We start from the raw sequence: 45,975 nt of genomic DNA on the forward strand, positions 1-45,975 counted from the left end.
GACGTTTAGCTCAGTTGGGAGAGCATCGCCCTTACAAGGCGAGGGTCACTGGTTCAAGTCCAGTAACGTCCACCACTTTGATTTGTCAGCATAATTTGATTGCGGACGTTTAGCTCAGTTGGGAGAGCATCGCCCTTACAAGGCGAGGGTCACTGGTTCAAGTCCAGTAACGTCCACCACTCTTCATGCAATCAAATACAATATGGACGCTTAGCTCAGTTGGGAGAGCATCGCCCTTACAAGGCGAGGGTCACTGGTTCAAGTCCAGTAGCGTCCACCATTCTTCTTCTCTTAAAAAATACTGACCTGCACTATTAAACTGCTTAGCTTATAGCAAATATCACCGACTCCTGAATCACTCATTACTTTATCTTCAGAAACTGTTGAAGAGTTTTTTGCTTTAACACTCCGTGGTCGATTCAGAGTAGTGCCTGGCATACAATTATTTGGACACCCATTAACATTTAGGACACCCACCCTTCGAACAAGTTATTTTTTCAAAGGTCCAATCTTCAGTATTCGGTGTTTCCAAAAACAATAATCTAAAGCTATCTAGCCTTTGGCACTAACTTTTAGACCCTTTCCCTTTAAAAAGTTATTTTTTGGACACTCACTCTGCTATCTACTACCAGGTGAGCCATTAGACACCCACTTATATTTCTCTGCTGCCATATGGACACCCACTTATATTTATGTGCGATATTCATTAAACTCTACACCGTTTCAAATAAAGCTATTTGGCGATAATCCGGCCTTCAAATTATTCGGTTTACGGAAAAGAGGGGGACCGTAATACAATATGAGCCCATGTAGAAGTTTTTTAAGAGACTTGAGCCAGAGAGGGCTGCGCCGGAAGATAATATGCGGGATATTTATTTATAGGTTACGACTCATGAAGGCTCGGCGACTGCTCAGGCGATAACTCTCCGACTTCGGTTTTCTAACTTCTGATGTATTGAAGACAAGCCTATTTTGGTAGTGAACTCGTTTTCAATATTGTTGATTAACCAGTACCAGTCGGTGATGTTCAGTCCCGCTTTCGCTAGTATGGGGACCTCGTTTGTTATCCGGCCTCGTTTTGCAGGATGAAACTGTCGGCCTGTCTGTTCAATGAGCTCAAAATAGTCAGAAAGCAGAAAAGGTAAGCTGACGGAGGTACGTTTATACGATTTTCCGTTAAAGGGCGAAAGCGCCTTGGGTTGTTTATTGTGTTTTATCGCGCGTAAACGTTTTCGGACACTGGTATACAACGACTGCCCGGGAGTGCGCGCTATCCCGGCCCGAACCGGGTTCAAATCGACGTAGACCATACATGCAGCCAAGGCGGTTTCATCAAGCAAAGCCTGAGATTTAAACCTGCCTTCCCAGAAACGGCCGGTGCAATCATCTTCTTTGTTCGCTTGGCGGGCGATGTACTCATTAAGCAGCCGCATAAACCAGCTGATGTCATATAAGCGTTCCCGATAAATCGCGGCGGTGTTTTCAACGGTTTCAATTTCAGCGGATGACAGCGCGTTTCGTTCGACCAGGTTCAAATAGCGTTGTGTTAAAACCGTTCCTTTATGAAGGCGATGCCAGCGCTGCAAAACCTGTTCGGTAGACCATTGCACAGCAGTATTCCTATCGATATGCAGTACCACATGCGTATGGTTACTCATTACCGCATAAGCGCAGATATCAATGGCAAACACTGACCCTAAAAACAATAGGCGATTTTCAACCCACTGACGGCGATGCTCATAACTTTGGCCGCTAAATTTGTCTTTGCCACACAAAAAAGCACGGCGAACACAGCGCGACACGCAATGATAATAGGGCGTATCAGAAAGGGATATCAGGCTTTTTCTGGGTCTGGGCATCAGCGATACGTATAGTTTATAAACAGATGTGTCATTTTGCCTCGGTATCCCGGGCTGGGCTACTGTCCTGTGTACCAGGATGTGGATGTCCAATTCGAATCTGATGTTCAATTCGAATCCCAAGGAGATGGGTGTCCTGATTGCAGCTCGAATCTTAAGATGGTGGGTGTCCTGATTCAAGCTGGAGTCTCAACCAAAGCATATAATGCTTTTATCTAACAAAACCAGAAACAGTTACACCTACTGAGTATACACCACTACGTCTTCACTATAGACCGTGTCTTCGTAGAACTGGGTGTGGCTGAAGGACATCCCCAGCTTTTTCATGACCGCAATAGAACCAAGATTTGTTGGTGCGGCTATAGCAGAAAATTGATTGATTCCGGTAGAGGCTAAACCATCCCGAATCGCTTTAGCAGCTTCTGAAGCATAGCCATGCCCCCAAAACTCACGCTTGAAACGCCAACCAAGCTCAATATTATTGACTTCAGGGTGTGAGGTAAAAAAGCCGAACGGACGAACTAAAATCCATCCCATTGGTGTGAGTGACTGTTTTTCGATAACCTGCCAAAGCCCCCACCCTAACGCCTGGTTTGCATAAGCTGATAATCGGGGTAAGAAAACAGTTTCAATGTCTTCTCGACTACTTTTATGGCCCCCATTAAGATAGCGCATAACTTCTTCATCCTGATCTAATTGCCACAGGAATTCAGTGTCATCTTTAGTGATATATTTGAAACTTAAACGATCGGTATCCGCGAACTCCATGCTCGACCTCGATATGGTATTTTTATTATAATATAACGACGTATTACCCGCCAAGCATGGCAAGGTGCTGGGTTGCGCCGGTACTTCCCTGTTGTAAATAATGCGATATGTGCTTACTGCCTAGCGACTCAGTAACAAACTGCTTTACACCCTCTACGTCGCCTGAACTTAAATAATGGCGAAGGTCTAGTCCCTGTTCACTAAATAAGCACAAATGTAATTTACCATTAGCAGCAATACGAAGTCGATTACAAGTTTCACAAAAATCTTTGCTATAAGGCATGATAAGACCAATATTTCCGGCGTAATCAGGGTGGGAAAACTCCTGTGCAGGTCCGGCGTCTTGTCTGCGCTTAAGCAAAGTCCACCCTTCGGCGATGAGTTTTTCACGCAAGGGTAAACCTGACATATGTTGACTTGAAAAGAAGTTATGGTGCGCCCCTGTCTCCATGAGTTCGATAAAGCGCAAGGTGATAGGTGTTGTTTTAAGCCAATCTAAAAAGCGTGCCAGACGATTTTGCGAAAAGTCCTGCAACATCACGGTATTCACTTTTACATCAATGCCCGCGGCAACAGCAACTTCTAATCCTTTGAGAATTTGCGTAAGTTTGTTTTGGCCAGTAATAAGGGCAAATTGGTTTGGATCCAGGCTATCAATACTTACGTTAACTTGTTGCAGGCCGGCATCGGCCCAGCCCTTAGCCTCTGAGGCAAGTCTGGCACCGTGGGTCGTGGCAACAACACGCTCAATGCCAGAAGTATTTGCAGCCAATGCAATAATATCACTAAAATCCCGGCGTAAACTCGGCTCTCCGCCTGTTATACGAACCTTTGAAGTACCCATTTGTGCAAACGCAGTCAGTAACGTATCAATTTCATTGATATTCAAAAATGCGCTATTGGGGGGGCCATCATAGCCATCCGGCAAACAATACTGACACCGAAAATTACACGCTTCGGTTATAGATAAACGTAAGTAGTGAAATCGACGGCCAAAACTATCTTCTAACAAGCGAACACCTTTGTTGGTAGCAGAGTCCCTACCATGCCATACATAAGTACACAAGCAAACCGCTAACGAGTTAAACAAGATATTAAATACGGTTGAAAGCGCCCGTAAGTTTAGCCACCTTTACCGCAATGATATGCATGTAATGATTTAAGGTTGCGGGTTTTTAGGAAGGTAAGTGAAGAAAAAACAACAGAACATACAAGGCAGGTAATGCATAGTTGCTAATCCTGCCCTTTTCTATTTATAACATAATGGATAAAAAAATCATAAAAATGGCAAAGACCGAAATATAATCTTTGCCCCCTGCTTTATTTATTGTAAATCAAACCGATCGTTGTCCATCACCTTAACCCAAACGTTCACAAAGTCCCGGGCAAACTTTTCTTTTGCGTCATCCTGAGCATAAAGTTCAGCCAGCGCACGTAGCTGTGCGTTTGAACCTATGGCCATATCAACCCTTGAGGTGCGCCACTTCAGCTCGCCGGTATCACGATCACGTGCTTCGTATTGGTCAGATGTGTCAGACTTTATCCCCCACTGCAGACTCATATCAGTCAGGTTCACAAAATAATCGTTACTCAGCACACCGGGACGTTCGGTTAACACTCCCACATCAGTCTGCTGATAATTAGTATTAATTACGCGCAATCCACCTAATAAAACCGTCATTTGTGGAGCGGTAAGGCCCAATTGTTGCGCTTTATCAATCAACAGCTCTTCAGCCGTGTAGGTATAGCGTGTTTTGATATAGTTTCTAAAGCCATCGGCTTCAGGCTCTAAAAGCGCAAAGTTTTCGATATCTGTTTGCTCCTGAGTCGCATCTGTACGGCCCGGCTTAAATGGCACGGTCAAATCATAACCGCCCTCTTTCGCCGCCAGTTCAATAGCCACGGTGCCACCCAGTACAATAATATCGGCAAGTGAAACACGGGTATTACCTTCTTGCGACTGGTTAAAATTATCTACAATTTCTTGTAATAAGAGTAACACCGCACCGGTACGTTCGGGCTCGTTCGCCTCCCAGTTTTTCTGAGGCTCTAACCGTATACGTGCGCCATTCGCACCGCCTCTGAAATCAGATCCCCGGTAGTTTGCCGCCGATGCCCATGCGGTAAACACTAAATCAGAAACCGAAATACCTGCATCTAAAATAGATGATTTCAAAGTAGCAATGTCTTCAGCATCGACTAACTCATAATTGGCTGCTGGTAACGGGTCTTGCCAAATAAAATCTTTTTCGGCAACTTCTTTGCCTAAATAGCGCGACTTCGGTCCCATATCGCGATGCACCAGCTTATACCAGGTTTCGGCAAATGCTTTGGCAAACTCTGTTGGATTATCACGAAAATGCTCAGCAATTTTGCGATATTCAGGGTCTTCTTTAAAACCGATATCCGCCGTGGTCATCATAATTTTGACACGCTCGCTGGCGTTTTCTACATCAGGCGCATGATCTTGCTCTTTAAGTTCTTTCGCGTGCCAGATATAAGCACCCGCCGGGCTTTTTGCTAATTCCCAGTCGTACCCCAGCAGAACATCAAAATAGCTGCCATCCCACTGCGTTGGGGTGGGTGTCCATGCTCCTTCAATACCGTTGCTGATAGTGTCGCGCCCCTTACCCGACCCATAGTTATTTTTCCACCCAAAGCCCATTTGTTCTAACGGGGCTTCATCGGGCGCCGCGCCCACATGAGAAGGATCGCTGGCACCGTGGCCTTTACCAAAGGTATGCCCACCCGCGCACAGGGCAACGGTTTCGTAATCATTCATACCCATACGATCAAAGGTTTCACGAACATCTTTGGCTGAGGCTACCGGGTCTGGATTGCCATCCGGACCTTCTGGATTAACATAAATGAGCCCCATCTGTGTGGCTGCCAGAGGCTGCTCTAAATCCCGATCGCCAGCATAACGCTCATTGGCTTCCCATTTCTTTTCAGAGCCCCAGTAAACATCTTCTTCAGGGGCCCAGATATCTTCGCGCCCACCACCAAAACCAACGGTCTCTACTCCCATTGACTCCAATGCTACGTTACCGGTCAAAACATACAGATCGGCCCATGAAATTGCATTGCCGTACTTTTTCTTAATTGGCCATAACAATCTGCGCGCTTTGTCCAGATTGATGTTATCTGGCCAACTGGCCAGTGGCGCAAATCGTTGGTTACCATTACAGGCTCCGCCACGACCATCGGCTCCCCGGTAAGTACCGGCAGAATGCCAGGCCATACGAACCATAAACGGGCCGTAGTGACCATAATCGGCTGGCCACCATGATTGCGAATCGGTCATTAACGCATGTAAATCTGCCTTTAAAGCCTCTAAGTCCAGATTTTCAAATGCTTCTTTATAGCAAAAGTCTGGATCGTGAGGATTAGGCTTGGTGTCATGTTGATGAAGAATGCGAAGGTTGAGCTGGTCTGGAAACCAATGATCGTTTTGAGTACCCGGCCCATTTACACGCGTATTACTTCCGTGTATCACCGGACATTTTCCTGCCCCTGGATTATTTGCAGACATTTTTATTTCCCCATAAATCGACTCTGCAAAATAAACAAAGAACCAGCATGGTTCATTGTAGTTGCAGCGCCACTTTTAATAATGTCATTCTTACGTATTAGCAGGGGCATAAGTACTAAACTTTAGGATGAACAAACCGCGATTGGAGCAATCGCTTTTTTCTTCGTTTAATAACTTGACTAGTTTACTCCTTCACCTTCACCTCACCGTGTTTTGTTTGGTGGGTCAGGAGGTAAAGCTCGTTCAGTCGCAATAATCAATTTGTGGGTAACGCGTTGTATCGCCACTGTTGTTTAACATTGATAATACGAAATATTAAGTAAAGCGTGATGGGAGAATTGATAAATGATGAACGCCGAACAGGTCCAGGCAGCAGTGAACCAGGTTATGCCTTTCGGAAAATATGCAGGTCGCAGACTTTTTCATTTGCCTGAGCCCTATCTGGTTTGGTTTAAACAACAGGGTTTTCCGGCTGGCAAACTGGGTGAACAACTCGCCTTGATGTACGAGATAAAGCTAAACGGTCTTGAACAGGTAGTCGCGCCGTTGTTGCACAATGACTAACACATTAATCGTCTTAAAGCGGCCAGCATCTGAAAAATTTGGTTTCTACAACTCATATTGTAAGGTATAAAAATGCTTTCCGTGCTCAATTTTGATTTGTAATGTACCGGCTAGACCGGTGAGCTGCCCAGTGGCAGAGTCAGCGACAATGTCTATCTGTAACATGCTACCTCCTTTATTGGTTGTGCCGCTATGCTGCATTACAAAGCTTCCGGCCTTGTCATCTAATACGCCTACAAATTGTTCAAAGGCTACATAACCGGCGGAGCCCTGCTGTGGCGTAGTTACGCTAAGCATCTCACCGATGCTGCGCCCGGCTAACGCCCCGTCCTAAGTTTTTGTTATTGCCATACGCTGTGCCGACATGCCATGTTCTGCATGTAAATGTGCAGCTAATGGCTCTAATACCACCTCAAACTTGCCTTCAATGCTTTTCATAATATTGACTTTCAATTAATATGAAAACCACTGTATAATTAACCAGCAATCAAGTAAAACGTTTTTAGCATAAAATCAAAAGGCTCTATGTTTTCCAGACCTAAGAAAAACAGGCAGGTCATCGTTGACCGACAGATTCTTCATCTGCATCAGGCTATGGCCGAAAAATGCTTAACCAACCCGGATTTGTTTGACGAGGTTTTAAATAACCTGGAACACAAACATCAGCTAAATTTCATCGGTTATGGTAGCTATCTTCTGTGGCACGCAATTTTAGAAGCCAGAGACAACCCGCACACCTTTAAAGAGTTGCTGCTTGCTTCCGATAGCCGCACCAAAGCCCTTAGGCGCAAAACAATTTTTGGCGGAGTATTGAGCGAGGCTGAACGTGAAGCGGTGCTGACGACTTATATCGCCAGCGAGTTAGCTTAACCGTTACGCAAATGATCTGAAACTAAAAAGGCCATCTCTAGAACCTGATCAGCATTAAGACGAGGATCGCACTGAGTTTTATACGCTTGTTTAAGATCATCATCGCTGATCTCATACGCCCCACCCGTACATTCGGTAACATGCTGGCCGGTCATCTCTAAGTGAACGCCACCCGCGTGGGTGCCTTCAGCTTTATGCGCAGCAAAAAACTGGCGAATTTCGCTTAAAATGGCATCAAAATTACGGGTCTTATAACCATTACTGGCTTTAATGGTATTGCCGTGCATGGGGTCAGAACTCCATACCACATTACGCCCTTCCTGTTTTACCCGACGCAATAAGCGTGGCAGGTTCTTTTCAAGATTATCGGCGCCCATGCGAGTAATGAACGTCAGACGACCAGGATCGTTATTCGGGTTAAGCACATCGATTAACCGGATGAGCTCGTCTTCATCCATGCCTGGCCCTACTTTTACCCCTATTGGGTTATGAATACCCCGGAAAAATTCTACATGCGCGTGATCGAGTTGACGGGTACGCTCGCCAATCCAGACCATATGAGCCGAACAGTTATAAGGTTTACCAGTAAGCGTATCAATACGGGTTAGTGCCTGCTCGTAATTTAATAGCAGCGCTTCATGCGAGGTAAACAAAGAAGTTTCGTGAAGCGCCGGCGTATTACTGGCATTAATACCAATGGTATCCATAAACTGCAACGAGTCCTGAATTCGCCGGGCAATATCCTGATACCGTTCTTTAAGCGGATTGTTTTCAACAAACGCCATATTCCAGCGGTTCACCTCATGCAAGTCAGCCAGTCCGCCCTGGGCAAATGCCCGCAACAAGTTGAGCGTTGCAGCGCTGCGATGATAAGCATCCAATAAGCGGTTAGGATCGGGCCGGCGCGCAGCCTCGGTAAATTCAAAGCTATTGATAATATCGCCGCGATAGCTGGGTAGGGTCACCCCATCAATAGTTTCCAGGTTTGATGAGCGCGGTTTTGCATATTGCCCTGCCATTCTGGCTACTTTCGTGACCGGACAACGCCCGGCAAATGTCATCACAATAGACATTTGCAAAATTACTTTAAAGGTATCGCGAATTTTAGGCGCATTAAATTCGTCAAAAGATTCTGCGCAGTCGCCTCCCTGAAGCAAAAAACCCTTACCCATACTTACTTCGCCCAATTGGCGACGCAGCTCGCGGGTTTCAGCAGCAAACACCAAGGGCGGATATTTGCTAAGCGTTTGTTCAACATGTTTTACCTGAGCAGAATCGTCATACTCGGGCTGTTGCAAAATGGGTTTGCTTCTCCAGCTGTCAGGTTGCCAGTTATCCACGAAATCTCCTGTTGAAAATAAAATCAATATTTATAAAAACGTTCGCTGGGCGTATTACCAAGAAAATTGTGTCGATGACAAAGATAAAAGGCTCATTCGTATTCTGAAATGCTGTGATTAAAGCGAAAAATATTCAGATACAGGTAGCAGCGTTACCAGCGACTCAGACTAGGCAGCTTATCACATTTATGTGGTCGCAGAAGACCACCGGGGCTGTATTTGCAAAGCATTTTGGTTATTTGATATGTCAAAAGCCAATCCATAAGCCTGTGCAAGATTAGCCTCGGTGCAAACCTGCTCTATATTACCACAAGCTACCGCTTGCCCCTGCTTGAGCAACAACGCGTGCGAGGCAAACCGGGCGCTGAGATTCAGATCGTGAGAGCTCAGCACTACGGTATTGCCGGCAGCTACCAGCTGTTCTACAAATTTCATTAAAGTGAGCTGGTGCCTGACATCTAAACCCTGCAGCGGCTCATCTAATAGTAACAATGCTTTTGCGTTGGCTATGGCTGTCCATACTTGCCAGATAGCGCGAGTTAAATTGATACGTTGTAACTCGCCCCCTGACAGACAAGTTAAAGGTCGGGGTAACAGTGCCGCTACATCCAGTGCTTGTTCGATCGCAGCAGGCAGGGTTGCCGCGGTTAACCTTTGGCCGTAAAAGCTGATGTACTGCTGAGCGGGTATATCAAAGGGTAGCGTATATTGCTGGGCATGGTAGGCCCGAAGCCGGGCAAGATGGGGTAGCGAATAATCTGTGATGTCATGAGCGTTAAGCCTGCAATGGCCATGGGGTATTTCAAGCAGTCCCGCCATAAGCTGTAACAACGTAGACTTACCCGCCCCATTTTCGCCCAATATGTGCCAGTGCTGGCCGCGACCAACCTTCAGGTCAATATTGTGCAGGCGCTGGGTGATACAAACCTGCTCAAGCTCAAGCATGCTGCTTCCACTGCCCCTTATAAAGGGCCAGCAGCAATAGCGGGCCGCCCAAAGTGGCTGTAATCATAGAAACCGGTAACGTAACCAAATGCAGATATTCGCTTAAGGTGGCCACGCCCAACAAAATGGCTGCACCGCATAAAGCACAGGCTGGCAGCAACACCACATTGTTATACCCTACGATTTGACGCAGAAAATGAGGAACCAATAAGCCGATAAAGGCGATAGAGCCAGCTACAGAAACCGCCGCGCCAACGCCCAGCGCACTGGCCAGCAGTGTGCGCCTGATAAGTTGCGGTGGCGATACGCCAGCAGATGCTGCCATTGCTTCTCCCCCGTAAAGCCAGTTTAGCCGCCGGGCTTGTGTAAGCTGATAACCCACACTAAGCAGCATAACCGGCCCGGCAACCGACAGCACCAGCCAGTCTGCCTGATACAGGCTTCCCATCAACCAGAAGGTAAGATTCCGTAGTGCCTGGGCATCGGCAATAACATACAGCCAGGCCATTACCGCGCCGGCCAGTGTTGAGATGGCAATGCCGGCCAGAATGACGGCCATGGCGGCCCCACGCAGGCGTTTGGCTACCCGATAAATTAGCCAGGTAGAAGCCAGGGCCCCGGCAAAACAGCCTAGCGGCAATAAATACACTGCGGGAATTACCGTTTGTACCGGTTGCAGTATCAGTAAGGCTGCGGCTATCAGACTTGCACCGCTGGTAATACCAATAATACCCGGGTCGGCCAGCGGATTTTGCAAAACCACCTGCAAAGAACCGGCACTCACGGCCAGCACAGCTCCCACCAGCGTAGCTGTAACTACCAGGGGCAATTGTAACTGGGTCAACATATGCCAAAACAGGGTGTTATCAACATCAGCCTGCCAGTCTGTAAGTAAAACAGCCGTACTTAGCAAAACCACTAACGCGGCTAAAACACCGGTAACCAGTGTTATTGGGTGTTTCACTGCTGTGCTCGTAACCGGTTAATCAAACCTTCGCTGGCCTGTTCAATCAGATCTAAGACCAGTTCAAACCCTCTTCGCCCACCGTAATAAGGATCGGGCACTTCGCTGTAATCGCTTTTAGCAAAAGACAAAAACAAATGAATTTTATGATGGTATTTTTCATCGCTGATTTTTTTCAAATGTTCCAGGTTGCGGTTATCCATTGCCAGGATATAGTCATATTTTTCAAAATCATCGACGGCTACTTTTCGGCACGCCAGCCCGGCAAAATCATAACCTTTCGCTACCCCAGCCTGCTGCGAGCGCTTATCTGGGGGATTACCGATATGATAACCATGCGTACCAGCCGAATCTATCGTTACGTTAATTCCGGAAGCTCTGGCTTTATGTCGAAATACTGCTTCGGCGGTGGGTGAGCGACAAATATTACCTAAACAGACAAAAAGAACGGTGGGCGCTGATTGTGATTGCGACATCTAACAAACCTTACATACTAAATTAAATACCGCCACAAGAAGCCGATATTTATCGATACATCAATAGGCAATGAGTTTATCTTGCGTCGCGGTGAGTTGCCAGAGTCACAGAATGATAGATAGAAAATAAAAGCCTGCCAGACGCAGGCTTAGACAAAAGAAGATTACTTAACGACAAGTGTTCCTTGCATCATGCTCAGATGGCCTGGAAATGAACAGAAAAAGGTATATTCGTCACTGCCAGAGAGCTTATCGACTAAGAACGTCACTGATGTTTCCTCACCGCCTCCAATAATTTTGGTAGCGGCAATGACTCTTTGATCATCAGGTTTAAGATAGTCGTTTTCCATGCCTGCGGTCATACCGTCGGTGGCTATCGCCTGCGCATCGCCCTGTTTGGCCAATACCCAGTTGTGGCCCATGACAGATTTTTCAAGTTGTCCGCTGTGCGTTAACTTCACTGTGAACTCGTCACAGGTTTTCGGTACTGTCATCTCTTTTTTGCCGTATTGCATCGAATCAGTGCTATCAATAGTGGCTTCACATTGCTCTGCCTGAACCGCGCCGGCTGTTAACAGCAACGAGGCTGCCAGTAAGCTTTTAATTTTCATGGTTGCTCCTTAGGTTATCCGAAATAGGTTTTGTACCTATTGGGCAGCGAAGGCGGGTTGGCCCTGCCCCGTTTTGCGTTAATTCTTACGACGTCTGCAGGGTTAAAGATTACCCCTATTGCGTTAACGCGTTGAATAAAGAGCGCTTGTCGACCTTTGCGCTATATAATTTAGTGCAATTGAGGTAGGCTTCTTTATTTGATCAAAGAAGCGTTTTATGAAACCTCAAGTACTGATGCTAAGCAGCTCTCGTCAGGGTAGCGAAGACTACCTGGAACATGCTAAACCCTTCATTTTTGCGCACCTGGGCGATGCCCGTGAACTGTTGTTTGTGCCTTTTGCCGGCGTCTCGATGAGCTGGGATGCTTATTGCGAAAAAGTAGCCGCTGCGCTACCAGAATTTACCGTTACCGGCTTACACCAACACAACGACCCTGCTCAGGCTTTGGCCAATGCAAAAAAAAATGGCCAGGCGATAGTGGTAGGCGGTGGCAATACCTTCAATCTTCTGCACACGCTTTACGAACAACAATTGCTTGAGCCTATGAAACAGGCAATTGCGAGCGGAACTCCCTATATTGGCTGGAGCGCCGGCTCAAATATCTGTGGGCAAAGCATAAAAACCACTAACGATATGCCTATTGTAGAACCGGCCTCTTTTAATGCTTTAGGGGTGTTGAATTGCCAATTAAATCCACATTACAGCAACTACTCACCGCCGGGCCATAACGGTGAAACCCGGGATGAACGGCTGGCCGAGTTCACAATTTTAAACCCTCACACTCCGGTTATCGCCATTGTTGAAGGGACGGCTTTACGGCTTACCGAAGGCCGGCTGACCCTGGTAGGCGATGACGAAGGCTTTGTATTTTGTGGCGACGAAAAAACCACGGTCCAGCCAACTGCCGACTTATCCCAATATATTGCGTAAGGCGGTTAGTGGCTTAGTGTAGTCAGCCTCAAAAGGCAGCTCTGCTAACAGCGGTTCTGGCAGAGCTTCGCGCAGTGTTGCTAAATTTTCAGCATAATAGGGCATAGGCTGCTGGCTTAACTGATTTGCTACCCATCCGTGCAGCGGCAGCCCTGTTTGCCGTATAGCCTGTGCGGTAAGCAAGGCATGATTAAGACACCCCAGGCGCATGCCCACCACCATAATAACGGGCAACTGCAGCTGTTTTACCACATCAGGCATCCACAAATTTTTACCTAATGGCAGTTGCCAGCCGCCTGCACCTTCCATCAACAACACATCAGGCTGAAAACTGGCCAGACGCCAATACCCGTCGATCAGTTGTTGCAACTCAAGGGTGATACCGGCTTTATTGGCAGCAATGTGAGGGGCTATCGGTGGTATCAGCGCTACCGGATTAACCTGTTGTAACGTAACCGGCACATTGCAGGCTTCATAAATAGCCAGAGCGTCTTCGTTCACCGGTTCATCGTTGATGACTTCACAGCCTGCTGCTACGGGTTTATAGCCCGCTACCTTTACCTCATTTTGGGCCAGTGTATGCATTAAACGGGCAGTAAAATAAGTTTTGCCAACCTCGGTGTCGGTGCCTGTGATGAAAAAAGATTGCATGATTACTTTTCCAGTAAAAAATGAGAAACCTGGTAGGTCAATGGCAATAAATTCTGGTTGTTGCGTTTATAAGCCTGACCCAGCGCACTTAGCATCGGGCGTGACAAGTGCTGTTTATGGGTGGAGGTCAAACGGGTGCCCGCCCCCACCGACTTAATTGAGCGCAATAACGACAATATGTCATCAAACTCGTCGGTGTAGTGGGTGTTTTGTGCAGTGAGAGTTTTTAGTCCACCTGTACTTATGGCCTGTTGCCACTGCTCATGACTGGCCATAGTATTGGTAGCGGAAGCCAGTCCAATGGTTTGTCGGGCAGCATCAAGCTGGGCAAATGATTTATCTACCATAACGGTAATGCTTGCCAGCCCCCCAGGTTGTAAGACGCGGTACAGTTCGCTCATAGCGGTATCCGGGCTTGCGCACCACTGCAGCGCCATAGACGAAAAAGCATACATGAAGTGATTACCGGCAAAAGGCAGTACCTGCGCATCGCCCTGCAAAAAGTTAATGTGCGGATAACGACTTTTCGCATAGCTTACCATTCCCGTAGCCAAATCGACGCCGGTGGTGCTGTAGCCTTGCGCGGCAAGTCTGGCTGTGTTGACCCCGGTACCGCATCCAATATCCAGCAATGTACCGGTATTTACAGGTAACAGTGCCATTGCCTGTGCGGCAATTTTATGCTGAATAGTGGCCAGCTTATCGTAGCTACCCGCCGCCCGGCTGAATTGTCTGGCAACACCATCGACAGTGCTATTGACCATAGCTTAACTCATCACGGGCCAAGGCCAGCGCATCACACAAAGCGTGGATGTCCTGCTTAGTGTGCTGTGCACTCAAAGTTATTCGCAGCCGGTCAGTGCCTTTGGGCACCGTGGGGTATCTTATTGCCGGCACCCAAACACCCCGGGCTTTTAACCCCTCACTCATCTGTAGTGCGGCCTTAGGACAGCCTACCAATAAAGGTTGGATGGCACTGTCTGATGAACTAAGTATCAGCCCCTGTTTGGCAGCCTGTTGTTTAAACATTGTAATATTGTGTTGCAGGGTAGAGCGTTGCTCACTGGTAGCAATATGTTGTAATGAAAACAACGTCGCTAACGCCTGTGCCGGTGGCATTGCAGTGGTATAAATGTATTCGCGCGCCGTATTTGCCAGATAATCAATAAGATCGTGTGACCCCGCTATAAACGCCCCACCCGTACCAATTGCCTTGCCAAAGGTGCCCATCAGTACCGGCACATCTTGTTGTGACAAGCGATAGTGCTCAGCGCTGCCTAACCCTTTTTCTCCCAGCACGCCAAACCCGTGAGCATCATCAACCATTAGCCAGCTTTGATGCTGTTTGCAAAGGGTCACCAGCTCAGGCAGGGGCGCCGCGTCGCCATCCATACTGAAAATACCTTCAGTAGCAACTAATGTATCGGTATTCGTGCCGGCGGCGAACAACCGGGCAAGATGATCTAAATCATTGTGCCGATACCGCTTCAGCTGACCGCTACAGGCCATGGCACCATCAATAAACGAAGCGTGCATGTATTTGTCGGCGAGCAACAGCCCTGAGCCGGAAGACAGCCCTGAGCCGGATGACAGCCCTGAGCCAGGAAACAGCGCCTGGCAAATCGCCTGATTCGCTGCAAAACCAGAGTTAAACAATAATACCGCTTCGCGATTAAGTTGTTCGGCCAGGTAGGCTTCAAGCGCCTGATGGGTTTGTGAGAACCCCGTTACCAGTGCCGAGGCGCCGCTACCTCCGCCAAACTGAGCAAGACCTTCAACCCAACATTGCAGCAATCCTTCATGCTGACGCATACCCAGATAATCGTTGCTGGCAAAGTTAAGGTAATGCCGGCCACCCACGCAAATAATTCCGTCTTTTTCATATTCAACACAAACACGCTGGCGTAAATAGCCATCTTGCTGTTTTTGCTGTAAATGGGGGGCCAACCAATCAAACGCCATTAAGCCTCCGCAACAGGCTTTCGCGTAGCGTCATAAAACAAATCGCTGCTCTGGCGATCGGCAATTTCTTCTTGCAACGTTTGTTCGTGAGCCTCATCAGAATAATCGCGTCCACGCTCGGTATTGATGCCGAGTTTTTGAAACAACTGCACATCTTCGTGGGTGTCCGGGTTGGAGGTGGTCAAAAGCTTACAACCATAAAAGATAGAGTTGGCACCGGCAAAAAAGCACAATGACTGCATTTGCTCGTTCATATCTTCGCGACCCGCCGACAACCGCACATGAGATTTTGGCATCATAATACGCGCTACTGCAATGGTGCGGATAAATTCGAAAGGCTCCAAATCATCGACCTTATCCATAGGCGTCCCTTTGACCTTTACCAACATATTGATAGGCACACTTTCAGGCTGGTGCGGCAAATTTGCTAACGCCATTAAAAGACCGGCACGATCTTTACCGGTTTCACCCATACCCACAATACCGCCCGAGCACACATTCATGCCCGCGCCGCGTACATTTTCAAGGGTATCCAACCGGTCCTGATACGTGCGGGTTGTGATCACATCACCATAATATTCTGGTGAGGTATCTAGGTTGTGATTGTAGTAATCAAGCCCGGCTTGTTTAAGTGACAGCGCCTGTTCGCGACTTAACATGCCTAAGGTCATACAGGTTTCCAGCCCCAGCTTTTTAACCTCAGTCACCAGCTGGGTAACATATGGCATATCGCGTGCTTTGGGGTTGCGCCATGCCGCGCCCATACAAAAACGGGTCGACCCGGCGGCTTTGGCCTCACGGGCCCGTTCAATAACTTTTTCTATCTCAAGCAAACGCTCTTTTTCCAGACCCGTGTCATAACGCGCGCTTTGTGGACAATACTTACAGTCTTCAGGACACGCGCCGGTTTTTATCGAAAGCAACGTTGAAACCTGCACTTCGTTTGGGTCAAAGTGTTGGCGGTGAATACTTTGCGCCTTAAACAACAGGTCATTAAAAGGCATATCAAAAAGCGCCTGAACTTCTTTATGGGTCCAGTTATTGCGCACTGCTTGTGAAGCAGTAGAATATTGGGGTGCGGCGGTCATAGCCTGTCCTTTACTAAAATCAAATGCTGGCTTAGTCTATGCGCACGAAATGAGTTGTCAACTCTGACCATTTACAAACCTTTACTAATGGCGACATTTTGAACAATAGCGAATTTGATAAACGCCATATCTGGCATCCTTACACCTCTGCAACCCATCCTCTGCCGTGTTATGAAGTACAGGGCGCAGAGGGAGTAAATATTCACCTGGCCTCCGGCGAGACGCTGGTTGATGGCATGTCAAGCTGGTGGGCAGCGATTCATGGCTATAATCATCCGCGCCTGAATCAGGCAGCCCATGCGCAGATAGATAAATTTTCGCATGTTATGTTTGGGGGGCTAACTCACGACCCGGCAGTACAGGTATGTAAGCGCCTGCTTAATATGGCACCGGCGGGCATGAATCGGGTGTTTCTGGCAGACTCTGGTTCAGTGTCGGTCGAAGTTGCACTAAAAATGGCACTACAATACTGGGCGTGTCAGGGCCGGCCTGATAAACACAAAGTGGTTACGCCGCGTAATGGCTATCATGGCGATACTTTTGCGGCGATGTCGGTGTGCGATCCGGTAAATGGCATGCACAGTTTATTTTCTGAAGTACTGACCAAGCAGTTGTTTGCTCCTGCTCCGCAAACCCGGTATGGCCAAACCTTTAGCGAAGATGACATCTTACCGCTGGAACAACTTTTTGCTGAACATCATCATGAAATGGCCGCCCTGATTATTGAGCCGATAGTTCAGGGCGCAGGCGGCATGCGTATTTACCATCCCGAGTATCTTAAGCGTTGTCGGCAATTATGCGACAACTACGATGTACTGCTGATTTGTGACGAAATTGCCACCGGTTTTGGCCGTACTGGTCAACTGTTTGGATGTGACCATGCGCAAATTAGTCCTGATATTATGTGTGTAGGCAAGGCTTTGACCGGAGGTTACATGACCCTTGCTGCCACTCTTTGCACTGAAGATGTCGCATTGGGTGTGTGTCAGGGCGAACCAGGGGTGTTTATGCATGGCCCCACTTATATGGGCAACCCGTTGGCCTGTGCGGTAGCGAATGAGAGCCTGGCTCTTATTCAGGAAAATCACTGGCAGACTCAGGTGCAAAATATTGAAGCCCAATTGCAACAAGAGCTTAAGCAGTGCCGGTCACTTGACTGTGTTAAGGATGTTCGCGTGTTGGGCGCTATTGGTGTAGTAGAAACCCACCAACCGGTGGATGTGGCGCGGTTGCAAAAAAAGTTTGTTGAAGCTGGGGTCTGGATACGTCCGTTTAACAAACTGGTGTATATTATGCCCCCTTATATTATTAAACCTGATCAGTTGTCACAGCTAACCCACACAATTTATAACGCGTTGGATCAAAGCTGATAACAACAAATCAGAACGGAGTTTGTATGCACTGGCTTATCAATCTTTTAGACAAGTTCTTGTTTGCCGTATTGTTATTACTTGCGCTGCAAATTCCGATTCTGGCCGACCATTACCGCCAGTATCTGAATGGCTTTGTTACCGCCACCCAAAAAACCGTATCTGAATATCAGGCGCTGGCTGACCAGTTTGGGTATGACTCTGTAGAATTGATGATTGACGACCTGCAGCAGAATCCGGCCCCGTTAGTACGCCGTGATGCGCAAAACAAGGCTTTGACCGTTAAACGGCTTAACGAGCTGGAGTCTGGGCTACAAATACTAAGCTCGGGCCATTTTTTAGAGCAAACCTGGTATATGCTGGCTCCCCAGCGTTTTGATACTTTAAAAAAGGTGGGTAATCACTTTTCGCCGTCTATTCCACTACAACCCTCGGCGGTTATTTACAGTGTGGTACTGGCGTTGCTCATCAATGCCGTGTTTTATACGCCAATATGGTGTGTAAAAGGGGTAAGACGCTTGCGGCACCGCCACTCTTCGTCTCCCGTGCATAAGATTTAAACACCACACGGTACTTTTTACAAAATAAGTATGACTTTATCTAGTTCCTTATTTAATTTGCAACCAAAACATTAATACGTTGACGCCCGTTATGAGGGGCTTTCACGCACATTAACCCATCTGGATTGATTATCCCGGTACTTCTTTTGCATTAATACATACTGAGCCTAAACCTTCACTGGTGTTAAGTACCACTGGTTTTCATTAACTGAATAAGTAAGGTTTACGAATTTACCGTTAGAAAGCAGGTTGTATTATGAGAGACGAGAATACGTTATTAATTGGTCAGGCGTTGCAAATCAGAGACAAACTTGTAGCTAAGAGACACGTTATTCCTTCTTCAATGATGAGTGAATGGAGCGAACTGCAGGTACAAACACAGGCATTTGATGCTAACCGGCCTTTCGACAGTGCCATTAAAGGCAGAAGATTCGCCAAACCTGCGGTGTATTCAGGCTCCGCCAAAGATCTCAATCAAATTGTCAGCTCTTTAAAAGACTTTGAAGAACGTATGACGAGCAATCTGCAACACCACTGATACAAAACGGCCCACTGTTATTACTCAGTGGGCCGCTTATCAATGTATCACTATTGCTGCCCGCAGCTTTTTACGGCCATAGCAGGCTATTCTCAAAAAGTCTTCATGAGCAATAGGCACATGCTGAAAGTCTAACGCGTGTTCGTCGCTATCGGGGTCGGGGTCGTGAAAGTACACGCAATTTGCGTCTATTTTTGTCACCACCACCCAATGAGGCGCACGTCGTTTATCTAATTGCCAGGTACTGATCAGACACACTATTGCGTTGCCTTTTTTCAGTGCCGATACCATATCACTTATGCCCCAGTTGACGGGTTGCAAAGACATTTTTTCTTGCTCTGCCAGCTGTTTAAAGTCAGCTTCTACCTGTTCAATCACCGCCTTTTTCTCTGCGTTTCGCACCGACTCTACAAAAAGAGGTAATGCACTGTTTAGCCATACTTCAGATGAAAATCCAGCGTCGCGCGCCGCAAGGGCAAGACCCACCGGGTGACATCCGCCATGCCCCGAGGTCATGAAAATAGTCGTCGCCTGCCGCCAAAGCCTGAGCTCCTGTTGCTGGGACATCGAATAGGTAGCGTTGAGATGACACAGAGCCATCATCAACGCTGCCGGACCGCAGGTAAACTCGGTGGTTTGCCGGTACCACGGATAAATATTCAGCGCTGAAGTACCGGCACTGTGGTGTAATCTTTTTTGCATTCGCACCGCATCAGTATGGTCGGCGTAGTAATCAGGGTAAATACCAAACGGGTGAAAGCCAATTTTTTGATAAAGCGCAATCGCCTGGCTGTTATTTTGCGCAACTTCTAAGCGCATAAACGGCTTTCCCCGCTTCAAAGCGCGCTCCTCCAACTCTGCAATCAGATACCCCGCCGTACCTGTACCGCGCGCCGCAGGCGCCACGGCTATCGAGTATAGTCGGGTCAGCAGGGTGCCACGGCGAAGTAACAACAGGGCATAGCCGGTAATGTCGTTGGCTGAACAGGCAACCACCAGCTCGGCCTGGGGCGATGCTATATAATGGCGAAATCGTCGCGCACTTAAGCGATCGGTAGTAAAGCATTGCTTTTCAAGCGCAGTTAACGCGTCAATATCATCAGGTTGAGCGTCACGAATAGTCATATTTACAGATGTTACCAAAACCGGGTTACTCATCGCCGCCCCCGTTGTTCCAGTCTGTCGGCAAACTCTTGCATAATCAGCTCATACAAGGCTTTACCCAAATAGGCATCTTCTATTCCTGAATCAATGCTGGGGTTATCGTTAACTTCAATCACGTATACTTTATCGCCAGCCTGTTTAATATCGACGCCATAAAGCCCCTCTCCCACCACCCGGGCTGCTTTTGTAGCAGCCTGTAAAACTGGTTTAGGCACTTCGAAGGTGGGCATGGTGACAAAATCACCTGAGTCGGCGGCTCCTTCCTGATGATTGTATATTTGCCAGTGATTGCGGGCCATAAAGTATTTACATGCATAAATAGGTTTGCCGCCCAGCATGCCTATACGCCAGTCAAAGTCGGTATACACATACTCTTGTATCAACACCAGGGCCGAAGCTTCAAGCATGCGTGTTAATTTCTGCTCCAGGCTATGGGCGTCTTCTACTTTATAAACCCCCAGACTAAACGCACTTTCAGGCAATTTTAAAACAAGGGGCAACCCTAATTCGCGCACCAGCCCCGCGCACGTTTGGCTACTGGCATCGGCCACTAACCGACTTTTAGGGGCCGGCACGTTCTGATACGTAAAGGCATCATGTAAAAATACTTTGTTACAACACCGCAAAATAGATTGCGTATCATCTATTACCACCAAACCTTCGCGTTCGGCGCTGCGTGCTAAACGATACGTTGTGTGGTCAATAGCCGTGGTCTGACGTATAAACAAAGCGTCATACTGGGCCACTTCATCAGGACGCAAAGCCGATACAATTTGTGCATGAATGCCCACACTCGCTGCCGCTTTAACAAAGTGTTTCAACGCTTTTGAATCGCTTGGCGCGTTCGGTTCGGTGGGGTCAGTTAAAATTGCCATATCCCAGCGGGCTCTTTTGGCGGCGGGTTGGGCTCGCCATTGCACGCTGGTGAATTTTTGCAATGTGCTTAACGCCCATTCCTGTATATCTGCAGGGACCAAATCAAAGCCGCAAGACTGGCATTCCATTACCCCAATGGTGGCGTGCGAATCAGCAGGCGCATTCACCTGGGCTAAAACCACCCGAATCTTTAACACCGGTGCAGGAAAATGCCTGAAGGCATATTCGGCAAGCTTCTCAAATTGCTGATCTTTCGCTTGTCCAAACAGTACATAAATTTCGGCAGGTAAAATTTTATCAGCCGGCCAGACAAACCATGGGGGTAACGACAGGCGTGCAGCTACAGCGGCACTGTCTTGTAAAGACAAATCGTTAATGGTTTTTAATGAAGGTAACACCGGGTGTTTGCGTGCCTGAGCCAGTAGCGAGCAGTAATAACCCCGCGAAAGGTATTTTTGGGTATCGCACAAATTAATAACCCGGGTTTTTGGCTCATCTTTTTTAGGGTAATTAGCCAGGTAATCGTCAAAACTAATTACCTCTAGCGCCGTTTTAGTAAACAGGTTTAAAGTGTCAGCAACAATGAGCGTTTTGTGCATAAATAAGTACTCTACAAATACAGTCTGCGCCTTACACACACCATGTGTGAATCGCTGGTACCAAAGTGCGCAAGTGTAATCTATGCCTGTGTTTTGCATAGCAAAATCATTGCGTGAAATTTTCATCGTCACGATGTCTTTTATTAATGCAGATTTTTTGACGACAAAATTTAACGTAATATAGCCGAATTAAGATATTCAGGAGTTTTTATGGTTCTAGCTACAATTGCAATACTCGTTGGTCTTCCGGTGATGCTATGGAGTGCCGGTAAGTTTGTTGATGGTGCCGCCGGGGTGGCAAAGCACTTTGGTGTTTCGCCTTTACTTATTGGCATGCTGATTATCGGGTTTGGTACTTCAGCGCCCGAGATTATTGTTTCCATCTTTGCAGCATTAGAAGGTAACTCGGGTATTGCGCTGGGTAATGCATTTGGCTCTAACATCGCCAATATAGCATTGGTGTTGGGGTTAACCGCTGTAGTCAGCCCTATTGCGGTGCGCAGTGAAATCATAAAGCGCGAACTGCCTATTATGCTGGCCATTGTGTTTATTGCAGCCTGGCAACTTATGGATTTAACCCTGTCTAAAGATGACGCATTTACCTTGCTGGGGTTATTTGTGTTGCTTGTAGGCTGGAGCATATGGCAAGGCATGAAAGGAAGCGCAGACCCATTAGCCAATGAATACTCTGAACAGATTGAGTCCACATCAACCACAGTAAAAACCAATGTTGTCTGGCTACTAACGGGACTGGTTTTGCTTATTGCCAGCTCAAGAATTTTAGTCTGGGGCGCAGTTGAGTATGCGGCATTTTTTGGCGTAAGCGACACCATCATTGGTTTGACAGTCATTGCCATAGGTACTTCATTGCCAGAGCTTGCCGCAGCCTTGATAGCCGTACGTAAAAACGAGCACGACCTGGCATTAGGCAATATTATCGGTTCAAACATGTTCAACACGTTAGCCGTAGTGGGCCTGGCCGGAACCATTCACCCCACCGCCATAGATAGCAGCTTCTTTTATCGGGATATTCTGATTATGGTGGGTGTATCCGTGGCACTGTTTTTATTTTGTATCGGCATTAAAAAGCAGGGCCGGCTTAACCGGTTAGAAGGCGGTGTGTTTGTCATCGGCTATATTGCTTATACCTGGTATTTAATTCAGTCTTCTTTTATTTAAGACACGTTGTATAACAGGGTTAGCAAGCCAATCAGTCCTAACCCCATCAGTACAAAAAGGTTAATTCCAAACTCGTCATGGCGGCGCCGGTTACGGCGCCAGCGCATGCCTATAGCCAGCAATGTCAGACTTACCCCTACCTGCAACAGGATAAACAGCCAGGTTACCAGCTCAGCTGACCATTGATTTTGTTCTGGCATTTGCCAGTAACGCTGAAATCCGGCGATAAATTCGGGGCGAGCGAAATGAAAGGTGATCAACGCAGCAATCAGCACCACCCACGCAATCAGATTAATGGCAACAGCCACTTTGTACCACCCATCACTTTGACGTGACTGGTCGCGACGATTGGGGCCAACATGTTTAAACGAGGACGAGGTTTGCATTAATGAACTCTGGCATCCAGGTATGGTTTAAGTATACTACCGGGTTTTGGTGTGTGAGTATCAATAATTCGTCTAAAAAACAGACTGACGTGCATTTTCCCGGTTTTTTCATTGACACAAACGTGTGACTTCACGTAATTAATCCGGGGCAAAGTATTAACATACTGCCCAACACGATACGGACTGTTTTGCGACCTGATGCACGCTTTACGCAAGTGTGCGAAGATACCTCATTCTAGCGACTACAATAAACTGTGACGGAGAATATACAATGACGCATGCGCCCGTTGTCGACGTGCTTGGTGGCAAGTACGCGGTTGGCGAAACGGTAACCGTAAAAGGTTGGGTAAGAACACGCCGTGATTCAAAAGCAGGCTTGTCTTTTATTGCTTTGCACGATGGCAGCTGCTTTGATGCTGTGCAGGTGATCGCATTGAATTCTCTGCCTAATTATAGCGATGTTCAACGCCTGACAACCGGGTGTTCGCTCGCGGTCACCGCGACGGTAAAAGAATCGCAGGGTCAGGGCCAGGCACTTGAACTGGAAGCTGAGCAGGTTGAGGTGATCGGCTGGGTCGAAAACCCCGATACCTACCCTATGGCAGCAAAACGTCACTCTATAGAATATCTTCGTGAACACGCGCATCTGCGACCTCGTACCAATGTCATTGGCGCGGTAACCCGGGTACGTAATTGTCTGTCACAGGCAGTGCACCGGTTTTTTCACGAAAAAGGCTACTTTTGGATAAGCACACCGGTTATCACCGCCAGTGATACCGAAGGCGCAGGCGAAATGTTTCGGGTTTCCACTCTTGATATGATGAACCTGCCGAAAAACGACCAGGGTAATATTGACTACAGCGAAGATTTTTTTGGCAAAGAAACCTATCTCACGGTGTCGGGTCAGCTTAACGTTGAAACCTACTGTACGGCTATGTCAAAGGTGTACACCTTTGGTCCAACGTTTCGGGCTGAAAACAGCAATACGTCGCGTCACTTAGCAGAATTCTGGATGATTGAGCCAGAACTGGCTTTTGCCGAACTTGCAGATGTCGCGCAGCTGGCTGAAGACATGCTTAAATATGTGTGTAAAGCCGTGCTTGAAGAACGTGCTGACGATATGGCCTTTTTTGCCCAGCGAATTAATAAAGACGCGGTAGATCGTTTGCAAAAGCTTGTCGACTCTGACTTTGTGCGTATGGACTACACCGACGCTATCGACATTTTGCAAAACAGTGGCAAAACGTTTGAGTTCCCGGTTGAATGGGGCGTGGATTTGTCTTCTGAGCATGAACGCTATTTGGCCGAAGAGCACGTAGGCGCACCCATCATCATGCAAAACTACCCGAAAGACATCAAAGCGTTTTATATGCGTTTAAATGAAGATGGCAAAACGGTCGCGGCTATGGATGTTCTGGCTCCGGGCATCGGTGAGATTATCGGTGGCTCGCAACGTGAAGAACGTCTGGATGTTTTTGATGAGCGTCTGGCCCAGATGAATTTGAATCAGGAAGATTACGCATGGTATCGCGATTTGCGCCGCTATGGCACGGTGCCGCATGCCGGCTTTGGCCTGGGCTTTGAGCGACTGGTGGCGTATGTGACCGGAATGCAGAATGTCCGTGACGTTATTCCGTTTCCAAGAACACCAGGCAGCGCCACTTTCTAACCCATGTTGTAAATAATAGCCGGATTCATACTCCGGCTTTTTTTATGTCAATTTTAAGTTGCGTAAGCTATTCTTTTCATACCCTTTTATATAACGAAGATGATCTTCAACGGCGCTATCTCGTTTTAACCTGTATTGCGCAGCATCTTGTGCACGCCGTATTTTTGTTTTAAAGACAGCGATAATCTATGAGCGCAACTGCACCGCAAATCAATATAACCTGTGATCAGTGCTATACCGAGGTAAAGATTCCGACGCTGGAACATTGTCAGGAAGCGTTTTGCCCAACGTGTGAGCATGAACTTCTGACCTTTCGTAAAAATGGTCACGAACACTGCCTGGCTTTTGCCGCCTCAGGATTGTTGTTGTTACTTTTAAGTCTGCCGTTTAATTTTCTTGTTTTTAAAAGTAACGGCCAGCAACACAGTATCAATATCACCGACACCCTCAATGTGTTGATTGCTCAGGACTATTTATCGCTGGCAATCATCACGGCCCTCGCCATTTTAGTTATACCCGCTATTGTTATGTTAGGTATCGCGGCATTGTCGTTGCTGTGTATTCGCGACCAACGCTGGCGGGGCTCGCGCGCCATGTTTAATACCATCAATCAGCTTACGCCCTGGAGTATGGCCGAAGTATTTATGGTGGGGGTGTTGGTCAGTCTGATCAAAATAACCTCGTTAGCCGAGGTAAGTTATGGCATGTCGTTTTATGCCTTTATTGGTTTTGCGATTTGCCTGACTCTTGCGCTTGTCAATTACGACAAAAATCGAATCGGCTTATGGTTGTACAAAGGGCACCTGCCTAAACCCGCACGGCTTACACGGGCCAGGGCTTCGGTAAGTTTACAGCGTACCTGGGCATTATTGCTGGCCGCCACCCTGCTTTACATACCTGCAAACACATTACCCATTATGCATACCGAGCTATTTGGCCGTAGCGAGCCCAATACCATCGTAGGCGGCGTGATCTCATTGTGGCAATCGGGTTCGTACCCGGTGGCCATTGTCATAATGATCGCCAGTGTGGTGGTTCCGGTGGCTAAAATTGCCATTCTGGCCTGGCTTAACTTTACGGTTCAAAAACGATTTACCCGGCGACAACGCACACGGGTAAAATTTTATCGTGTGACAGAAGTCATTGGAAGATGGTCAATGATTGATGTATTTGTCGTTGCGATTCTGGTGGGTTTAATTCAGCTGGGCAACACTATTGCCGTGCACCCAGGACCCGCTGCTTTGGCTTTTTGTGCAGTTGTATTTGTTACTATGGTGGCAGCCATCACCTTTGATTCACGGCTGATATGGATAGACAGGAAAAAAATTGATGAGTGAGAGTGCAAAAATAAAATCAACCCGACGTATTTCCAGAATTTGGCTTATTCCTATTCTGGTCGTTATTGTAGGCGGCTGGATGGTGTATACCCAATGGAAAAATCAGGGACCACTTATCACTATTGAATTAAAAACTGCCAGCGGTATTGAAGCTAACAAAACCACCATCAAGGTACGAGATTTTGATGTGGGTCTGGTCAAAAAAATAGAGCTGAAACCTGATTTAGACGGCGTGTTGGTGACCGCCAGAATGGAAGCCAGCGCTGAACGGCTGCTTACCGAAGATACGCAGTTTTGGGTGGTGGCGCCGCGCATCAGCTTTTCAGAAGTTAGCGGCCTGAATACCTTGCTTTCAGGTAGCTATATCGCCATGACCGGGAATGCGACGGGCGCTGGTCAACGCAATTTTATTGGGTTAGAACGCCCACCCGCCACACCGCCTGGTACGCCCGGGGTGCATTTAACGCTAAAAAGTGATGACCAGTTTGCTTTTAAAGCAGGCGATCCCATCATTTATAAGGGTTTTAAGGTAGGTGAATTTGAAGATGCCGAGTTTAATATTGCCGAACGGGTAGTTTATTACAGTGCATTTATAGAAAGCCCCTACCACAAGTTAATAACTAAAAACACTCGCTTTTGGAACATCAGCGGAGTAAAGCTACAGCTGCGTTCTGGCGGGGTAAAAGTTGAAACGGGCAGCCTTGAAACACTTTTGGCCAACGGCGTCACCTTTGGCATTCCTAAGGGTATTGTGCCAGGCGAACTGGTTAAAGAAGATGCGACGTTTATGGTGTATTCAGGTGAAACCGCCGCTTCAAATGCACGCTATAAGCTGTCGGCTGAATATCTGCTATTAATTGATGAAACAGTACGTGGATTAACCGAAGGCGCCCCGGTCGAATATCGCGGCATCGAGATAGGCGAAGTCGTAAAAATAAATGCCGATTATCAAATAGAAGGCAATATTCTGGATGAAGACCACCCTATTCCGGTGCTTATCAACATTTATCCGGGAAAAGTCAAACAGCAGGATAGCCTGGTGGGGTTACAAAAGGTAAAAAATACTGTCACCTCGTGGATTGAGCGAGACTTGAGAGCCACATTACGCATGGGCAATGTACTAACCGGCGGGCTGTACGTAGATTTGCATCATGCCAAAAACATTACGCCCGCCAGGGTAGAAGCGGTGAATGGCATTGAAGTTATTCCTACTGCTTCGAACGAGTTTACGCAAATTACGCAAAAAGCCGATGCCATACTGGATAAAATAAATCAGCTGCCTTTAAACGATATGGTTGCCGATGTTCGCGGCGCGGTTATCGACATGCAGTCAGCGGCGGTATCTTTGGAAGAAACCAGTGCCGATTTTGATAAAACGCTGGAAGACATTGACGCAAAAGCCTTAAACAAAAATTTGAATCAGGTATTAACCGATGTCTCAGGCTTGCTTAAAAATTACTCTGAAGGCGGACTTAGCTCCAGCGAAATAAAAGACACGGTTGATGCGCTTCAAGATACCCTGCGCAGTATTCAGCCTGTGCTATTACAGCTTAATCAAACCCCAAACAGCTTTATTTTTTCGGGTAACCGCCAACAAGAGTTACAGCCGCAGGCAAAGCCGCAAGGAGACACACAATGAGATTACGCGCAGTTATCGCCGGTTTAGGGGCGCTGCTGTTGGGCGGGTGCGCCGGCAGTTCAGACGACTTGAATTATTACTTATTGCATTCTCCTACCCAGGCCGTCACACAGCAGTCTTCTGCCAAAGCGTTTGTGCACTTCCAAAAAATTTCGCTGCCTGATTACTTAAAACAACGTGGATTAGCCATGCAAACCGGGCCGGCAACGGTTTACTTTTCGGCCACCCACGTATGGGCTGAACCTTTGGCCAGTGGCATATCTCAGTCTTTAAGTGCATCATTGTGGCAAGAGCAGCAAATTGACGTGGTACCTGCTGGCGTATACAACGACGACTCCATCAGCACGGTAGCTTTACAGGTAGACGATCTTATTGCCACCGCCAACAACGAAGTTGTGTTTAAAGGCCATTACCGAATTTATCAGGGCGATAAGACGCCCCGGATGCACCGGTTCGATTATCGACGTCCACTGACCGAAGACGGCTTTGCCCACGCCGTAATACAAATGCGTGAACTGGTTCACGAGATGGCTGAAAACCTGGCCGGCAACATTTTAGTCGAAAACTAAAATATTCTAATTTTCATACTTTTAGCTACACGCCAGTGCATTAGGTTAATGTAATTTTACAAGATAAACATTACGTTACATTTGAACAAAGTTTGTCTTATCATTGAGGTATAAAATAGATCTAAATTTGCTAAAGAAGCGACTTCCTCATGAAATGGATAAAACGACTAGCACCACTTGCGGTTATTGCATTAGGTGGCCTTGGTGCCTGGGGTGTAGTTGCCACAGCATCAGATGAATCAGTAACCGAAGAGCTGGACACACGTCCTGTAGTAACTATCGATACAATGGCTTCGGTTAACTACACGGTTCAAATTACCTCTTATGGCGAAGTCATGCCCCTTGAATCGACACGTCTGGCCGCGCAGGTTACCGGTGAAGTGGTAAGTTGGAATCCGGCATTTGTGACTGGCGGCTTGGTTAAACGCAACGATATCCTGTTTACCATTGAAAAAGACACCTATGAAGCCGCGTTATTGCAGGCCGAGGCCGCCCTTGCTTCAGCCACGGCGCAATTGATACAAGAACAAGCCCAGGCCCGGGTAGCCCAGCAAGAGGCCAAAAGTCTTCCTGCAAGTCGGGTGTCTGATTTGTATCTGCGAAAACCACAACTACTGAGTGCTCAGGCTGCCGTAAAGTCTGCCGAAGCACAGATGAAAATTGCTAAACGCGATTTAGAAAATTGCGAAATTACCGCGCCCTACGATGCCTTGGTGGTTTCAAGAATGATTGGTGTGGGCGATTATGTTAGCGCGGGTACATTGGCCGCTACGCTAAATAACGTAGAGGCGGCTGAAGTTACTTTCCCGATCGCCGGATTTGATCGCGCGTTTCTGCCGGCCCGCTTGACAGGTCACGCCGCGGTTGTATCGGTAGACAATAGCCAGCAACGCGAATTTACCGCAAAAATTAATCGCGATGCCGGATTAATTGATACAGCCACCCGCATGACCCACCTGATACTTCGAATTGAAGACCCCTATGGCCTGCGCAATAACACACCAAAAGTTAAATTTGGTACCTATGTAAATGTGGCGTTTAGCGGCAAAACGATTGATAACGTTTACCGGGTTCCGCAAGAGCTTATTACAAATAATCAAATGTGGCTTTTGGATAAAGACGGCAAACTGTACTCAGAGGAAGTAAACGTGTTACGCCAGGAAGGCGGTGACTTTTTGATTTCCGGCAGTTATGAAGGTGCCGAGATTGTGATGACCCCACCTGAATATCCGCAAAACGGAATGGCTGTGAAAGTCATAAAAAGTCCGGCCCAGGACTTAGTTGCTCAGCACACAACCCGATAACAGGACCTCACCATGAAAACTGACTACGACACCCATCGCGGGTTAATAGCATGGTTTGCCCGTAATTCGGTAGCAGCCAATTTGTTAATGGGGTTTATTCTGGTTGTGGGTTTAGCCAGCTTTAGCACCATTCAACGACAAATGTTCCCTAACATCGAATTCAATTACATCAGTATTGCTGCTCAGTATCCTGGCGCTTCGCCTCAGGAAATTGAAGAAAGCATTATGATAAAGATTGAAGAAGCCATAAAAGATGTGACCGAGATTGATCAGGTGGTTTCCCGGGCATTCAGAAACAATGGCAGAGTTACCCTTGAGATAGATAAAAAGGCTGATTTAGCTGAAGTACTGGATAAAGTGAAGCTCAGGGTCGACTCTATCGCTACTTTTCCGGCAGGCATGGAACCCGTCACTATTTATCAGGAAGAGTATCAGCAAGAGGTTATCGAACTGCCCCTGGTGGGCGATGTTCCACTTGAGCAGCTGAAGCCGCTGGCGCGTGAAATAGAAGATGAGTTGTTACAACTTGATAATGTATCGTTGGTAGAGGTGTCGTACCCCGACGATGAAATTGCGGTAGAAGTTAAGCCCGATATGCTACGCAAATACAACCTAACGATGAACGATATCACTACTGCAATACGTTCGTATTCAGCTAATATTTCAGCCGGTCAGCTTCGTACCAATGCAGGTTTAGTGTCGGTACGGGTAGAAAACCAATATTACAATGGTGCTGACTTTGGTCAGATACCGGTAAAAATGGGCGATTCGGGGGCGCGGGTGCTGCTATCAGACGTAGCCACTATTCGCGATGGTTTTACCGAAGGCCAGTGGTATTTTAATTACTCAGGCAAAAACTCAATTTATATTGCGGTTAAAGCCACCCGCACCCAGGACACCGTTCCGGTAGCTGAAACCGTGAAAAGTTATATTGCCGCCCGAAACAAGACGCTGCCAGAAGGCATCTCTTTAGAAATTCTGGTCGATATGACTTACTACCTGAATGCGCGCCTGAATATGATGCTATCGAATCTGGCCCAGGGAGCATTACTGGTCGCCTTATTGCTAACCCTGTTTTTACGTTTCAGGCTGGCCTTTTGGGTAATGCTGGGCCTGCCTATCTGTTTTTTAGGCGCCATTATGATGATGCCGCTGTTTGGCGTGACCATCAATATTTTGTCATTGTTTGCCTTTATCATGGTATTGGGCATTGTGGTAGATGATGCCATTGTTATTGGCGAGAGCGCCTACACCGAGGTAGAGAAAAAAGGCGGCGGCATTGATAATGTGGTGCGCGGCGCAAAACGGGTAGCCACACCGGCTACTTTTGGCGTATTGACCACCATTGCCGTGTTTGCCCCCTCTACGATGAGTAGTGGGCCTGAGGGCGCCTTTTTTTACAACATATCGGTAGTGGTTATTTTGTGTCTGGTGTTCAGCCTGATTGAATCAAAACTGATATTACCTGCACACATTGCGCATACCAAATTTCCCCCGGTAAAAGAAAACTCCTGGCGGTCACGCTTTAATAAACGGTTCAATGGGTTTATCCATGGCCCGTATCGGCGCACAGTAGAGCGCGCCGTTAACTGGCGTTATACCGTATTTGCGATATTTATTGCCGTGCTTTTGATAAGTGTTGGCTTAATTATGGCTAACTATGTGCGCACTGTACCTAATCCTAAAGTACCTCACGATTTTCCTGGCATTCAAATAGAAATGAATGAAAATGTGGCCGATACTGCGGTTATCGAGGCGCTCAAACAGATCGAAGACATCATTTGGCAGGTTGACCAAAGTATTGTAGATGAACATGGCCAGGGGATGGTTCGTGATGTACTGGCATTTAACCGTAACCGCACCGAAGGGCGAGTGGTAGTGCCTTTGGTAGATGAAAAGTTACGGCCTTTTAATACCTTTGAACTGGCCCGTCGCTGGCGAGAAAAACTTCCTGATATAGCCGGCATGAAGTCTCTGCAAATTTATGATGATGTAAATGGCGGGGGCGGCGATGGTGAATTTGGGTTCTTGTTATTTGGCGCTGACATTAATGAGCTGAATGCCGCCGGCCGCAAATTTATTGAAATGTTACAACAAGAATCGGGGCTATTTGATGTCAGCTCAACCATCGACCCTGCCAGTAAAGAAGTACAGCTGACCTTACGCCCGGTTGCTTACGATCTTGGGCTCAACCTTACCGATATTGCCCGCCAGGTAGGCGCAGGTTTTTATGGCGGCGAGGCTCAACGGGTAATTCGTAACGGCGAAGAAGTTAAAGTGATGGTGCGATATCCTCAGCTTACTCGCGAAAGCTTTGCTGATCTTAAATACTCGGTGATCACGACGCCAGAAGGCCGTGAGGTTATGCTTGGCGATGTTGCCGTGTTAAGTGAAACGCCGGGGATCAGCTATATTCGTCGTGAAGGTGGCTATCGTAGTGTGTATGTGTGGGGCTCTATAGATGAAGAAAAAGTTGAGCCGAACGAGGTCATTGAAAATGTTAAAGAGACCTTGATTCCAGAGCTTAAAAAAGCGTATCCGTCGGTATTAAGCGAGCTGGGTGGCGCTATTGAAGAACAACAGGCTCAGCAAAGCGAGCAGCAATTGTTCTTTATTGCGGCAATGATTATGGTGTATGTCTTGCTTGCGGTACCGTTAAAAAGCTACGGACAGCCACTTATTATTATGTCGGTTATTCCGTTTAGTATGACAGGCGCTATCTGGGGGCATTTTTTATTAGGTCTGGACTTATCCATGATGTCGTTTTTTGGACTTATTGCGGCATCAGGGGTGGTCATCAACGATTCGTTGGTAATGACCGATTATGTAAACCAGCGTCGGGCTCAGGGTTACAGCATTAAAGAAGCGGTAATTGAAGCAGGTACTGCGCGCTTTAGGGCAATTACCCTTACCTCTATAACCACCTTTGCCGGAGTTTTGCCTATATTGTTTGAAACCAGCTTACAGGCTGCATTTGTGGTACCCATGGCAGCGGCATTAGGCTTTGCGGTCATGTACGCTACTTTGGTTACGCTTATATTGGTGCCTTGTCTGTACATGGTGTTACAGGATATCAGCTACGGCTTTGGTAAACTGATTCGAAGAGTAATGCGACTCTACGGACACAGCTCGCCTCCAGCCGACAGCGAACCTGCGCAATCTGAACGCTGAAGCCCTTTCTTGCAATATAAGTAAAGCTATTACGCCGGCACAATAATGTGCCGGCGTTTTTGTATCTGTCTTGCTATACGGGGCCTTCGCTGGCGCTGGGTAAAGTATCGGTAATTACGTCGTTTATACACCGGTAACAGGCCTCCAGGCTCGAAAACAGTTTCAGGTCGCAACTGCAAAACAGGCGCTGGCACACTCAACTTATGCCAAGCAGCCATACGTTCAAATTACTCAGTGCAACAACACCGAAACTTATCTCGCCACTCTTTTTATACAATCTGTTTTTTACGCAATCTGTGATAAGGTCAGAATTTTAATCCTGAGGAATTTTTTGTGTCTGATTTCACTATTCGCACAGCCCATAAAAAAGACAGTTCGCAAATACTCAAATTTATTACTGAGCTGGCTATTTTCGAAAAAGCAGAAAATGAAGTAGAAGCATCGGTAGAGGACATTGAGCGCACGCTGTTTGGTGACCCAGCCACGTCTCATAGTATTTTGTGTGAAAAAGACGGACAGCCAGTAGGATTTGCAGTGTATTTTTACAACTACTCAACCTGGCAGGGGAAAAACGGGCTGTATCTGGAAGACCTGTACATTACCCCCGACCATCGCGGCGCAGGTGCAGGTACTGCGGTGTTAAAGTATTTGGCTCAGCATGCCATTAACAACAACTGTGGGCGTTTTGAATGGAGCGTGCTGGATTGGAATCAACCTGCTATCGATTTTTACGAGTCTTTGGGAGCAGTTGCAAAGTCTGAGTGGTTAGGATATCGATTATCGGGCGATGCACTTACTCACTTTGCAAATAGCCAGCGTTAAAGCCATTGATGCTGGCAAAATAGTTTGCTGATAATCACATCTGTAGATGTTTAAAGGTTTCTGTCTTTACCTTGCTAATAAATAAAGTTTTTTATAAACAGAAACCTTTTAAACCTATTCGAAGCAACACCATGTTCATCAGCAACCCCGAAAAACAGTAATATCAACGTTTTGGTTGTGTGCGCCCCGCTCTCTTTCTGCCCTGGCCTTTACACTTATCTTCCCCCAATTTCACGTAAGTAAAAATGGTAGCTGACACATTTTAATGTCGTTCAGATGTGGCCAGGTTTACAACGCATCAATAAATTTAGCGAACCAACAAGGCCAATGTGTTCATTTTCGGGTAACAACTATCAGCCTTATGGGTCCACCAGCTTGTTATTGAGCCTGACCGATGACCCTGATATCTTTAAAAGCTAATTAATTCAGTCCTTGTTGGAACACAGCAAGGGGTTTAATAACTTCGGAGACACTTATGCAAAAGACGTTACTTGCCACCGCTATGACCACCGCGCTGGTGTTAGCTGGCTGCTCGGGTAATTCAGCCTCGCCTGATAATTCTGGCAATTCGGTTTCAGCGATGCCTGATAAATCGTCTAATGTATTGTTAAAAGCCAGTCCCTTACCGTATCAGACCCCTCAGTTTGATAAAATTAAGATTAACGATTACGAGCCAGCGTTTGAACAGGGCATGACCGAGCAAGCCAAAGAAATAAAAGATATTGCTCAGAACAAAGAGCCGGCTACCTTCGAAAATACGGTATTGTCATTAGAAAAAAGTGGCGAGTTACTCAGCCGTGCCCGTACCGTATTTTTTAATCTGTCCAGCATACAGTCTAATGATGAGATACAGCGTATTGAAGCGGCGATGGCCCCCAAATTGTCGGCGCACTCAGACAACATGCTGCTTAACCCAACCTTATTTAAGCGGGTTAAAAATGTATACGACAACCGCGAATCATTAAGTGCTATCGACCAACGTCTGACCGAGCATTACTACAAACAGTTTGTACGCGCCGGCGCCAATTTGTCAGATTCTGATAAAGCCACCATGCGTGAACTGAACAAACAAATTACCAACCTGCAAACGGAGTTTTCACAAAATATACTGGCATCGTTTAAAAACGATACTATTGTGGTCACCGATGAAAGCCGCTTAGCAGGATTATCGAAAAGCGAAAAAGCGACGCTTAAATCTGCCGCTGAAAAGGCCGGTGAACAAGGTTATTTAATTAGCCTGGTAAATACGACCCGCCAGCCTGTTTTATCCAGTCTGGAAGATCGCGGACTGCGTGAAGAAATTTGGCGTAAATCGGCCAACCGCGCGATGCAGGTTAACGGCCCTATTATTCTGAAACTTACTAAACTGCGCGCCAGAAAAGCCGAATTACTGGGCTTCGATAACTGGGCATCTTATAAAATAGATGACCAGATGGCACAAACCCCAGAGAACGTTTTTGAGATTTTAGACGACCTGGCCCCTAAAGCGGTTGCCAAAGCCAAACGTGAAGCCAGCGATATTGAACAGGTTATGCAAGATGACGGCATCAATGGTCCGGTTAAACCGTGGGACTGGGCGTTTTATGCAGAAAAAGTACGTAAGCAAAAATACGACCTGAACGATGCTGAAGTAAAACCCTATTTTGAGCTGAACAACGTGCTTGAGAAAGGCTTATTCTTTGCTATGGAAAAACTGTACGGCATTACCTTTAAAGAGCGTACCGACCTGCCGGTGTATGTAGATGATGCCCGTGTATTTGAAGTTTTCAATCAAGATGGTTCAGCAATTGGTTTATTCTTTTTTGACCCCTATGCGCGCGAAGGCAAGGCTGGCGGCGCATGGATGAGTGAGTTTGTGACCCAAAGTCATATGGATGGCACCAAACCCGTTGTGTTTAACGAACTGAACATTGTTAAACCTGCCGAAGGTGAGCCAACCTTACTGACCTTTAGCGAAGTCACTACCTTGTTCCATGAGTTTGGACATGCCGCGCATGGTTTATTTTCTGATGTTAAATATCCCAGTCTTGCAGGTACCGCCACTGCACGCGACTTTGTGGAGTTTCCTTCGCAGTTTCACGAAGACTGGGCGATAGAACCCGATGTTCTGGCCAATTATGCCAAACATTATGAAACCGGTGAGCCGATTCCTGAGGCGTTACTGGAAAAAATGCTAAATGCGGTTAAATTTAACCAGGGTTACGATACCACCGAGTATCTGGCGTCGGCGTTGGTTGATATGGAATGGCATATGATTGACGCCAATCAACACGTGGCCGATGTAAGTAAGTTTGAAAAACAGGCACTGAAAAAACACGGTATTGACTATGCTCCGGTACCTCCTCGCTATAAGTCTAACTATTTTAGTCATACTTTTGCCGGTGGTTATTCAGCAGGTTATTACGCGTACCTGTGGACGGAAGTACTTGCCGCCGATGCATTTGCTCATATGCAAAACAGTGGTGGTTTGTCGCGCGCAAACGGTAATGACTTCAGAAAAGAAATTTTATCTAAAGGCAACAGCGAAGACTTAATGCAAAACTATGTGGATTTTCGGGGTCAAAAGCCCCAGGTAGAGGCATTGTTAGAGCGTCGCGGATTAGATAAATAATCTCGTACACGTCTCAGGTTTAAATTGCTCTGATTTACATAGCTAAAATAAGCAGTGTGATTGGTAAATATTTACCGGTCCGCTGCTCTATTTTCTTAATGTACCAATTATTCTTTTTATAAAGCTGTAGACATGCTCATAATGGTTACCTACTGTAATAGCAGTTGCCGTAACTATTAAGCTTCAAGATGAGATTACAATACGTGGCTTGCAAAACAAGCTATTGTTTTCGTACCTATCTGTGACAATAATGCGCTAATTTACCGTTCCGGCTTACTATAGCCAGAACACACATCGTTAGCCGATGTCGTTATTAAAAGAGCCAATTATGAATGTGTATCTTCGGAACAATATAAAAATAATCGGCAAAGGAAGCCATACGGTGGTGTTAAGCCACGGTTTTGGATGCAGTCAAACAATGTGGCGTTATATTGCCCCTGCACTTGCGAAGCATTTCACTGTGATATTGTACGATTTGGTCGGTAGTGGAGAGTCTTCACTTGCCATGTACGACTACCAAAAATACGATACCCTTGATGGTTATGCCAGCGACCTACTTGAAATTATCGATGAGGTCAGCGACGGGCCTGTTATATTTGTGGGTCATTCAGTAAGTGCCAGTATTGGCTTACTGGCCAGTATTGCCAGGCCTGATTTGTTTTTATATCAAATTATGGTGAGCCCCTCTCCGTGCTTTATCAATCATGATGATTATGTAGGCGGATTTTCAGCATCAGATATTGAACAGTTGTGCGAGACTCTGGACAGCAATTACCTAGGCTGGTCAAGTTCTATGGCTCCGGTAATGATGGGGGCCCCTGAACGGCCCGAACTTACTGAAGAGTTAACCAATAGCTTTTGTCGGACCGACCCCAAGATTGCTCAGCATTTTGCACGTGTGACTTTTTTCGCAGACAATCGTGCGGCCTTGCCCCAGTGTTTTACCGATACGTTAATTTTGCAGTGTTCTGCTGATTTTATCGCCCCGTCTTCGGTGGGCGAGTATATGCTGGCGACCATGCCAAAAGCTGAGCTGGTATTGTTAAACGATGATGGACATTGTCCTCATATGAGCACTCCTGATGCCTGTCTTAAAGCAATGTTTAACTATCTGAACAAAGCCACGCCCCCTATCGGCCTACGCAATGTTTGTTAATACCGACACACTATTTACTAATGCACCCTGCGGGTTAGTGGTATGTGAAACTAAAGGCACCATTACTCAGGCTAACGATACCTTTTGTAAGTGGCTGGGGTATTCGCAAACCGAACTTATCAGACAATGCTCGATACAATCTTTGTTCACCATTGGCAGTCGTTTTTACCACCATACACACTGGGCGCCGCTATTACAGTTGCAGGGTTCGGTCTCTGAAGTGCTGATAGAGCTATCGCACCGGCAAGGTCATACTGTGCCTATGCTGGTGAATGCGATAAGACATAAAACCGACACCATGAGCTATGACTATCTGGCTTTTTTTATTGCCGCTGACCGTAAAAGTTACGAACAAGAACTGGTAAAAGCACGAAATTCCGTCGAAAAGTCATTATCTAATCTACGACAGACCCAGGAACAATTAAAAGAAAATCAGACATTTTTAAGTGTGGCTATCCGTAGCGCCCGAATGGGAATTTGGACACACGAACGGGCAACAAATCAAATACAAGTCAGTCAGGAACTACTACAGCTTACCGGCCTGACTTCTTCAGAAGATGTAAAATACCCCGACCAGTTTATACAGCTTTTACACCCTAAAGATGCATCAGAATTTGAACAAACAATTCAGCGGGCGATAAGCCATCACACTGAATTCGAAGTCGAATTTCGCTTAAAACACACATCCGGAAAGTGGCTGTCTATGGAAGGGCGAGGTCACGCTATTTATGATGAAAACGGCACCTGTATTACCGTATTTGGTGTTTTTATTGATATCAGTGAGAGAAAAAAAGCCGAAAAAGCATTAGCCAGCGCCAACCAGCAACTGGCCGCGACCGACCGTAAAAAAGATGAGTTTCTGGCTACCTTAGGCCATGAGTTGCGCAATCCGCTTGCGCCCATACGCAATGTGCTTGAGATCATGCATCGTCATATTGAACAGCATTCTGAGCTTAAGTGGTATCACGATATTTTAGACCGTCATGTGTCACAGGTTACGCACATTGTAGATGACCTGTTAGAAGTCACGCGAATTTCTCAAGGTCGGTTAGAGCTTAGAAAATGTGCTGTTGATGTTAACGAAACAGCCAAAACAGCAATAGAGTCGACGCGTCTGTTTATTGAAGAAAGCCAGCATACGTTGCAGGTTTCTTTGCCCGAACAACCCGTGATACTTGAAGCCGACCCGACCCGAATGACCCAGATTTTAGTAAATCTGCTGACCAATGCGGCTAAATATACCCCGCCTGGTGGCACCATTACCTTAAGTATTTTTGAGGATACAGACAGCGCAATCATTCGGGTAACAGACACCGGCATTGGCATCCCGCAAGAAAAACTCAGCACCATATTTAATATGTTTTCGCAGTTAACACCCGCTTTGGAACGCGCTCAAGGCGGTCTGGGTATTGGTCTGGCGTTAGTGCATGGACTGGTCGAGATGCATCAGGGCAGCATAAAGGCCAAAAGTGAGGGCATTGACCTTGGTAGTGAATTTGAAGTGCGCCTGCCTGTGACCCAGACACAACCCACTGACAAACCATCAGAACAAATCCCCACACCAGACTCTGATCTTATTCCCAAAAAGATTTTGATCATTGACGACAATGTTGATGCCGCAGAAAGTTTAGGGTTTTTACTCGAATTTGATGGCCATACTATTGAGTGCGCAAACTGCGGTTTAGATGGATTGAAAGTGGCCGAAGACTTTCGTCCTGAAGTCGTGTTATCCGATATCGGACTACCCGATATTAATGGTTACGAAGTAGCCAAGCGCTTACGGGAACGCGACTGGGCTGCATCCATATATTTGGTTGCAATTACGGGCTGGGGCCAGAAAAAAGACAAGCTGCTCGCCCAGGAAGCCGGGTTTGATCAGCACTTTACCAAACCAGTAGATTTTTCTGAGTTGAAAGCCGTATTACGTGAAATTGAATGATTGTTGTACCGGGTAGAGAAGTCGATATCTCTACCCTACTCTATCCCTAGCTTTAACTCTAAACTTTTGAAAATGAAAATGGCGGCTTTGCTTATTTATACCGAATTTCGAACAAACTTTTTATCGCTCAAATTAGCAAAGTCGTTCGACTAGGTACTTTCCAAACTTCATTTTAACTTCAGAGTGCAGCCCAGTGAGTACGGGGAACACTTAAGAGTGGACTTCCCAGACTTTGCTAGACACATTTGGATAACCGACAACACTTTGTCATTCAACATTCTTCAAGAATTTATTAAATTGCTCAATGTTGAACGGTTACCGAAACACCAATGAGTATGTGCAACTATGTATACTTTTCGGATCTTCTAATTTAAAGTGATATCAGGATGTTGTGAAACACTATTCAAGGAATGGATACAGTACATGATCAGGCATTTGAACTTAAAAGAACTCACAGTTGGAACTATTAAGCAGTTCATGTGAATTAGTGTGATTACCAAGGGATTGTGTCGGCATAATTACCGAGCGACTTTGTCGTAATGAGCATATCAGCCAGTTGTTAAGCTGGCTATTTTCTCTCTTAAGCTATTTCTGCTTTTCTTGCTCGTTGAACACGCAGTGCCATCGTATTCATGTTTTCTCTCAGCCAGATGTAGCGAACACCAGCAGGACTCACATCAATGGTTTGTTTGGCTTTGAGTTGCAGCGATACTTGCTGTTGACCTAGATGTGGATTTTCTAGAGAGAACTCGATGACAGTTTGTTCAAGTTCAACATCTGAGCGGTTCTTATGCCGTAGATTGGGAGTTTCTAGACGCTTTAAAGCATCAGGGCCGCCCTGTTTGACCAACTTCAAGTGACGATAAATAGTATCGCGAGATACACCGCTCTGGCGTGATGCTGCGCTCACATTACCTAGTTTATCAACCAGAGCCAGCACCTCTAATTTCTTTTGAATTTCTAACTCTTCTATTGTTACTTTATTTGGCTCAATCACCTCAGATACTGTGAGCTGTCGTCCAGCGAAGTGCGCAGTGAAGCCTTTCTTGTTGGTGTTTCTGATTTCGACTTTCTGATTCGCAATGGAGTGTTTGAGTGGTGAATCAATGAGGTAGAACTTGTTACCGTAACTAAAGGTATGATCGTTGCGGATTTTACGATGGTCTTTAATGACGCAGATATCATCAAGGTTTGTGTGTTTCGATAGTGGTGCAAATTCAGGTGCTTGCCTTGATTTTACTTGAATTTTCGACTGCCAGAACTGCGGAATAAACACATGCTTGAGATACGCGTTGGCGGCAGTAATATCGTTGATGTTATTCAGTCTTAGCTCAGGCACTAGGCGGTCTTGGAAGGTATCGAACGCACGTTCAACGCGACCTTTACCCTGTGGTGAATTGGCAAAGATAATTTCTATGCCTAATTCATCGCAGGCTCGCTGCATTTGGGAGAAATTACAACGCTTAGGACCACCGAAGATACCGGCTCTGTCCACGTAAAGGGTTTTAAACAAACCTTTCGTTTCGATGCAATCTCGCATGACTTTCAAGCACCCAACCGTGGTTTCTGATGGGAAGAACTCAGCGTAAACTTCACTGGTTGCATCATCAATCATAGCGATGAGGCAATGTTTTTTATTACCGAACCAGCGATGCGGACTACCATCCATTTGCATCATCAAGCCCGGCGCTTCCATACGCTCTCTGCGTTTACGAACATTACTACGTCTACGTTTAGCCCGTTTAACATGGTGAATATCATGCGCCCAACCCCGCAGAGTTTCACGCTTCACAACGATATTTTCATTAATTGCTAACTGTTCAGCTAAGTGCAACAGGTTCAAATCGAAATATCTATCTTTAATTAAAGCCTGCACAGCTTCTTTTAGCGATACGGGTATTTTATTTGGCGGGGCTTTGCCATGATTACCATGAATGACAAATTGAATACCGACATGCTGATATCGTTTAACGTAGCGTTCAATGGTGCGCCGAGACTTACTAAGCAACTTTGCAGCATTGGCAATTGTTACTCTGCCTTCAACAACTTTAGCAATAATATCAACAGTGAGTTGAGCTTTAGAATCCATCACGATCATCCTCAACATGCCTCAAATATTCAAAAGAAGAACATTACCAGACATGTAAAAAAGTGACCGACAGTTTCCCTTGGTAATTAGCAATTACGACAGAATCGCTTGGTAATTAAAATACGACAAAGTTGCTTGGTGTTAACAAGTTCATGTGAATTAGTCTCGACTTAATCTGACACTTTTCGTTGCAGAACTTGTGTAAATCGCAAGGTCAGCTCAGTGCTGTAAGTTCAATCTATGGATGCAACACACTGGTAAAATCGCCCTGCTTACAATGTGTGGTTATCCCTGCCGAATTCGTAGTCTTTGAGATTTTTCATTCGTCTTTCTATCTCCTTACCGAATGGACCATAGCGTGACAAAAACTCACTGATTAACTCAGAACCTTTGCAGTAAAAATGATGTGAAAAACATGGATGAGACAGTGCATCAAATAACTCTAGATCAAATTCCCGTTTTACGTAAACGGACAAATTTTGCAACCTGCTTTGCCACTTGAAAACGTACTCATTTTCAGATTTGACGTTGATTTTAACTATCGGTGCGACTAAATTCGTTCCATGTGCGGCTGCATTTCTGAGAGTGAACAACCCTTTGATAGCTTCACTGGTTCTTGCCGACAGAAGACTATTCAAATCTACATCAAGGTATTCTCGATATGCCTGGAGCAACTTATCCCATCCACCATTAAACTCTATTTCATCACTTAACTTATTCGCGAGCCGGTAAGCGCGAGTCATCGATTTATACTCTTTATTTGAACCAGAATATTGCGAAGACATTTCACCTAAAGACAGATAATCTCGTTTGATAAGCGAACCAAACACTGAGCGAAAGCACCCTTCAATTATAGCAGCAATAAGATTGCATGCTGCTAAGTTTAAACCGATGTATGTATGATTAAGATGATATGAAGAATATGACTGGTCAAATAACTGATTAGAATAATCTGAAGTATCAGGTTGAAGCGTATTTAGTTTTTTTCTTAACGTTAAGCCGATTGCATCTAGTCCCATTAGCAGGCTATTGTGTGTGTTTAGCGTCAAATGCTTTTGTATCTTTTTTTCCATTGCAGTATTTCCTAATAGCTTAGACTACTATGTGATTTGATGATGCTTCTTAAGCAAAAGCACATTTTTTTTGCCACGAAGAAACTAAATCCGTTTTTTCAATAAATTCATTTTCATTCACCCAAAACTGTAAGTATCCGAGAAAGTAAAAGCCTTAAACTGATTCTATAAACACTTGTTGAAGCGTTATTGACACGGTGTTCAGTGCCCTCTGCAAAAGAATGAGCACTTCTATAAATCATAAGACCAAGCTTAAATTTGGTATTAAAAACATTCTCATAACGTCCATCTAGCTCGCAATATTAGCAACATTGACAAGTGAAGACGTGCGATTATAGTGTTGTTTCAATAAAGGGGCCAGTTGAAGGTTTTAGGTTCATATACATGAAACTCGCCATATGTCTGCTAATGACACCCAGCAAGTATTCTCTGTCCTTTGCAAAACATCCACTCTCTGTAGAGAATCTCCTAATATACCAAGTTCTGAGAACATTGAATGACCGCTCCGTGTCTTTTTATCTCGTTATCGCTTGATGCTTAATGTTCTGAATATCAATCGTTTAAACTTCCAGCTAATAGCTTCCCGTAAGATAAAGTTTAAATCTATTTGCATAAACTGTAAGATTAATATGAGCTACTACAACTGAACTAGTGAGAACCGAGGAAGACCGGATGTAGTGGCATAGTACATTTGGCCACCTAATTAGAGCTGCTATGATAGCACCATAACAATGTTAGGTGACAACATGGCTAAGAAGAAAGGCCCGAATTTCAGTCCAGAATTCAGACTCGAAACAGCACAGTTGGTGGTCGATCAAGGTTACTCACAAAAAGACGCTGCCGATGCGATGGGTGTCGGTTATTCAACGATTGGAAAAGGAGCGCCCAAATTGCGTGAAGAACTTCAGGGTAAAAACGGCTATCCTGCCGTTTTGTCGAACCCGAGGGTTCTCATCCTGATTATGCCCACTACAAACATTAAAGCCCCGCACAAGGCGGGGCTTTAATGTTTAAAATTTGGCGGAGAGAGAGGGATTCGAACCCTCGATACGCTATAAACGTATACACACTTTCCAGGCGTGCGCCTTCAGCCACTCAGCCATCTCTCCAAATTCTTTAGCGCTACTAAAAAGCAGCAGCCGTATAGTAGGTAAACTTGCTGGGCTAATCAAGCTTCAACCTTAAAAAGCTGGCTAAGCGCTGTTTATTTAGGCGTTTTGTGCTGCTTTGGCTTTTAGCTGAGTAGAGAAATCTAACATACGGTTTAATGGAACCAGTGCTTTTTCTCTCAAATCATCATTCACAAAGATTTCATGGCCTTCGTTTGCGCCTGCAAGTGCATCATGAATAGACTGCATGCCGTTCATTGCCATCCACGGACAGTGTGCACAGCTTTTACACGTTGCGCCGTTACCGCCTGTTGGGGCTTCAATGAAGTTCTTATTTGGCGCTAGTTGCTGCATCTTATAAAAAATGCCTTTATCGGTGGCAACAATAAAGGTGCTGTTGTCCATCTCCTGGGCAGCTTTGATAAGCTGACTTGTAGAACCCACTGCATCGGCCATAGCCACAACACTGGCTGGTGATTCTGGATGAACCAGAATCGCCGCATCGGGATATATGGCTTTCATGTCGGCAAGTTTTTGCGATGAAAATTCATCGTGCACAATACACTCGCCCTGCCACATCAACATATCTGCGCCGGTTTGCTTTGCTATATATGCGCCTAAGTGCCGGTCGGGTCCCCAGATAATAGGTTTACCCTGCTCATCCAGATGTTCTACGATTTCAAGCGCAATACTTGACGTAACCACCCAGTCGGCACGGGCTTTTACAGCAGCCGAGGTATTGGCATATACCACTACGGTATGATCAGGATGCGCATCGCAAAATTCGGTAAATTCTTTTTCCGGACAACCTATATCTAACGAACAGGTGGCTTCGAGCGTAGGCATTAATACTGTTTTTTCAGGACTTAAAATTTTAGCGGTTTCGCCCATAAATTTTACGCCTGCCACAATAACTGTTTCGGCCTGAGTATCACGGCCAAAGCGTGCCATTTCTAACGAGTCGGCTACACAACCCCCGGTTTCTTCGGCTAACGCCTGAATTTCGGGATCGGTATAATAATGCGCTACTAACACCGCATTTTTGTCGACAAGCAGCTGTTTAATCTGCGAGCGTAACTCGTTTTTGCGCTCTTTAGAGAGCGGCTCAGGCATTGCAGGAAAAGGATAATCCACTTGTTCTACACGAAACGCGACTGTCATAACATACTGACCCGATTGACGACAGTTAAAGGGGCGACGATTATACCCGACTGTCTGAAGAATTTCATAGCGTATAAGTATGAATTATTCTGTGATAATCAAGCCCCGCTTATGCATTTAATAATATGGCCGGGTAGCCATGTATTCGATGTTTGGCTGTGTCTATGTGGGGATAACGAAGTTTTGTTAATTGAGGTTATCAGCAAAAACGACAAAAAAGCTTAGAAAGTTTTGAGGATATCTGCTGCATTAACTAGGCTTCGCTGGTTCAAATCCGACGCGAGTACGGTGTGATTTCTCTGAAAACTTCCCAAGTGAAGTGTGTAGATAAGATGGTGGGTCGTGCTGGATTACTTAACTGCTGCCGCAGTCTGCGCCCTCCGGGCCGTGCTAAAGCACGTTCACCTGCGCTACGCTGGGTGGCGAACCGCTGCGCTGGTTCAAATCCTGCGCGAGTATGGTGTGATTTCTCTGAAAACTTCACAAGTGGAATGTGTAGATAAGATGGTGGGTCGTGCTGGATTACTTGACTGCTGCCGCAGTCTGCGCCCTGCGGGCCATGCTAAAGCATGTTCACCTGCGCTACACTGGGTGTCAAACCGCTTCGCTGGTTCAAATCCTGCGCGAGCATTGAAGCTTAAATTTGGTTTGGTATACGAGGATACTTAGATAAGATGGTGGGTCGTGCTGGATTACTTGACTGCTGCCGCAGTCTGCGCCCTGCGGGCCGTGCTAAAGCATGTTCACCTGCGCTACGCTGGGTGTCGAACCGCTTCGCTGGTTCAAATCCTGCGCGAGCGTTGAAGCTTAAATTTGGTTTGATATACGAGGATACTTAGATAAGATGGTGGGTCGTGCTGGATTACTTGACTGCTACCGCAGTCTGCGCCCTGCGGGCCATGCTAAAGCATGTTCACCTGCGCTACGCTGGGTGTCAAACCGCTTCGCTGGTTCAAATCCTGCGCGAGTATGGTGTGGTCTTTTTTAGAATTGTGAAACTGGAGCGTTTCAATAAGATGGTGGGTCGTGCTGGATTCGAACCAGCGACCAATTGATTAAAAGTCAACTGCTCTACCAACTGAGCTAACGACCC

37 protein-coding genes, 4 tRNA genes and 1 pseudogene are annotated in these 45,975 nt (G+C 46.3%); 20 read left to right on the forward strand and 22 right to left on the reverse strand.

Translation table 11 applies throughout. The annotated features are described in order from the left end of the window. The first annotated feature begins 103 nt into the window (after positions 1-103). Positions 104-179: transfer RNA gene (locus tag JK130_RS15475), tRNA-Val, on the forward strand. A gap of 25 nt (positions 180-204) precedes the next feature. Next, positions 205-280: transfer RNA gene (locus JK130_RS15480), tRNA-Val, on the forward strand. A gap of 631 nt (positions 281-911) precedes the next feature. Here JK130_RS15480 and JK130_RS15485 read toward each other — a convergent pair. From JK130_RS15485 to katG, 4 genes are all read right to left on the reverse strand, one after another. Continuing rightward, positions 912-1,859, reverse strand: coding sequence for a transposase (locus JK130_RS15485; RefSeq protein WP_218355238.1), 948 nt, complete (start codon positions 1,857-1,859; stop codon positions 912-914). 240 nt (positions 1,860-2,099) lie between these two features. Continuing rightward, positions 2,100-2,627, reverse strand: coding sequence for a GNAT family N-acetyltransferase (locus JK130_RS15490; RefSeq protein WP_218355239.1), 528 nt, complete (start codon positions 2,625-2,627; stop codon positions 2,100-2,102). Positions 2,628-2,670: 43 nt separating this feature from the next. Beyond that, complete coding sequence (gene moaA, locus JK130_RS15495) at positions 2,671-3,639, reverse strand: GTP 3',8-cyclase MoaA (RefSeq protein ID WP_218355240.1); 969 nt, start codon at positions 3,637-3,639, stop codon at positions 2,671-2,673. A gap of 312 nt (positions 3,640-3,951) precedes the next feature. Beyond that, complete coding sequence (gene katG / locus JK130_RS15500) at positions 3,952-6,159, reverse strand: catalase/peroxidase HPI (RefSeq protein WP_218355241.1); 2,208 nt, start codon at positions 6,157-6,159, stop codon at positions 3,952-3,954. A gap of 348 nt (positions 6,160-6,507) precedes the next feature. Here katG and JK130_RS15505 point away from each other — a divergent pair, with 348 nt between their 5' ends. Further along, positions 6,508-6,723, forward strand: a complete 216-nt coding sequence (locus tag JK130_RS15505; protein ID WP_218355272.1) for a DUF3820 family protein — start codon at positions 6,508-6,510, stop codon at positions 6,721-6,723. 45 nt (positions 6,724-6,768) lie between these two features. On the opposite strand, the pseudogene JK130_RS15510 reads toward JK130_RS15505, so the two are convergent. Beyond that, positions 6,769-7,041 (reverse strand): annotated as a pseudogene (locus JK130_RS15510) (DUF3224 domain-containing protein); the annotation flags it as partial. 207 nt (positions 7,042-7,248) lie between these two features. Here JK130_RS15510 and JK130_RS15515 point away from each other — a divergent pair. Next, entirely contained in the window at positions 7,249-7,593 is a 345-nt protein-coding gene (locus JK130_RS15515; RefSeq protein WP_218355243.1) for a hypothetical protein, read from the forward strand. Here JK130_RS15515 and JK130_RS15520 read toward each other — a convergent pair. The 5 genes from JK130_RS15520 to azu form a co-directional block, all read right to left on the reverse strand. Next, on the reverse strand, positions 7,590-8,933 hold the full coding sequence (locus JK130_RS15520; protein ID WP_218355244.1) for a class II 3-deoxy-7-phosphoheptulonate synthase: 1,344 nt from the start codon (positions 8,931-8,933) through the stop codon (positions 7,590-7,592). The two genes, JK130_RS15515 and JK130_RS15520, sit on opposite strands and share 4 nt — an antisense overlap. A gap of 186 nt (positions 8,934-9,119) precedes the next feature. After that, the gene (locus JK130_RS15525) at positions 9,120-9,878 is read right to left on the reverse strand and encodes an ATP-binding cassette domain-containing protein (protein WP_218355245.1); all 759 of its coding nucleotides are present in this window, start codon (positions 9,876-9,878) and stop codon (positions 9,120-9,122) included. Further along, the gene (locus JK130_RS15530; protein ID WP_343211011.1) at positions 9,871-10,842 is read right to left on the reverse strand and encodes a FecCD family ABC transporter permease; all 972 of its coding nucleotides are present in this window, start codon (positions 10,840-10,842) and stop codon (positions 9,871-9,873) included. Before JK130_RS15530 ends, JK130_RS15525 begins: the two co-directional genes overlap by 8 nt. Next, entirely contained in the window at positions 10,839-11,318 is a 480-nt protein-coding gene (locus JK130_RS15535; protein ID WP_218355246.1) for a low molecular weight protein-tyrosine-phosphatase, read from the reverse strand. The genes JK130_RS15530 and JK130_RS15535 overlap by 4 nt, the downstream gene beginning before the upstream one ends. Positions 11,319-11,482: 164 nt before the next feature. Continuing rightward, positions 11,483-11,929 carry an azurin gene (gene azu, locus JK130_RS15540; RefSeq protein ID WP_218355247.1) on the reverse strand — a complete coding sequence of 149 codons (447 nt, stop codon included), beginning with the start codon at positions 11,927-11,929 and terminating at the stop codon, positions 11,483-11,485. A 217-nt stretch (positions 11,930-12,146) separates the two neighbouring features. Between azu and pepE the strand changes: the two genes are divergently transcribed. Beyond that, the gene (gene pepE / locus JK130_RS15545; RefSeq protein ID WP_218355248.1) at positions 12,147-12,860 is read left to right on the forward strand and encodes a dipeptidase PepE; all 714 of its coding nucleotides are present in this window, start codon (positions 12,147-12,149) and stop codon (positions 12,858-12,860) included. Here pepE and bioD read toward each other — a convergent pair. From bioD to bioB, 4 genes are read right to left on the reverse strand one after another with little or no spacing between them, the layout of a single operon-like run. Next, complete coding sequence (bioD, locus tag JK130_RS15550; RefSeq protein WP_218355249.1) at positions 12,840-13,511, reverse strand: dethiobiotin synthase; 672 nt, start codon at positions 13,509-13,511, stop codon at positions 12,840-12,842. The genes pepE and bioD overlap by 21 nt on opposite strands. Before the next feature lie 2 nt (positions 13,512-13,513). Next, positions 13,514-14,275: a methyltransferase domain-containing protein gene (locus JK130_RS15555; protein WP_218355250.1), complete on the reverse strand. Its 762-nt coding sequence runs from the start codon at positions 14,273-14,275 to the stop codon at positions 13,514-13,516. Further along, a complete protein-coding gene (bioF, locus tag JK130_RS15560) occupies positions 14,265-15,473 on the reverse strand; it encodes an 8-amino-7-oxononanoate synthase (RefSeq protein ID WP_218355251.1) in 1,209 nt (402 codons plus the stop codon). Before bioF ends, JK130_RS15555 begins: the two co-directional genes overlap by 11 nt. After that, complete coding sequence (gene bioB, locus JK130_RS15565; RefSeq protein ID WP_218355252.1) at positions 15,473-16,561, reverse strand: biotin synthase BioB; 1,089 nt, start codon at positions 16,559-16,561, stop codon at positions 15,473-15,475. Before bioB ends, bioF begins: the two co-directional genes overlap by 1 nt. Before the next feature lie 98 nt (positions 16,562-16,659). Here bioB and bioA point away from each other — a divergent pair, with 98 nt between their 5' ends. The 3 genes from bioA to JK130_RS15580 all read left to right on the forward strand — a co-directional run bounded on the left by bioA (position 16,660) and on the right by JK130_RS15580 (position 19,029). Beyond that, the gene (gene bioA / locus JK130_RS15570; protein ID WP_218355253.1) at positions 16,660-17,931 is read left to right on the forward strand and encodes an adenosylmethionine--8-amino-7-oxononanoate transaminase; all 1,272 of its coding nucleotides are present in this window, start codon (positions 16,660-16,662) and stop codon (positions 17,929-17,931) included. A 26-nt stretch (positions 17,932-17,957) separates the two neighbouring features. Continuing rightward, positions 17,958-18,491, forward strand: coding sequence for a DUF2937 family protein (locus JK130_RS15575; protein WP_218355254.1), 534 nt, complete (start codon positions 17,958-17,960; stop codon positions 18,489-18,491). 256 nt (positions 18,492-18,747) lie between these two features. Then, positions 18,748-19,029, forward strand: coding sequence for a hypothetical protein (locus JK130_RS15580; protein ID WP_218355255.1), 282 nt, complete (start codon positions 18,748-18,750; stop codon positions 19,027-19,029). A gap of 39 nt (positions 19,030-19,068) precedes the next feature. Here the strand turns inward: JK130_RS15580 and JK130_RS15585 are convergent, their stop codons facing one another. Both JK130_RS15585 and JK130_RS15590 read right to left on the reverse strand, forming a co-directional pair. Continuing rightward, on the reverse strand, positions 19,069-20,187 hold the full coding sequence (locus tag JK130_RS15585; protein ID WP_246587833.1) for a GNAT family N-acetyltransferase/peptidase C39 family protein: 1,119 nt from the start codon (positions 20,185-20,187) through the stop codon (positions 19,069-19,071). Continuing rightward, positions 20,184-21,668 (reverse strand): RimK family protein, encoded by a 1,485-nt coding sequence (locus tag JK130_RS15590; protein ID WP_218355275.1) that lies wholly within the window; start codon positions 21,666-21,668, stop codon positions 20,184-20,186. The genes JK130_RS15585 and JK130_RS15590 overlap by 4 nt, the downstream gene beginning before the upstream one ends. A 210-nt stretch (positions 21,669-21,878) precedes the next feature. Between JK130_RS15590 and JK130_RS15595 the strand changes: the two genes are divergently transcribed. After that, positions 21,879-22,847, forward strand: a complete 969-nt coding sequence (locus JK130_RS15595) for a calcium/sodium antiporter (RefSeq protein ID WP_218355256.1) — start codon at positions 21,879-21,881, stop codon at positions 22,845-22,847. Here the strand turns inward: JK130_RS15595 and JK130_RS15600 are convergent. Next, positions 22,844-23,233: a hypothetical protein gene (locus JK130_RS15600; protein ID WP_218355257.1), complete on the reverse strand. Its 390-nt coding sequence runs from the start codon at positions 23,231-23,233 to the stop codon at positions 22,844-22,846. The two genes, JK130_RS15595 and JK130_RS15600, sit on opposite strands and share 4 nt — an antisense overlap. Positions 23,234-23,504: 271 nt before the next feature. Between JK130_RS15600 and asnS the strand changes: the two genes are divergently transcribed. From asnS to JK130_RS15650, 10 genes are all read left to right on the forward strand, one after another. Next, positions 23,505-24,902, forward strand: a complete 1,398-nt coding sequence (gene asnS / locus JK130_RS15605) for an asparagine--tRNA ligase (RefSeq protein ID WP_218355258.1) — start codon at positions 23,505-23,507, stop codon at positions 24,900-24,902. Between the two features lie 188 nt (positions 24,903-25,090). Then, positions 25,091-26,239 carry a paraquat-inducible protein A gene (locus JK130_RS15610; protein WP_218355259.1) on the forward strand — a complete coding sequence of 383 codons (1,149 nt, stop codon included), beginning with the start codon at positions 25,091-25,093 and terminating at the stop codon, positions 26,237-26,239. Next, a complete protein-coding gene (gene pqiB / locus JK130_RS15615; RefSeq protein ID WP_218355260.1) occupies positions 26,232-27,878 on the forward strand; it encodes an intermembrane transport protein PqiB in 1,647 nt (548 codons plus the stop codon). Before JK130_RS15610 ends, pqiB begins: the two co-directional genes overlap by 8 nt. After that, a complete protein-coding gene (locus tag JK130_RS15620; protein ID WP_218355261.1) occupies positions 27,875-28,447 on the forward strand; it encodes a PqiC family protein in 573 nt (190 codons plus the stop codon). The genes pqiB and JK130_RS15620 overlap by 4 nt, the downstream gene beginning before the upstream one ends. A gap of 149 nt (positions 28,448-28,596) precedes the next feature. After that, complete coding sequence (locus tag JK130_RS15625; RefSeq protein WP_218355262.1) at positions 28,597-29,751, forward strand: efflux RND transporter periplasmic adaptor subunit; 1,155 nt, start codon at positions 28,597-28,599, stop codon at positions 29,749-29,751. Positions 29,752-29,763: 12 nt separating this feature from the next. After that, positions 29,764-32,922 carry an efflux RND transporter permease subunit gene (locus tag JK130_RS15630; protein WP_218355263.1) on the forward strand — a complete coding sequence of 1,053 codons (3,159 nt, stop codon included), beginning with the start codon at positions 29,764-29,766 and terminating at the stop codon, positions 32,920-32,922. 333 nt (positions 32,923-33,255) lie between these two features. Further along, the gene (locus tag JK130_RS15635; RefSeq protein WP_218355264.1) at positions 33,256-33,744 is read left to right on the forward strand and encodes a GNAT family N-acetyltransferase; all 489 of its coding nucleotides are present in this window, start codon (positions 33,256-33,258) and stop codon (positions 33,742-33,744) included. Positions 33,745-34,219: 475 nt separating this feature from the next. After that, a complete protein-coding gene (locus JK130_RS15640) occupies positions 34,220-36,355 on the forward strand; it encodes a M3 family metallopeptidase (RefSeq protein ID WP_218355265.1) in 2,136 nt (711 codons plus the stop codon). 328 nt (positions 36,356-36,683) lie between these two features. Beyond that, positions 36,684-37,511: an alpha/beta fold hydrolase gene (locus tag JK130_RS15645; protein ID WP_218355266.1), complete on the forward strand. Its 828-nt coding sequence runs from the start codon at positions 36,684-36,686 to the stop codon at positions 37,509-37,511. Next, on the forward strand, positions 37,501-39,450 hold the full coding sequence (locus JK130_RS15650) for a PAS domain-containing hybrid sensor histidine kinase/response regulator (protein ID WP_218355267.1): 1,950 nt from the start codon (positions 37,501-37,503) through the stop codon (positions 39,448-39,450). Before JK130_RS15645 ends, JK130_RS15650 begins: the two co-directional genes overlap by 11 nt. A gap of 580 nt (positions 39,451-40,030) precedes the next feature. On the opposite strand, the gene JK130_RS15655 is transcribed toward JK130_RS15650, so the two are convergent. Further along, on the reverse strand, positions 40,031-41,548 hold the full coding sequence (locus tag JK130_RS15655; protein ID WP_218355268.1) for an ISNCY family transposase: 1,518 nt from the start codon (positions 41,546-41,548) through the stop codon (positions 40,031-40,033). Between the two features lie 263 nt (positions 41,549-41,811). Next, positions 41,812-42,612, reverse strand: coding sequence for a hypothetical protein (locus JK130_RS15660; protein WP_218355269.1), 801 nt, complete (start codon positions 42,610-42,612; stop codon positions 41,812-41,814). A 746-nt stretch (positions 42,613-43,358) separates the two neighbouring features. Between JK130_RS15660 and JK130_RS16860 the strand changes: the two genes are divergently transcribed. Next, complete coding sequence (locus JK130_RS16860; RefSeq protein WP_218355270.1) at positions 43,359-43,619, forward strand: transposase; 261 nt, start codon at positions 43,359-43,361, stop codon at positions 43,617-43,619. An 11-nt stretch (positions 43,620-43,630) separates the two neighbouring features. On the opposite strand, the gene JK130_RS15670 is transcribed toward JK130_RS16860, so the two are convergent. From JK130_RS15670 to JK130_RS15680, 3 genes are all read right to left on the reverse strand, one after another. Next, positions 43,631-43,721, reverse strand: a tRNA-Ser gene (locus JK130_RS15670). 99 nt (positions 43,722-43,820) lie between these two features. Next, a complete protein-coding gene (gene nadA, locus JK130_RS15675; protein WP_218355271.1) occupies positions 43,821-44,882 on the reverse strand; it encodes a quinolinate synthase NadA in 1,062 nt (353 codons plus the stop codon). A gap of 1,017 nt (positions 44,883-45,899) precedes the next feature. Beyond that, positions 45,900-45,975, reverse strand: a tRNA-Lys gene (locus tag JK130_RS15680).

The organism is Alteromonas lipotrueiana (assembly GCF_019249245.1).
In the GTDB taxonomy this organism is placed as follows: domain Bacteria; phylum Pseudomonadota; class Gammaproteobacteria; order Enterobacterales; family Alteromonadaceae; genus Alteromonas; species Alteromonas lipotrueiana.

What these genes read in the sequence shown, in the direction of transcription:
- JK130_RS15505 (WP_218355272.1), top strand. Translation starts at nt 6,508, where the DNA reads ATGAACGCCGAACAGGTCCAGGCAGCAGTGAACCAGGTTATGCCTTTC.
- JK130_RS15585 (WP_246587833.1), bottom strand. Translation starts at nt 20,187, where the DNA reads ATGAGTAACCCGGTTTTGGTAACATCTGTAAATATGACTATTCGTGAC.
- asnS (WP_218355258.1), top strand. Translation starts at nt 23,505, where the DNA reads ATGACGCATGCGCCCGTTGTCGACGTGCTTGGTGGCAAGTACGCGGTT.
- JK130_RS15655 (WP_218355268.1), bottom strand. Translation starts at nt 41,548, where the DNA reads ATGATCGTGATGGATTCTAAAGCTCAACTCACTGTTGATATTATTGCT.
- JK130_RS15555 (WP_218355250.1), bottom strand. Translation starts at nt 14,275, where the DNA reads ATGGTCAATAGCACTGTCGATGGTGTTGCCAGACAATTCAGCCGGGCG.
- JK130_RS15620 (WP_218355261.1), top strand. Translation starts at nt 27,875, where the DNA reads ATGAGATTACGCGCAGTTATCGCCGGTTTAGGGGCGCTGCTGTTGGGC.
- JK130_RS15600 (WP_218355257.1), bottom strand. Translation starts at nt 23,233, where the DNA reads ATGCAAACCTCGTCCTCGTTTAAACATGTTGGCCCCAATCGTCGCGAC.
- JK130_RS15580 (WP_218355255.1), top strand. Translation starts at nt 18,748, where the DNA reads ATGAGAGACGAGAATACGTTATTAATTGGTCAGGCGTTGCAAATCAGA.
- bioD (WP_218355249.1), bottom strand. Translation starts at nt 13,511, where the DNA reads ATGCAATCTTTTTTCATCACAGGCACCGACACCGAGGTTGGCAAAACT.
- katG (WP_218355241.1), bottom strand. Translation starts at nt 6,159, where the DNA reads ATGTCTGCAAATAATCCAGGGGCAGGAAAATGTCCGGTGATACACGGA.
- JK130_RS15525 (WP_218355245.1), bottom strand. Translation starts at nt 9,878, where the DNA reads ATGCTTGAGCTTGAGCAGGTTTGTATCACCCAGCGCCTGCACAATATT.
- JK130_RS15645 (WP_218355266.1), top strand. Translation starts at nt 36,684, where the DNA reads ATGAATGTGTATCTTCGGAACAATATAAAAATAATCGGCAAAGGAAGC.
- JK130_RS15590 (WP_218355275.1), bottom strand. Translation starts at nt 21,668, where the DNA reads ATGCACAAAACGCTCATTGTTGCTGACACTTTAAACCTGTTTACTAAA.
- JK130_RS15640 (WP_218355265.1), top strand. Translation starts at nt 34,220, where the DNA reads ATGCAAAAGACGTTACTTGCCACCGCTATGACCACCGCGCTGGTGTTA.
- JK130_RS16860 (WP_218355270.1), top strand. Translation starts at nt 43,359, where the DNA reads ATGGCTAAGAAGAAAGGCCCGAATTTCAGTCCAGAATTCAGACTCGAA.
- JK130_RS15630 (WP_218355263.1), top strand. Translation starts at nt 29,764, where the DNA reads ATGAAAACTGACTACGACACCCATCGCGGGTTAATAGCATGGTTTGCC.
- JK130_RS15610 (WP_218355259.1), top strand. Translation starts at nt 25,091, where the DNA reads ATGAGCGCAACTGCACCGCAAATCAATATAACCTGTGATCAGTGCTAT.
- nadA (WP_218355271.1), bottom strand. Translation starts at nt 44,882, where the DNA reads ATGACAGTCGCGTTTCGTGTAGAACAAGTGGATTATCCTTTTCCTGCA.
- JK130_RS15660 (WP_218355269.1), bottom strand. Translation starts at nt 42,612, where the DNA reads ATGGAAAAAAAGATACAAAAGCATTTGACGCTAAACACACACAATAGC.
- JK130_RS15650 (WP_218355267.1), top strand. Translation starts at nt 37,501, where the DNA reads ATGTTTGTTAATACCGACACACTATTTACTAATGCACCCTGCGGGTTA.
- JK130_RS15625 (WP_218355262.1), top strand. Translation starts at nt 28,597, where the DNA reads ATGAAATGGATAAAACGACTAGCACCACTTGCGGTTATTGCATTAGGT.
- JK130_RS15595 (WP_218355256.1), top strand. Translation starts at nt 21,879, where the DNA reads ATGGTTCTAGCTACAATTGCAATACTCGTTGGTCTTCCGGTGATGCTA.
- bioB (WP_218355252.1), bottom strand. Translation starts at nt 16,561, where the DNA reads ATGACCGCCGCACCCCAATATTCTACTGCTTCACAAGCAGTGCGCAAT.
- bioF (WP_218355251.1), bottom strand. Translation starts at nt 15,473, where the DNA reads ATGGCGTTTGATTGGTTGGCCCCCCATTTACAGCAAAAACAGCAAGAT.
- azu (WP_218355247.1), bottom strand. Translation starts at nt 11,929, where the DNA reads ATGAAAATTAAAAGCTTACTGGCAGCCTCGTTGCTGTTAACAGCCGGC.
- pqiB (WP_218355260.1), top strand. Translation starts at nt 26,232, where the DNA reads ATGAGTGAGAGTGCAAAAATAAAATCAACCCGACGTATTTCCAGAATT.
- JK130_RS15485 (WP_218355238.1), bottom strand. Translation starts at nt 1,859, where the DNA reads ATGCCCAGACCCAGAAAAAGCCTGATATCCCTTTCTGATACGCCCTAT.
- JK130_RS15575 (WP_218355254.1), top strand. Translation starts at nt 17,958, where the DNA reads ATGCACTGGCTTATCAATCTTTTAGACAAGTTCTTGTTTGCCGTATTG.
- JK130_RS15515 (WP_218355243.1), top strand. Translation starts at nt 7,249, where the DNA reads ATGTTTTCCAGACCTAAGAAAAACAGGCAGGTCATCGTTGACCGACAG.
- JK130_RS15535 (WP_218355246.1), bottom strand. Translation starts at nt 11,318, where the DNA reads ATGTCGCAATCACAATCAGCGCCCACCGTTCTTTTTGTCTGTTTAGGT.
- pepE (WP_218355248.1), top strand. Translation starts at nt 12,147, where the DNA reads ATGAAACCTCAAGTACTGATGCTAAGCAGCTCTCGTCAGGGTAGCGAA.
- JK130_RS15490 (WP_218355239.1), bottom strand. Translation starts at nt 2,627, where the DNA reads ATGGAGTTCGCGGATACCGATCGTTTAAGTTTCAAATATATCACTAAA.